Annotated in this window: 51 protein-coding genes and 6 tRNA genes (2 of these 57 running past the window's edge); 19 read left to right on the top strand and 38 right to left on the bottom strand. The window is 35.3% G+C overall.

Translation table 11 applies throughout. The annotated features are described in order from the left end of the window. From rplL to rpsU, 14 genes are all read right to left on the bottom strand, one after another. On the bottom strand, nucleotides 1-115 hold the 5' end (the start) of the coding sequence (gene rplL / locus ACMHJ2_RS02485) for a 50S ribosomal protein L7/L12 (protein ID WP_413511377.1). 254 nt of this gene lie to the left of the window's left edge; 115 of the gene's 369 nt are visible here — the first part of the coding sequence; it begins with the start codon at nucleotides 113-115; the stop codon falls past the left edge of the window. Between the two features lie 84 nt (nucleotides 116-199). Further along, nucleotides 200-688 (bottom strand): 50S ribosomal protein L10, encoded by a 489-nt coding sequence (gene rplJ / locus ACMHJ2_RS02480; RefSeq protein ID WP_413511376.1) that lies wholly within the window; start codon nucleotides 686-688, stop codon nucleotides 200-202. Between the two features lie 22 nt (nucleotides 689-710). After that, the gene (gene rplA, locus ACMHJ2_RS02475; RefSeq protein ID WP_413511375.1) at nucleotides 711-1,400 is read right to left on the bottom strand and encodes a 50S ribosomal protein L1; all 690 of its coding nucleotides are present in this window, start codon (nucleotides 1,398-1,400) and stop codon (nucleotides 711-713) included. A gap of 18 nt (nucleotides 1,401-1,418) precedes the next feature. Next, nucleotides 1,419-1,856 carry a 50S ribosomal protein L11 gene (gene rplK / locus ACMHJ2_RS02470; RefSeq protein ID WP_413511374.1) on the bottom strand — a complete coding sequence of 146 codons (438 nt, stop codon included), beginning with the start codon at nucleotides 1,854-1,856 and terminating at the stop codon, nucleotides 1,419-1,421. Between the two features lie 54 nt (nucleotides 1,857-1,910). Next, nucleotides 1,911-2,465, bottom strand: a complete 555-nt coding sequence (nusG, locus tag ACMHJ2_RS02465; protein ID WP_413511373.1) for a transcription termination/antitermination protein NusG — start codon at nucleotides 2,463-2,465, stop codon at nucleotides 1,911-1,913. 13 nt (nucleotides 2,466-2,478) lie between these two features. Next, nucleotides 2,479-2,676, bottom strand: coding sequence for a preprotein translocase subunit SecE (gene secE, locus ACMHJ2_RS02460; RefSeq protein ID WP_413511372.1), 198 nt, complete (start codon nucleotides 2,674-2,676; stop codon nucleotides 2,479-2,481). Between the two features lie 16 nt (nucleotides 2,677-2,692). Then, nucleotides 2,693-2,763 (bottom strand) — tRNA-Trp (locus ACMHJ2_RS02455). Between the two features lie 58 nt (nucleotides 2,764-2,821). Next, nucleotides 2,822-4,009 (bottom strand): elongation factor Tu, encoded by a 1,188-nt coding sequence (gene tuf / locus ACMHJ2_RS02450; RefSeq protein ID WP_413511371.1) that lies wholly within the window; start codon nucleotides 4,007-4,009, stop codon nucleotides 2,822-2,824. A 58-nt stretch (nucleotides 4,010-4,067) separates the two neighbouring features. Then, nucleotides 4,068-4,139 (bottom strand) — tRNA-Thr (locus tag ACMHJ2_RS02445). A 23-nt stretch (nucleotides 4,140-4,162) separates the two neighbouring features. Continuing rightward, a tRNA-Tyr gene (locus tag ACMHJ2_RS02440) sits at nucleotides 4,163-4,243 on the bottom strand. A gap of 30 nt (nucleotides 4,244-4,273) precedes the next feature. Continuing rightward, nucleotides 4,274-4,347 (bottom strand) — tRNA-Thr (locus ACMHJ2_RS02435). Nucleotides 4,348-4,440: 93 nt separating this feature from the next. Then, nucleotides 4,441-4,740 (bottom strand): ribosome hibernation-promoting factor, HPF/YfiA family, encoded by a 300-nt coding sequence (gene hpf / locus ACMHJ2_RS02430; protein ID WP_413511370.1) that lies wholly within the window; start codon nucleotides 4,738-4,740, stop codon nucleotides 4,441-4,443. A gap of 22 nt (nucleotides 4,741-4,762) precedes the next feature. Then, nucleotides 4,763-5,662, bottom strand: coding sequence for a tyrosine-type recombinase/integrase (locus ACMHJ2_RS02425; protein WP_413511369.1), 900 nt, complete (start codon nucleotides 5,660-5,662; stop codon nucleotides 4,763-4,765). A 68-nt stretch (nucleotides 5,663-5,730) separates the two neighbouring features. Continuing rightward, nucleotides 5,731-5,925: a 30S ribosomal protein S21 gene (rpsU, locus tag ACMHJ2_RS02420; protein WP_413511368.1), complete on the bottom strand. Its 195-nt coding sequence runs from the start codon at nucleotides 5,923-5,925 to the stop codon at nucleotides 5,731-5,733. A gap of 249 nt (nucleotides 5,926-6,174) precedes the next feature. Here rpsU and ACMHJ2_RS02415 point away from each other — a divergent pair, with 249 nt between their 5' ends. After that, nucleotides 6,175-7,332 carry a dicarboxylate/amino acid:cation symporter gene (locus tag ACMHJ2_RS02415; RefSeq protein WP_413511367.1) on the top strand — a complete coding sequence of 386 codons (1,158 nt, stop codon included), beginning with the start codon at nucleotides 6,175-6,177 and terminating at the stop codon, nucleotides 7,330-7,332. A 227-nt stretch (nucleotides 7,333-7,559) separates the two neighbouring features. Here the strand turns inward: ACMHJ2_RS02415 and ACMHJ2_RS02410 are convergent, their stop codons facing one another. The 11 genes from ACMHJ2_RS02410 to ACMHJ2_RS02360 form a co-directional block, all read right to left on the bottom strand. Continuing rightward, the gene (locus tag ACMHJ2_RS02410; protein WP_413511366.1) at nucleotides 7,560-8,702 is read right to left on the bottom strand and encodes an acyl-CoA dehydrogenase family protein; all 1,143 of its coding nucleotides are present in this window, start codon (nucleotides 8,700-8,702) and stop codon (nucleotides 7,560-7,562) included. Nucleotides 8,703-8,720: 18 nt separating this feature from the next. Beyond that, on the bottom strand, nucleotides 8,721-9,620 hold the full coding sequence (locus tag ACMHJ2_RS02405; RefSeq protein ID WP_413511365.1) for a ComEA family DNA-binding protein: 900 nt from the start codon (nucleotides 9,618-9,620) through the stop codon (nucleotides 8,721-8,723). A 57-nt stretch (nucleotides 9,621-9,677) separates the two neighbouring features. Next, nucleotides 9,678-9,899 carry a PspC domain-containing protein gene (locus tag ACMHJ2_RS02400; protein WP_413511364.1) on the bottom strand — a complete coding sequence of 74 codons (222 nt, stop codon included), beginning with the start codon at nucleotides 9,897-9,899 and terminating at the stop codon, nucleotides 9,678-9,680. 28 nt (nucleotides 9,900-9,927) lie between these two features. Further along, a complete protein-coding gene (locus tag ACMHJ2_RS02395) occupies nucleotides 9,928-11,217 on the bottom strand; it encodes a DUF2851 family protein (protein WP_413511363.1) in 1,290 nt (429 codons plus the stop codon). 105 nt (nucleotides 11,218-11,322) lie between these two features. After that, nucleotides 11,323-13,353 (bottom strand): putative porin, encoded by a 2,031-nt coding sequence (locus ACMHJ2_RS02390; RefSeq protein WP_413511362.1) that lies wholly within the window; start codon nucleotides 13,351-13,353, stop codon nucleotides 11,323-11,325. Between the two features lie 126 nt (nucleotides 13,354-13,479). Next, the gene (locus ACMHJ2_RS02385) at nucleotides 13,480-14,919 is read right to left on the bottom strand and encodes a RagB/SusD family nutrient uptake outer membrane protein (RefSeq protein ID WP_413511361.1); all 1,440 of its coding nucleotides are present in this window, start codon (nucleotides 14,917-14,919) and stop codon (nucleotides 13,480-13,482) included. A gap of 5 nt (nucleotides 14,920-14,924) precedes the next feature. Further along, nucleotides 14,925-17,972, bottom strand: a complete 3,048-nt coding sequence (locus ACMHJ2_RS02380) for a SusC/RagA family TonB-linked outer membrane protein (RefSeq protein ID WP_413511360.1) — start codon at nucleotides 17,970-17,972, stop codon at nucleotides 14,925-14,927. 487 nt (nucleotides 17,973-18,459) lie between these two features. Next, complete coding sequence (locus ACMHJ2_RS02375; protein WP_413511359.1) at nucleotides 18,460-18,771, bottom strand: hypothetical protein; 312 nt, start codon at nucleotides 18,769-18,771, stop codon at nucleotides 18,460-18,462. After that, nucleotides 18,752-19,264 carry a hypothetical protein gene (locus tag ACMHJ2_RS02370; RefSeq protein WP_413511358.1) on the bottom strand — a complete coding sequence of 171 codons (513 nt, stop codon included), beginning with the start codon at nucleotides 19,262-19,264 and terminating at the stop codon, nucleotides 18,752-18,754. Before ACMHJ2_RS02370 ends, ACMHJ2_RS02375 begins: the two co-directional genes overlap by 20 nt. Nucleotides 19,265-19,766: 502 nt before the next feature. Then, nucleotides 19,767-21,314 carry a RagB/SusD family nutrient uptake outer membrane protein gene (locus ACMHJ2_RS02365; RefSeq protein WP_413511357.1) on the bottom strand — a complete coding sequence of 516 codons (1,548 nt, stop codon included), beginning with the start codon at nucleotides 21,312-21,314 and terminating at the stop codon, nucleotides 19,767-19,769. 18 nt (nucleotides 21,315-21,332) lie between these two features. Continuing rightward, nucleotides 21,333-24,578 (bottom strand): SusC/RagA family TonB-linked outer membrane protein, encoded by a 3,246-nt coding sequence (locus ACMHJ2_RS02360; protein WP_413511356.1) that lies wholly within the window; start codon nucleotides 24,576-24,578, stop codon nucleotides 21,333-21,335. A 444-nt stretch (nucleotides 24,579-25,022) separates the two neighbouring features. On the opposite strand from ACMHJ2_RS02360, the gene ACMHJ2_RS02355 reads away from it, so the two are divergent. After that, a complete protein-coding gene (locus tag ACMHJ2_RS02355) occupies nucleotides 25,023-25,622 on the top strand; it encodes a ribonuclease HII (protein WP_413511355.1) in 600 nt (199 codons plus the stop codon). A gap of 56 nt (nucleotides 25,623-25,678) precedes the next feature. Here ACMHJ2_RS02355 and hemL read toward each other — a convergent pair whose 3' ends face one another. Genes hemL through ACMHJ2_RS02340 form a run of 3 tightly spaced genes read right to left on the bottom strand, consistent with a single transcriptional unit; the run spans nucleotide 25,679 to nucleotide 28,770 of the window. Beyond that, nucleotides 25,679-26,959 carry a glutamate-1-semialdehyde 2,1-aminomutase gene (gene hemL / locus ACMHJ2_RS02350; RefSeq protein WP_413511354.1) on the bottom strand — a complete coding sequence of 427 codons (1,281 nt, stop codon included), beginning with the start codon at nucleotides 26,957-26,959 and terminating at the stop codon, nucleotides 25,679-25,681. 6 nt (nucleotides 26,960-26,965) lie between these two features. Further along, the gene (locus ACMHJ2_RS02345) at nucleotides 26,966-27,880 is read right to left on the bottom strand and encodes a glucosaminidase domain-containing protein (RefSeq protein ID WP_413511353.1); all 915 of its coding nucleotides are present in this window, start codon (nucleotides 27,878-27,880) and stop codon (nucleotides 26,966-26,968) included. Between the two features lie 5 nt (nucleotides 27,881-27,885). Then, nucleotides 27,886-28,770, bottom strand: a complete 885-nt coding sequence (locus ACMHJ2_RS02340; protein WP_413511352.1) for a 1-aminocyclopropane-1-carboxylate deaminase/D-cysteine desulfhydrase — start codon at nucleotides 28,768-28,770, stop codon at nucleotides 27,886-27,888. A gap of 216 nt (nucleotides 28,771-28,986) precedes the next feature. Between ACMHJ2_RS02340 and ACMHJ2_RS02335 the strand changes: the two genes are divergently transcribed. Together ACMHJ2_RS02335 and ACMHJ2_RS02330 are read left to right on the top strand one after the other, a co-directional pair. Further along, a complete protein-coding gene (locus ACMHJ2_RS02335) occupies nucleotides 28,987-30,975 on the top strand; it encodes a urocanate hydratase (RefSeq protein WP_413511351.1) in 1,989 nt (662 codons plus the stop codon). Between the two features lie 23 nt (nucleotides 30,976-30,998). Further along, nucleotides 30,999-31,556 (top strand): DUF4136 domain-containing protein, encoded by a 558-nt coding sequence (locus ACMHJ2_RS02330; RefSeq protein ID WP_413511350.1) that lies wholly within the window; start codon nucleotides 30,999-31,001, stop codon nucleotides 31,554-31,556. A gap of 650 nt (nucleotides 31,557-32,206) precedes the next feature. Here ACMHJ2_RS02330 and ACMHJ2_RS02325 read toward each other — a convergent pair. Then, nucleotides 32,207-33,577 carry a hypothetical protein gene (locus ACMHJ2_RS02325; RefSeq protein WP_413511349.1) on the bottom strand — a complete coding sequence of 457 codons (1,371 nt, stop codon included), beginning with the start codon at nucleotides 33,575-33,577 and terminating at the stop codon, nucleotides 32,207-32,209. Between the two features lie 354 nt (nucleotides 33,578-33,931). On the opposite strand from ACMHJ2_RS02325, the gene ACMHJ2_RS02320 reads away from it, so the two are divergent. Continuing rightward, on the top strand, nucleotides 33,932-35,680 hold the full coding sequence (locus ACMHJ2_RS02320) for an aromatic amino acid hydroxylase (RefSeq protein WP_413511348.1): 1,749 nt from the start codon (nucleotides 33,932-33,934) through the stop codon (nucleotides 35,678-35,680). A 1-nt stretch (nucleotide 35,681) separates the two neighbouring features. Here the strand turns inward: ACMHJ2_RS02320 and ACMHJ2_RS02315 are convergent, their stop codons facing one another. From ACMHJ2_RS02315 to alaS, 3 genes are read right to left on the bottom strand one after another with little or no spacing between them, the layout of a single operon-like run. Beyond that, entirely contained in the window at nucleotides 35,682-36,314 is a 633-nt protein-coding gene (locus ACMHJ2_RS02315; RefSeq protein ID WP_413511347.1) for a DUF4230 domain-containing protein, read from the bottom strand. A gap of 4 nt (nucleotides 36,315-36,318) precedes the next feature. Then, entirely contained in the window at nucleotides 36,319-37,275 is a 957-nt protein-coding gene (locus ACMHJ2_RS02310) for a GSCFA domain-containing protein (RefSeq protein WP_413511346.1), read from the bottom strand. 60 nt (nucleotides 37,276-37,335) lie between these two features. Then, nucleotides 37,336-39,972 carry an alanine--tRNA ligase gene (alaS, locus tag ACMHJ2_RS02305; protein WP_413511345.1) on the bottom strand — a complete coding sequence of 879 codons (2,637 nt, stop codon included), beginning with the start codon at nucleotides 39,970-39,972 and terminating at the stop codon, nucleotides 37,336-37,338. A 219-nt stretch (nucleotides 39,973-40,191) separates the two neighbouring features. On the opposite strand from alaS, the gene ACMHJ2_RS02300 reads away from it, so the two are divergent. The 5 genes from ACMHJ2_RS02300 to ACMHJ2_RS02280 are packed head-to-tail and all read left to right on the top strand — an operon-like array spanning nucleotide 40,192 to nucleotide 43,373. Continuing rightward, on the top strand, nucleotides 40,192-41,169 hold the full coding sequence (locus tag ACMHJ2_RS02300) for a M23 family metallopeptidase (RefSeq protein WP_413511344.1): 978 nt from the start codon (nucleotides 40,192-40,194) through the stop codon (nucleotides 41,167-41,169). After that, the gene (locus tag ACMHJ2_RS02295) at nucleotides 41,169-41,498 is read left to right on the top strand and encodes a MerR family transcriptional regulator (RefSeq protein ID WP_413511343.1); all 330 of its coding nucleotides are present in this window, start codon (nucleotides 41,169-41,171) and stop codon (nucleotides 41,496-41,498) included. Before ACMHJ2_RS02300 ends, ACMHJ2_RS02295 begins: the two co-directional genes overlap by 1 nt. Before the next feature lie 12 nt (nucleotides 41,499-41,510). Then, the gene (locus ACMHJ2_RS02290) at nucleotides 41,511-42,095 is read left to right on the top strand and encodes a LemA family protein (RefSeq protein WP_413511342.1); all 585 of its coding nucleotides are present in this window, start codon (nucleotides 41,511-41,513) and stop codon (nucleotides 42,093-42,095) included. Nucleotides 42,096-42,101: 6 nt separating this feature from the next. Then, entirely contained in the window at nucleotides 42,102-42,542 is a 441-nt protein-coding gene (locus tag ACMHJ2_RS02285; protein WP_413511341.1) for a TPM domain-containing protein, read from the top strand. Nucleotides 42,543-42,548: 6 nt separating this feature from the next. Beyond that, nucleotides 42,549-43,373 (top strand): TPM domain-containing protein, encoded by an 825-nt coding sequence (locus ACMHJ2_RS02280; RefSeq protein ID WP_413511340.1) that lies wholly within the window; start codon nucleotides 42,549-42,551, stop codon nucleotides 43,371-43,373. A 57-nt stretch (nucleotides 43,374-43,430) separates the two neighbouring features. On the opposite strand, the gene ACMHJ2_RS02275 is transcribed toward ACMHJ2_RS02280, so the two are convergent. From ACMHJ2_RS02275 to era, 3 genes are all read right to left on the bottom strand, one after another. Then, nucleotides 43,431-46,181, bottom strand: a complete 2,751-nt coding sequence (locus ACMHJ2_RS02275) for an outer membrane beta-barrel protein (RefSeq protein ID WP_413511339.1) — start codon at nucleotides 46,179-46,181, stop codon at nucleotides 43,431-43,433. A 61-nt stretch (nucleotides 46,182-46,242) separates the two neighbouring features. Continuing rightward, nucleotides 46,243-47,556, bottom strand: coding sequence for a ribosome biogenesis GTPase Der (gene der / locus ACMHJ2_RS02270; RefSeq protein ID WP_413511338.1), 1,314 nt, complete (start codon nucleotides 47,554-47,556; stop codon nucleotides 46,243-46,245). A gap of 66 nt (nucleotides 47,557-47,622) precedes the next feature. Next, nucleotides 47,623-48,510 carry a GTPase Era gene (era, locus tag ACMHJ2_RS02265; protein WP_413511337.1) on the bottom strand — a complete coding sequence of 296 codons (888 nt, stop codon included), beginning with the start codon at nucleotides 48,508-48,510 and terminating at the stop codon, nucleotides 47,623-47,625. 158 nt (nucleotides 48,511-48,668) lie between these two features. Here era and ACMHJ2_RS02260 point away from each other — a divergent pair, with 158 nt between their 5' ends. From ACMHJ2_RS02260 to ACMHJ2_RS02250, 3 genes are all read left to right on the top strand, one after another. After that, complete coding sequence (locus tag ACMHJ2_RS02260; protein WP_413511336.1) at nucleotides 48,669-49,313, top strand: CatB-related O-acetyltransferase; 645 nt, start codon at nucleotides 48,669-48,671, stop codon at nucleotides 49,311-49,313. Nucleotides 49,314-49,470: 157 nt separating this feature from the next. Beyond that, nucleotides 49,471-49,543: transfer RNA gene (locus tag ACMHJ2_RS02255), tRNA-Met, on the top strand. 435 nt (nucleotides 49,544-49,978) lie between these two features. Continuing rightward, complete coding sequence (locus ACMHJ2_RS02250; RefSeq protein ID WP_413511335.1) at nucleotides 49,979-50,617, top strand: peroxiredoxin-like family protein; 639 nt, start codon at nucleotides 49,979-49,981, stop codon at nucleotides 50,615-50,617. A 21-nt stretch (nucleotides 50,618-50,638) separates the two neighbouring features. On the opposite strand, the gene ACMHJ2_RS02245 is transcribed toward ACMHJ2_RS02250, so the two are convergent. Then, entirely contained in the window at nucleotides 50,639-51,529 is an 891-nt protein-coding gene (locus tag ACMHJ2_RS02245) for an AraC family transcriptional regulator (protein ID WP_413511334.1), read from the bottom strand. A gap of 86 nt (nucleotides 51,530-51,615) precedes the next feature. Here ACMHJ2_RS02245 and ACMHJ2_RS02240 point away from each other — a divergent pair, with 86 nt between their 5' ends. The 6 genes from ACMHJ2_RS02240 to ACMHJ2_RS02215 all read left to right on the top strand — a co-directional run bounded on the left by ACMHJ2_RS02240 (nucleotide 51,616) and on the right by ACMHJ2_RS02215 (nucleotide 56,509). Next, nucleotides 51,616-52,563 (top strand): NADP-dependent oxidoreductase, encoded by a 948-nt coding sequence (locus tag ACMHJ2_RS02240; RefSeq protein WP_413511333.1) that lies wholly within the window; start codon nucleotides 51,616-51,618, stop codon nucleotides 52,561-52,563. A 6-nt stretch (nucleotides 52,564-52,569) separates the two neighbouring features. Further along, nucleotides 52,570-53,523, top strand: coding sequence for an alpha/beta hydrolase (locus ACMHJ2_RS02235; protein WP_413511332.1), 954 nt, complete (start codon nucleotides 52,570-52,572; stop codon nucleotides 53,521-53,523). 3 nt (nucleotides 53,524-53,526) lie between these two features. Then, nucleotides 53,527-54,144: an NAD(P)H-dependent oxidoreductase gene (locus ACMHJ2_RS02230; protein ID WP_413511331.1), complete on the top strand. Its 618-nt coding sequence runs from the start codon at nucleotides 53,527-53,529 to the stop codon at nucleotides 54,142-54,144. A 119-nt stretch (nucleotides 54,145-54,263) separates the two neighbouring features. Beyond that, nucleotides 54,264-54,339 (top strand) — tRNA-Met (locus ACMHJ2_RS02225). A 405-nt stretch (nucleotides 54,340-54,744) separates the two neighbouring features. Then, nucleotides 54,745-55,881, top strand: coding sequence for a helix-turn-helix domain-containing protein (locus ACMHJ2_RS02220; RefSeq protein ID WP_413511330.1), 1,137 nt, complete (start codon nucleotides 54,745-54,747; stop codon nucleotides 55,879-55,881). Nucleotides 55,882-55,969: 88 nt separating this feature from the next. Continuing rightward, on the top strand, nucleotides 55,970-56,509 hold the full coding sequence (locus tag ACMHJ2_RS02215; RefSeq protein ID WP_413511329.1) for a DUF3575 domain-containing protein: 540 nt from the start codon (nucleotides 55,970-55,972) through the stop codon (nucleotides 56,507-56,509). A 35-nt stretch (nucleotides 56,510-56,544) separates the two neighbouring features. Here the strand turns inward: ACMHJ2_RS02215 and ACMHJ2_RS02210 are convergent, their stop codons facing one another. Continuing rightward, nucleotides 56,545-56,979, bottom strand: coding sequence for a hypothetical protein (locus ACMHJ2_RS02210; RefSeq protein WP_413511328.1), 435 nt, complete (start codon nucleotides 56,977-56,979; stop codon nucleotides 56,545-56,547). Between the two features lie 60 nt (nucleotides 56,980-57,039). Continuing rightward, on the bottom strand, nucleotides 57,040-57,671 hold the 3' portion of the coding sequence (locus tag ACMHJ2_RS02205; RefSeq protein WP_413511327.1) for an SseB family protein. 394 nt of this gene lie beyond the right edge of the window; 632 of the gene's 1,026 nt are visible here — the last part of the coding sequence; its start codon lies beyond the right edge, outside the window; its stop codon occupies nucleotides 57,040-57,042.

Here is a 57,671-nt window from a genome sequence, read left to right as displayed (position 1 = left end):
CAGCAGCAGCTGCAGGCTCAATTCCGTATTCATCTTTTAATATCGTTGCTAATTCGTTAACTTCTTTAACTGTTAAGTTAACCAATTGTTCTGCGAATTGTTTCAAATCTGCCATTTTTTTCTATCTTTTAAATGATTTGTAAAAATATAATTTATTAATGTGCGTTCGTTTATGGAACATTCAAACACAAGAATTTTCTTATTCTTCGTCTTTGAATTGATTTTGTAGAGCTGAGATAACTCTTTGAGCTGGTGATTGTAGTAATCCAATGATTTCTCCAATAACTTCCTCTTTAGATTTAATTGCTACTAACTTATCTAATTGGTCATCCCCAATATAAACTTCTTCGTTAATATAAGCTCCTTTTAATAAAGGTTTATTGCTTTTCTTTCTAAAATCTTTGATAATTTTAGCCGGTCCGTTTGCAACGTCCGAAATAAAGATAGCGCTGTTTCCTTTTAAAACTGAAGCTAAATCCTCATAGTTTCTCTCAGAAGTTTCCATTGCTTTAGCAAGCAACGTATTCTTAACTACTTCAACTGTAATTCCAGCTTTGTTACAAGCTCTTCTTAAGTTAGTAGTAACCTCTGCATTTAATCCTGAAATATCAGCAATATAAAAGATATTAGCATCAACTAATTTTCCTTTAATGTCCTCTATCGCTACTGCTTTTTGTTCTCTAGTCATACGTAAAAATTTTTTCTACCAATTAAACTGCTTTTGGATCTAAAGCAATAGCAGGGCTCATAGTACTAGATATATGAATAGACTTAACATACATACCTTTAGCTGCTGTTGGTTTTAATTTGATTAATGTTTGAATCAATTCAGCTGCGTTCTCTTGAATCATATCAGCAGTAAAAGATGCTTTTCCAATTCCTGCGTGAACGATTCCTGTTTTATCAACTTTAAAATCGATTTTACCAGCCTTAACTTCTTGAACTGCTTTCGCAACATCCATAGTTACAGTACCAGTTTTAGGGTTAGGCATTAATCCTCTAGGACCTAAAATACGTCCTAATGGCCCTAATTTACCCATAACAGCAGGCATCGTGATGATAACATCAACATCTGTCCAACCGTCTTTGATTTTTTGTAGGTACTCATCTAGTCCAACATAGTCAGCCCCAGCTGCAGTAGCTTCAGCTTCTTTATCTGGAGTAACTAATGCTAATACTCTAACATCTTTACCTGTACCATGTGGTAAAGTAACTACCCCACGTACCATTTGATTTGCTTTACGTGGATCTACACCCAAACGCACTGCAATATCAACAGATTCGTCAAATTTTGCAGAAGCAACTTCTTTAATTAAAGCAGATCCTTCTTTTAAAGAATAGAATCTTCCTTTTTCAATTTTAGCAGCAGCTTCCTTTTGCTTTTTTGTTAATTTTGCCATTTCTTTTTTCTTTTACAATTAAAAAGGAGCTGTTCCTGTTACTGTTATACCCATAGATCTTGCAGTACCCGCGATCATTGACATTGCCGATTCAATCGTGAATGCGTTTAAATCAGGCATTTTGTCTTCTGCGATAGCACGAACTTGTTCCCAAGTTACGTTAGCAACTTTCTTTCTATTAGGCTCACCAGATCCAGATTTCACTTTTGCAGCCTCTAATAATTGAACAGCAGCAGGTGGCGTTTTAACAACAAATTCGAATGATTTGTCTTTATACACAGTAATTTGTACTGGTAAAATTTTACCGGGTTTATCTTGTGTTCTAGCATTAAATTGCTTACAGAACTCCATGATGTTAACTCCAGCAGCCCCCAAAGCAGGTCCAACCGGTGGCGAAGGATTCGCAGCACCTCCCTTAACTTGTAGTTTAACTACTTTACTAATTTCTTTTGCCATTTCTAAAAAAATTTAGCACATCTCTCTTGGAAGCAAAGATGCGTCTATGTAACATTATATTTTTTCTACTTGTGTAAAGCTTAATTCCAAAGGTGTCTTTCTTCCAAAAATCTTCACCATTACCTCTAGCTTACGCTTATCTTCATTAATGTTTTCGATGGTAGCATCGAAACCTTTAAATGGACCTTCAGTCACTTTAACTGATTCTCCAACTGTATAAGGGATCATACCTGAATCAACTTTCACTGCTAATTCATCGACTTTTCCTAACATGCGATTCACTTCAGATTCTCTTAAAGGAACCGGATTTCCTCCTCTTGTTTCTCCAAGAAATCCAATAACTCCAGTTATGGATTTTATAGCATGCGGAACCTCTCCTGTCAAGTTAGCCTCAATCATCACATAGCCTGGAAAATAGACACGTTCTGTTGTTTTCTTCTTACCATTCTTATCTTCAGAAACCACTTTTTCAGTTGGTACTAAAACTTGCGAAAGATAATCTGACAAACCTAAACGAGCAATATCGGTTTCGATATAATTCTTAACCTTATTCTCTTGTCCACTTACCGCACGAACCACATACCATTTTTTGACATTTGTATCAGCCATAATATTTTTCTCCTTATGATCTTATCCAACTATAAAACTTTCCTAACAAATCACTAAACAAACTGTCTACTCCCCAAGTAGCAAGTGCTAACACGATTGCAAAAATTGCAATAACGATTGTGTATTTTTGCACTTCAGCCCAAGGAGACCAAGTTACATTCGATTTAAGTTCTATAAAAGCTTCTGATATGTAATTAAATACCTTTGCCATGTTTATATTATTTTTGCACGGGTGGAGGGATTCGAACCCCCATCAACGGTTTTGGAGACCGCTATTCTACCCTTGAACTACACCCGTTTGTTATAAAAGCCAGCGGTTATCCCGCTGACTTTAAAAATTTATTTATACTAAATAATTAGTCTAAAATTTCAGTTACCTGACCAGCACCTACTGTTCTACCACCTTCACGGATAGCGAAACGTAAACCTACTGATAAAGCGATAGGGCTTAACAATTCAACATTGATTGTTAAGTTATCTCCAGGCATAACCATCTCAGTTCCTTCTGGTAACATGATTGTTCCAGTTACGTCAGTTGTACGAACGTAGAATTGAGGACGGTAGTTGTTATGGAATGGAGTGTGACGTCCACCTTCTTCTTTTTTCAAGATATAAACCTCAGCTTTGAATTTAGCGTGTGGTTTTACTGAACCTGGCTTACAAATAACCATACCACGACGGATATCAGCTTTGTCAATACCTCTCAATAATAAACCTACGTTATCTCCAGCTTCACCACGGTCTAAGATTTTACGGAACATCTCAACTCCTGTTACAGTAGAAGTTAATTTGTCAGCTCCCATACCAATGATTTCAACTGAATCACCTGTATTAGCAACTCCAGTTTCGATACGTCCTGTAGCAACAGTTCCACGACCTGTAATTGTAAATACGTCTTCAACTGGCATTAAGAATGGTTTTGCATTGTCACGTACTGGCTCTTCGATCCATTGATCAACTTCATCCATTAATTGTAATAATGCATCAACCCATTTTTGTTCTCCGTTTAAAGCTCCTAAAGCAGAACCTTGAACTACTGGTCCATTATCACCGTCATATTGGTAGAAAGATAATAAATCTCTAACTTCCATTTCAACAAGCTCTAACAATTCAGAATCGTCTACTAAGTCAACTTTGTTTAAGAAAACAACCATTCTAGGAATACCTACTTGGCGTCCTAATAAGATGTGCTCACGAGTTTGTGGCATTGGTCCATCAGTAGCAGCAACTACCAAGATAGCACCATCCATCTGAGCAGCACCAGTAACCATATTTTTCACGTAATCCGCGTGACCTGGACAGTCAACGTGTGCATAGTGACGGTTTTTAGTTTGGTACTCTACGTGAGAAGTATTAATTGTAATACCACGCTCTTTTTCTTCTGGAGCATTATCAATTGAATCAAATGAACGAGCTTCTGAGAATCCTGCGTCAGCTAAAACTTTAGTGATAGCTGCAGTAGTAGTAGTTTTACCGTGGTCAACGTGTCCGATAGTACCGATATTTAAGTGCGGTTTCGAACGATCAAAAATTTCCTTTGCCATGATCTAATAATTTAATCTTAGTTATATAATTAGTGTTCAAATATAATAAAAAAACCTGAGCCAATGACGGGATTTGAACCCGTGACCTCTTCCTTACCAAGGAAGCACTCTACCCCTGAGCTACACCGGCTTATGTATTTCTATATTTTTTTGTGGGGAGAGCAGGATTCGAACCTGCGAAGGTTACCCAACGGATTTACAGTCCGTCCTCGTTGGCCGCTTGAGTATCTCCCCTCAAACTGTTGTTTGATATCCTTTTCTTTGAGCCGATAGAGGGACTCGAACCCACGACCTGCTGATTACAAATCAGCTGCTCTAGCCAGCTGAGCTACACCGGCATTTTACTCAATAGAAAAAGTCCGCTATTTCTAACGGACTGCAAATGTATGTATTTTATTGATTAAAAAAAACAATTTACTATTTTTTTTGTATTAATGTGCATTCATTTTCTCTTTGTACTTCACAATCATACGCTCGATAGCATCAGCACCTAAATCAATTCCTTCTTCAAATGATTTACATGTTTTTTTTGCAATGATATCGTCACCTGGAACTAATAGTTTAACCTCAACTGTTTTATTTTCTTTCTCGTTGGTATTTTCTACTTTCAAAAATACATCTACAGAAATCACTTTATCGTAAAACTTACCTATTTTTAGCATTCTTTCGTTGATGAAATCAACTAATTTACGATCCACATTAAAATTAACTGCTTGAATGTTTACTTTCATAACTTTCTGTTTTTAAGGTTTTCTATTCTTTTTTCCTCAACCTAGGATGTGTCTTCATATAGACCTCTTTGAGCTCTTTTAGGTTTACATGTGCATAAACCTCCGTTGATGCCAAGCTTTGATGCCCCATCAGTTCTTTAATTGAATTGATATCTGCCCCATTTTCTAAGAGGTGGGTAGCAAAAGCATGCCTCAACATATGCGGGCTATTTTTCTCCTTTGTTGTTGTCTTACTAAAATATAAATTAATCACTCGATAAACAAATATTTCATCAACTTTAGCACCTCTACCATCTATTAAAAAATAGTTAATTTTCCGAGCATCTGTTAAAACCTTCTCTCTTTCTGAGAGGTACCGCTTTAAAAGTACAGCCAGGCTCTCAATGATAGGCACATAGCGAACCTTATTTCCCTTTCCAGTTATGCGGATCATCTGAGTATAGAAATCAACATCTGCTACTTGTATACCACATAATTCACTTCTACGCAATCCTAAACAGTACAGCATTTCAACAAGTACCAAATCCTTTAAAGCGTCAAACCCTTCCATGCCCTCCAATAAAGTACGCACCGCATCTACTTCCGCAACTGAAAAAGGCAATTGCAATTTCTTTTCTACTTTTAATGTTTTATGTTGTTGTAATGGACTCACCTCTACTTCTCCCACTTTCATCAAAAATTTATAGAAGGCTTTCAGCGCGCTCATTTTCCGATTGATTGACCGTTTGCTAACTCCCGACTCCATCAAAACAACAATCCACTGGCGAACTATTTCATATTTGAGTGTCAGATAGTTTTTTTCCTGATCTTCTACCTGCAATAAAAAAGCAGCAATATCATTTTGATACGCCACTATTGTATGCGAAGAATAATTTTTCTCTTTCTCCAGGTATTCCAGAAATTTTTCTAAATTTTTTTCCATAAAAAAACCGTTGTAACAAAGATACTACTTTATTACAACGGCTTTATAATTTAATCCATCGTTTAAGTCTAGATTTCTACTGAATCTCTTAAGTGTTGGATATATGCAGCTTTTTGCATTTTACCTCGTTTTACAACAGAGGGTTTGTGGAAAGCCTGACGAGATCTTAACTGACGCAATGTCCCAGTTCTGTCAAATTTTCTTTTGTAGCGCTTTAGTGCTCTATCAATATTTTCTCCGTCTTTAATTGGAATGATCAACATGTTTTCATACACCTCCTCTCATTTGGTGATGCAAAAGTAAATATTTTTTTATATAACACAACATAAAATTATTTTTTTATTTTAGTTCCTTTCAAAAACAAGCTAAACCAAGACTGATTTAAGGTCTAGCATATTACGGTCTACCATCTATATGGTATTTTACAATTCCACTCTAAGAAAAACAAGTCCTATTTCCTAATTTTACTTTCAAATCACAATCTTTCTAAAATTGCAATATTGAAATAGACTATGCGAAAATTACTAAACAAAACAATGGTTCGATTATTACTTGGTGTAGGTATAGGCCTTAGTATTGGCAGCTACTTAAATGCTCCCTTTTTACAACTCATGCTATCGATGCGACACCTGCTGGGGCAATTAATCCTCTTTTTGGTTCCATTAATTATATTGGGATTTGTTGTATCATCTATTACCAAACTTCATCGAGATTCAATGAAAATCATTGGTTTTTCAGTTGCCATTGCTTATATATCCAGTATAGGCGCAGGATTCTTTAGCAGCATCTTAGGATTCAACATCATTCCAAAATTAAAAATAGAAAACAAGGTAGATACCCTAACAGCGCTTCCAGAAATGCTTTTTAAATTAGATATTCCACCAGTATTTGGGGTAATGACTGCACTTACACTTGCTTTAATGATTGGCATTGGTATCCTATGGACAGACGCCAAGCCTTTAGCGCGTGCTTTTGATTCTTTTAAAGACATTGTACTCTTGTTAGTAAATAGAGTCTTAGTACCAATATTACCCTTTTATATATTGGCTAATTTTGCACTATTAAGCTACGAAGGATCCATTCAATCCCAATTTCCAGTTTTCCTCAAAGTGATTCTAATTGCAATTACAGCTCACTTTGTTTGGCTAGGGGTATTGTATACCCTAGCAGGTATTTATGCCAAAAAAAATCCCTGGGAAGTTTTAAAACATTACGGCCCCGCCTATTTAACAGCAGTTGGAACCATGTCATCAGCAGCCACCTTAGGAGTAGCCCTAAATTCGGCACACAAAAGCAAAATCCTCAAACCCGAAATCACCAACTTTACGATTCCCTTTTTTTCCAACATACACCTCTGCGGCTCTGTATTGACAGAAGTATTCTTTGTCATGACTGTCTCCCAAGTACTGTACGGCACAATTCCGACGGTAGGTACAATGTTTTTGTTTGTTTTACTATTGGGAATATTTGCCATTGGCGCTCCTGGAGTACCTGGAGGCACCGTTATGGCGTCCTTGGGAATTATCGCTTCTGTACTTGGTTTTGATGATGCAGGAATTGCTTTAACCTTAACTATATTTGCCTTACAAGATAGCTTTGGCACTGCTTGTAATATCACAGGTGACGGAGCCTTAAGTTTGATGGTCACAAAATATAGTGAAGGAAAGTAAGCGGTAGGTTATGATGCAGAAAAACCAAAATTTCGAGATCAATCCTTCGAATACACGGATCAATACTCTTGTATAAAGAGACCTCCAAGAATCTTTTTTACAGCTTAACTTGCTTCTTAGTCTAATCTCTCACTTTTGCACTTGATCAGATAAACAGGAGAAACAGCAGGCTACATAAATAAAAAAAACCAACCATACGGTTGGTTTTTTTTTATTTATAATACCTATTATTCTTTCACTATATGTCTAGAAATAACTAGTTTTTGAATTTCTGTTGTTCCTTCTCCAATCGTACACAATTTAGAGTCACGGAAAAATTTCTCTACTGGATAATCTTTCGTATACCCATATCCACCGTGAATTTGAATCGCATCAGTAGCAACCTTAACACATACTTCAGAAGCATACATTTTTGCCATTGCCCCTATTTTAGTCATTGGTTTATGGTTGTTTTTCAAGAAAGCTGCTTTGTGTAATAACAATTCTGAAGCTTCAATTTCTGTAGCCATATCCGCTAACTTAAATCCAATTGCTTGGAACTCACTAATTGGTTTTCCAAACTGCACTCTTTCTTTTGAATATTTCAAAGCAGCTTCATAAGCTCCTTTTGCAATACCCAATGATAAAGCTCCAATAGAGATACGTCCACCATCCAAAATTTTCATTGCTTGGATAAATCCTTCTCCAACTTCTCCTAAACGATTTGCATCTGGCACACGACAATTATCAAAAATCAATTCTGCTGTTTCTGAGGCACGCATCCCCAATTTATTTTCTTTTTTACCACTTGAAAATCCTGCTGTTCCTTTTTCAATAACAAAAGCAGTCATTCCACGTGAATCTCCTTTTTCTCCAGTACGTACAATTACAACTGCTACATTTCCAGAGATTGCATGTGTAATAAAGTTTTTAGCTCCATTTAACACCCAATGATCCCCATCCTTTACAGCCGTAGTGTTCATTCCTCCAGCATCAGAACCTGTATTGTGCTCTGTTAATCCCCAAGCACCAATCCACTCTGCTGTAGCTAATTTTGGCAACCATTTTTTCTTTTGCTCTTCATTACCAAATGTCAATATATGATTGGTACATAATGAATTATGAGCTGCAACTGACAATCCAATTGACGAATCTACTTTTGAAATTTCTTCAACAATTGTAATATATTCGTGATAGTTAAGTCCTGATCCACCATATTCTTCTGGAACAAGTACTCCCATATACCCCATTTCTCCTAATTTTTTAAATAAATCAACTGGAAAAATTTGTGCTTCATCCCATTCCATTATGTATGGACGAATATTTTGTTCTGCAAAATCTCTAATAGACTCAGCAATCATTGCTTGAGTTTCATTGTATTCAAAATTCATGGTTGTTTAATTTAATTCCTAAAGTTTCAAATATAAACTAATTATGTGCATCTTGTCAAGAGGAAAATTTTCTATTTCTCGTAATTGTTCTTTATTAACAAAATCCCCGTGCAAACTTCTATATTTAACAATCTCTTTTGCGAGATAATAGTTCAAATATGGTATATTTTTCAAATCATTAATGCCTACTTCGTTTATATCCAATTGCTCAAATGCCGGATGGCTCAAAATTGCATACTGTTGAAAGAGAAGATTGACTACTTGTTCAGACAAACCATACACAAACTTGAGTTGATCCATGTGAACATATCCTCCCCATTTATTTCGATCTTCAATGATACGTCGAGATAAAACTGGTCCTATACCACGAATCGCTTGCAATGTTTCTTCCGTAGTTTTATTAATATCTTGAACAATTATTTCACGTATTTCTTTCGTCTGCTGTTTGGGATATGCAAATCCAGTATCTCCCCTCCTCTGTTTAACGTTTTTAGGGGTAGCAAATACAAAATAAGAGCTATACTTAGCCAGCCATAAGTCTGACACCTGGGTGACACGCTGAAAATCACGCACCGAATTCACATATTGATTGGTAGCTCTAAAAGCGAGTAACCGATCAATTTCTACTGGGGTCATCTCGAGGATATACCCTTTAAAATCAGTGATAAAATTAGGATTAAAAGGATAAATAGTGTCTTTTTTATTCCTCGTTAAAAGGCGTAAACTATCCATTTGAATTTGAATTCGCTGTTGTTCTTGGGCTTGTATTTTGTATTCTACAGCTGATTTAGGCTGTTGATAAGCCAGTAAACACAAAATCCCTTCTAGAAGGATGACTCCTCCTAAGAATACTATAAACCCTCTTTTTTGAGATTGGGTATAGTAATACCAATGATACAAGTATTTATTCCATTTCATACACAATCGAGTGTTGTGTATTACTTACTAAACTTTAGTGTATTTATTCTTTAGTTACTACAAATCAAAAACAGAGCTTCTTTTTGTATAAACTAAATCTTTTAATCGCACAATAAAGGCTAAAGTCAAATAAAGAGCGAAGGCTAATCCTAAAGTAAAAAAAGACAAGTAGATAAAAAAGAGGCGAATATTCGTCACGCGAATGCCCAAACGGTCACCCAGACGGGTAGAAACCTTAAAACCGTGTTTCTCCAAAAAATAACGCAAATTATTTATCATCTTCTTGCTTCTTAGTAGTAATACAAAGTTAATCCTTTTTATTTAAAATTGCTTTACCTATCGCACAAGACAAGCATTTATTAGCTGTACAATACTGTTTTTTTAATTGTAGGATGGCTTGACTATCAAAGGCATGCTCTATTTTCACTCCTTCCTGCTTAAATAAGGTGATAATATGATTGGATTCTGCCTTTAGCTGCATACTCATCTCCATACTACTTTCCGCTTCCTCTAGATTGCCCTTGTGACTTGCCCAGGCATATTGCATCGGAATAATGGTATTTAAAATCAATAATTCTTGAAAAGAAGGCGTTAGTTTTTTTGAGGTGCGTTTGCTCTCTTTCTTAAAAGTATAATGCTTTTCCCAATAGACACTGACCTCTGCATGAAGTAGATTTGCTAAAGTTGATAAATCTCGTGCATCCAATACTTCATTGAAGCGATATTTCTGATGATATAACCAGGAGGCAAGCTGAGCCAGACGGATGGTTGGAAAATTAGTAGGGCGAAGTTTAAAAAAGTGTATTTCACCGTTATTCCGTTCTTGCAACTGGTATTTATGCCGATAGAAAGTCCATCGTTTCACAAGATTCCAATAATACGTATCTACTATTTCTTGTTCCTCACCTTTCAAAAAACCTGCCATACCAAATAGCAAGGCTTCTATATTGATTAATTCACCTCCTTCTTTCAAGACAATTTTCAGGGGTAGCGCTTTTGCAAGTTCAAAAAAGGAATCGCCATTGGTATTTAATCCGAAGCTCTTTGCAATGAAACAGAACAAAACTTGGTTCCAATTATAAGCGGTCTCCGTTAAAAGCTTTTCAATCGCTTTTGTTTTGTTTTCTAGCCTTTCAATATAAAGTGTTTCTTTCCATTTCTGCCATACAATTGGAGACACTGCATCTTTGAGTAAGGTTTGACAATTAATAGTCGCTTTAGGCACAAAAAGTTGTTCACATCGAGAAACAATTTCAGCTTGTATATATTTAGCAACAACCAAGGTAGGAATCTCAGCTCCTTTCGAATTAAAAACAGGGGTATCATACTCCCAAACTACATGTAAAATTACATTATCATATCGAGGATCCTTTTCATGGTTGTGTCGATACCAATCCGAAGAACAAAGGTGAACTTCTACATTACCTGCCCAAACCTGCCCGTCAATCCGCAGTTTAGCATTAAAAAAATCAGGCCCAGCTAACGTAGACCATTGACCGGGATGAATTACTTCAATCGCGTGGTTCTGTTCTGTTCGGAACGACCGCGTGACAAACAATTGTTTATCCCAGACATATTGTACGAAAGCTTCTTTCATAATCCTGATTTTAGTAATTCATCGCTTATACAACAACAAAAATCTAACCAAAAAAAAGGTTATACCCATAAAAAAAGGTTGGCTAATCGCCAACCTTATGTATTTTTAACTGAAGAAATTCCAGACTAAACCAAATCGAAACGCAAAGTCCTTATAGGGATAATTAGGTGCCGAATAATATTTATACCCCGACATACTGCTATTAAAGTGCTCCAACACAAAATAAATTCGAGCGGTACGCACTTTCATATCAATAAAGAAATCAAAGACGGGATAGTCCCCTATTTTCACTTTATCTTGCACATAGAAATCGCCAATTACGGGATTGTAATCATTGCCATAAAACTTACTAAAGTACGTAAAGGTTATACCGGTTTGAAATTTTAAGGCCTTGTCAAATAGTGCTCCTTTATAGTAAAAGGTATTACGCGTTAACAGTTTTGGTACATTCACGATTGCATCAGCCTGATCTACCTCTTGATAGAGGATGGTATTATCCAAACCAAATCTTCCAAATTGAATATCTTTAGAAGCTTGTAGGGATAAATAATTAATAGTGTTCCCATATTGTTTAGGGGTGACTAACAATTGCTTTGCTATACCAAATTCGTTATACTCAGGATTATCATTTGAAAAGTACAATTTATCTTTGATCACCTGATAACTTCCTTCTAATGTAACCCAAGGCGTTGTCAGCTTAGCATCAAACTGATTAATTTTTTCATTATTGAAACTATTATTCCAATTGTAATGCAGGTAATCACTTTGATACAAATAATAGTTTAGATTCCCCATGCGGCTCAACTTTTGGTATCCCGCTTGTAATCCTATATTTTCTGCTAGTGAATAATCTAAATTAGCTTGAATATTACTTGTATTATCGTTTCCTAAGGAGTTATACACCAACAGGAAAGCCTTCCAATTTTCTTTTTTATAGGTATATTTCCCACCAATTAACGTGATATTCTTTTCTAATACATTGGGAATAACGGCATTATTAATGTTAGCTATACTGTTGTATTGGTAGTTGTACTTATAAAAATCCGCATACACTTCGATTCGACCTAGTACACCCGATTGGAAAGCAGCACCTACTTTATTAGACAACGTATAGTACTTTGTTTTATTGTCAATTGACGTTTGAAAAGAGGAGCCAAATCGATCCTTCTTTGTATAGGTATTATTCAGATCTTTTTGGGTATACTCAAAAAACTTATCTTCATACGTAAATTCATGGGTCAATAGGATTCCATTGGTCAAAGAACTGTTCAATTGGTATTCGTGATGCAAAAACAAGCGTTTGCCTTTGAGTAAGGTTTCTGCATCTCTAAAATAAACGTCTAAACGCTCTCTCTTATTATAGGGTTTTTCACTTGATTCAAATAAATCTAAATCAACAATTCCCCCGTTTTCTTGGTTCAAGATATCCTGAGCGACAAAGTGGGTAAATAACACATAACGCTTATTGGGTGAATAATAACTTCCGCCTAGGCGGAAGTTCCCGGAAGAGGACAACTGACTCATATATTTCCCTAAAGAACGCATTCCTTTATAAGCAATAAACAAATTGAGGTGCTCACTTGTATTTAAGGTAATAAAGGCATCCAAACTTTGTCCTTGTTTCATCACGGTTTTATAATACAACTCCGTACGTGGGGTAGGACTCGAATGATAGGTTATGTCTTCTGCTCTCAGATAATTAAACTGCTTGGCTTCAAAACCAAAATCAGGCAGCACCTGATTTGCTGTTAGGTTGTATTTTAAAGTTGAATACGTCTGCCCTTCATTGGCAAAAGGCAGTAGACCAAAATTGTCTTTGCGCAAGTAATTAAACTTGTAGTAATTCTTTAAGGTTAAGGAAGTATCCACAGCGACCGTATCACGAAGAATCGTAATTATTTTATAATCCTTGATTGGCGCTATAGAATCTTTCTTTACTTTTTCGCGTAAACTTCTTTTCTCTTTATTTCCCGTTTCAGGGTTTTGGTTGTTCTGGTTGCCAAATGTATTATTTGGATCATTTGGATCACCAAAATTTGATGTATTACCTCGATCTAATCTCGCTGGTTGAAACTGAGCATGAGCCACTAAAGAGAAGCTCAAAAAACAGAAAACCAAGTAAAGACACTTTCGCATAAAATCTAAATTTAAGCAAAGGTAAATTTATTTTTATTATAATGAAGATTAGGACATCATTTAAAGGAATAAAAAAAGGAGTGTATTAAAAAACACACTCCTTTAAACTATTATAAGGTTACTTTATTAATATCCTTCATTTTGTTGAATACCACTTGCATTGATTTCTGTTTGTGGAATTGGAAAGGCTAATAAATCATCACCATAATTAAATGTTCCATATCTATTTACTACAGGTAAATGAAAACGCATTAAATCTTCAAAACCAAACCCTTCAAACAACAACTCTTTTTGTCTCTCGATACGAATATCATCTAGTGTATAAGTTGTTAAATTAGTAAATGTCGTTAAGCGATTTTTCTTTAGTGCATTAAAATACTTCAATGATTCAGCTGTAATTCCATTATTAATACGGAAATCAGCTTCTATAAAAATTAATACTAGCTCTTCGAATCTCATAAGTTTTAGATTCGAAGCCATTTTTGGATATTTCCCTTTATTACGTAAATCCCCTCTAATAGTATAAATCATTTCTCTATCTGCGCGGATATCATTCGAAGGGATAGTTTCGGTAACGTTTCCTTCACCGTCTACAATATCTTGTGGAGCATCAGAACCGAATAAATCTTCAACTTTAAAATTAACGACTATATCACCATAGCCTCCTAATATTGGTGCTGCATATAAATAAAATAGTGAATCCGTCCCTGGGTTATCCACTCCAGACTGCTTTAATTCAAATATTGAATTTGATTGTGCATCATCTGCCGTATATGATCCAATAAATGCAAAACGTCCAATCACATTGGATCCACTTTTTTCCATAGCAATTAATGCATTTTCTTTTGCCACAACTAAATCAGCACTATCCCAATTTGAAAAAAATAAAGCTATTCTAGCTTTCAATCCATATGCAGCTGCAAGAGATATTTTAACTTTATTATTTGAATTTGATTCAGTAAGTAATGCAATAGCTTTGTCCAAATCAGTATAAATATTCTCCTTATTTGACGCTACTGTACCACGTACAACTTTAGCATCAATAGCCCCATATTTTGTAATATATGGAACTCCGATAGCACCTAACCCTTTATTATCAAAATATTGTTGACCATAAATACGCAATAAATCATAATGTGCTAATGCTCTAATTGCATAAGCTTGTCCTTTTAGATTTTTCACTGTTTCATCTTCCACTACATTCGCTTCTATCGCGCGATTAGCCTCCGAAATAACTAAATAAATCTGTTCCCAAGTTTCTGCTGTATATCGTGCACTAGTAGTTAAACTAAAAGAAGATATACTTCCTAAACGATTAGTTCTATTCGTTGAATATGCATTATCCGATCTAACTTCCGAATAAGCAATTACATTATTTCCGTAATATTTATTACTTGTCATTAAGGAATAAGTACCAACTAAACTAGCATCTAATTCATCCGTAGTGGAAATCGGATTTTTAGTATAATCTATATTTTCGGTCAATTTTGGATCTAATGAACATGATGCTAAAGAAATACTTACCATAGCAACAAGAATCCAACCTTTTTTAAGTGTTCTTTTCATCGTAATTAAAATTTAACGTTAAGAGAAAATACTACTGATTTCAATGGAGGAGATGCTAATTCAATGTAGCCTGTAGCATCTACTTCTGGATCGTATTTCAATCGTCCATCTTTCACCCATGTTAAAGGATTCAAAGCAGATACAGATAAATTAATTCCATCTACACCAATTGCTTTTACAGCTTGTTTACTCAAGTTATATCCTAAGGTAATTTGTCTTAATCTAATGTGATCCCCATCATATAAGAATCTTGTAGAGGGTTGTGTATAGTTATTGTTTACATTTCTTTCCGGAGATGCAGTTAAAATAGGAACATTAGTAATATCTCCTGGTTTTTGCCAACGATCTAATAATTCGCTATTTGCATTATATGCATACAAAGAAGTATCGTTTGTTTCATGTGTAATTTGTGACCATACATCATATACTTTATACCCTGTTGCAAATGTAAACAACGCATCTACATAAAATCCTTTGAAATCCACATGCGTATTAAAGCCTCCTGATACTTTTGGCAATCCACTAGCACCTTGGAAACGTCTTTCTGCCTCTCCATATATGTTAGTTGCCGTTCCATCTGCTTTGTACCATTGTGCTGCACCTGTTTGTGCATCAACACCTGCATACGTTGGCATATACCACTCATTAATTAATCTACCTTCTTGATCAGCGGTATAAGATTTAATGGCAGTTGGCATTTCTGTCAATCTATTACGCACTGTTCCAATATTTGCTCCAATCGACCAATTGAAATCTTTAGAACGAATAATTTCCACATTCAATTCCGCCTCTACCCCACTATTTTCTAATTTTCCTTGGTTAATCCATTTTGTAGAAAATCCTGAAGTCATGGATAAGGGTAAACTATACAATAAATCTTTGGTTTTACTTTGGTAATAAGCGAAACTACCGGTAATGCGATTATCGATAAATCCAAATTCCAATCCAAAATCCAATTTACTTTGTTTCTCCCATCCTAATTCACCGCCAATTTGTGTACTAATTAATCCCGCTTCATTATTATAAGAAGCTTTACCCAACAAATGTTGATATAAATTTGGATTAATCGACGAGTTTCCCGTAGAACCATACGATCCTCTTAAACGCAAGGTACTAATAGCATTTGAATCCATCAAGAAATCCTCTTGGTGTATATTCCATGCAGCACCTACTGCCCAGAAAGTTCCCCAACGATTACTACTTGAAAAACGAGAAGACCCTTCTTGTCTAATAGTCAAATCCACTAGATATTTATTTGCATAAGAATAATTTAACAAACCTAAATAACTCAACTGCATCCAATCATAATACTCAGATTCTGCAACATAGTTAGCAGCTGCCCCTCCCAATGTTTCTAAACCTGGAGGTAGAACCTCTCCTAGTCCCGATAGTCTATTAAACTTATTCTTTTGGTATTCCATCAACCCTTTTACATCAAAACGGTGATTTTCTCCTAAATAAAAGTTATAACTCAATGAATTTTGCCATACGTAATTAAACACTTTACGATCAGATTGAGAGGTAGCTCCTTTTGTAGAATTTCCATCACCATGTACTGGATTTTGATAACTTTGATAATTAGCTAACGTATAATCTAAACCTATGGCCGATTCAAATCTCAGATTATCTAAAATTTTATATCCAACTGCATTATTAGAAATAACTCTTGTAAAATCATTTTGATTCAAGTTTTGTTTTGTTGTGTACAAAATATTAGGTAATCCCCCTAATAATCCATTATCAATATTATATGATCCATCTGCATTATATGGATTTGCCCAAGGATTCATAAACATAGCTGATAAGTTCGGATTACTAAAGAAAGCCCCTCCTTCTAAGATACCATTTTGTTTAATATTGGAAACATTAGCACCAATTCTAATGTCAACTTTATCATTTAAATTACGAGTAAAGTTGAATGACCCTGTTACCCTTCTAAAATCTGTTCCAATTACGGCTCCTTCTGATTTTTCATGTCCAACAGAAGCCATGTAAGTTCCTTTTTCATCTCCTCCATTAACAGATAAATTCAAACTCGACATGGGCGCATTTTTCACTTTCACCATCTCTGACCAATCGTGATTTAGCATTCCATTCTCTCTCCAATGCGTAAATAAATCCGGCCCACCCATTACATCGTCAGTTTCATAGTTATCAATTACCCATTGTTTTGTAATACCTGCTTGTTCACCCCCTAAAGAATTATATAAAGCTTCTACCCATAAATCACCTTTTTCTTGAGAGGATAAAAATCTAGGCCCTTTCACGGCTTTATTTTGAAATCCCATTGATGATCTAAAACTGTAACTTGGTTCTCCACGTTTTCCTTTTTTGGTAGTAATCAAGATAACCCCATTTGATCCACGAGCTCCATATACTGAAGTTGCACCCGCATCTTTCAAAACCGTCATCGATTCGATATCATCAGGATTAATTGCAGCTAACGGAGATAAACTCGTTACATCGTCACTATCCGATAAATTGGCATTGATAATAGGGATACCATCAATCACGTATAAAGGTTCATTAGTTGCCGAAACAGAGTTACGACCACGAATACGGATATTTTGTACCGCTCCTGGTGATCCTGACGTTGTAGCCATTTGTAAACCTGCAACACGCCCTTGTAAAGCCTGATCTGCAGAAACAACTGGTGTACCAGCAATTACTTCTCCTTTAACAGCAACCACGTTACCTGTTACCTCATTTTTGGTTTTCACTTGACCATAAGCCAATACAATTAGCTCTTCCAATTCACTCCCTTCTGTTTGAAGAGAGGCATTAAACACATTGGCATTGCCTACAGTGTGTTTCACATCTTTCATTCCAATAAAAGAAAAAACAAGCACTTGTCCTGCTTTTGCATTTATGGAATACTTTCCATTTAAATCGGTTTGTGTCCCCAATTGGGTTCCTTGAATCACAACCGTTACTCCTGGCAGTGGCATACCATCTTCTGATACCACCCCAGAAAGTGTTTTCTCTTGTGCGAATCCCACTTGTACAAGCAGGATCATTATGCACGCATAAATCCACTTAATCTTCGATCTCATTCTTAAAAAATTGATTAGTTAGTTAAACAAATCTAAACATTTTTTCTTAGACCTCCTAAATCATTTTCACTAAATCCCGATAAAAAATTGGTTCATAAAAGACATTAACTAACAAATTCTTAGTTTTCTTGCTAATTTAAAGGAATTCAAATAAGTTTATTCCATTAAACAAAACAGTATCTCCAAGATTCCAAATATTAGACTAACCCTTTTTTTAATATTTTTTTAGCATTATGTACATTTTTAACATTAACTATTCCATACTAAAACATCTATCCTAATAACTACCAAAAATCAAACATTAAGCAAGTACAATACTCTTTTTTAAACCAAAAAAACAATCGGGTTGTTATTTTAGTTAGTAATCTAAGTTAATTGTTAAACTAAATTTTATCCTCTTGATAGTAAGGCATTTATACAAACCCAAAGGGGGGATGATTAGCTAATCATCCCCCCTTTGGGTCACTTCTTAGTTCTATCTTGAAACTTAAAGTCTTATTTGCTTAGTTTTACTCATTTGATTGCTAAAATCTTCAATGTAAACAATAGACTTCTTACTCGCAGACCACATGGCATTATTAACAGGTAAATAACTGTTCATTGTATACAACATCGTTCCGTTTGCCATTCCTCCTAAAATGCTATACATCGCTGTACTCACTAATAATTCTCTATCCATTTGTCCTTTGTATAAGATAGGATATCCGAAAAAAACACTGGCACTATAGAAATAGGATTTAATTTCTTGGGTATCCAATGCACCTTCAGACAAACCTACTTCAGGTTTTTTTTCGATCAATAAAGAAGGTATTCTTGGAACGCATTGTTAAATACGCATAAGCTCCAGTCTCAAAAATAGAAATTGTCTTTACACTTGCTTCGTTGTTACTCAACGATACTTTGCGTAAAAAACGGTTTTTTTCTAAAATATAAAAAGCATCATCAAAATAAGAAACTGGAAAATTTAATGCAGCAGAAGCATTTGTATCAACACCATCTTTGAGCTGAGAAGAACTGCTATTTGGTCTACCGATTAAAAAAACTAACTCATCTTTTTGCTCATTTAATCCCAAAGTATAAATTTTCGAATCATCTTGAATCACCAATTTATTTTGAGCCGCCCAATATGAGATAAACTTCAAATCAGCATTGTTCACTTTTATATAAGGTAGCACAATTTTAGTTGTAGTATCAAATTTCCAGACGGTCTTTACATCGGGTAGGTTTTTATTTGATACAATAACATATAGATTACCTTTACTATCGATCGTAATTTTATCCTCTAGTTTCACATCATTGAACTTAAAATATTTAAAATCACCTGCTTAAATTAACAAATCTAATTTTCCATCCGTACTAACTGTTCAGATATCTAAACTAATATCGTCGTATTGTGCATAAAAAATAGCTCTCAAAGTAGTAGCTGATATTAGTCGAATAGCAGTAATATTTGATTCCACTGTAGGGGGTACATTTATTTTAAACTCTTCTTGGTTACACTTCTCTTGCGAATTATCGCCCGAAGAGCTACATGAAACAACTATAGTAGATCCCAATAGTAGGCCTCCTAAAAAAAAACAATACTTTTTTCATTTATAAATATATTCTAAATACACTTTCACTAATACCTCAAAAGTACAGGACTTAAATAAGCTACAACTCCCATTTAAGATAATTTTTAGGCATTTTAAGTACTGTGACTTATATTTCTTGTACACAACTAATCCCAAAGAAAAAGACCGAGATTACGCTCGGTCTTTTTGATAAATACCTCAAATTAAAAGTATTATATTCTTATTTTAATTCAGACTTGTAATCTACTTCACGAGCTGGAGTACTCCAAGTCCATTTGTGGCCCGCACTCGCAGGAATTTTAACGGCTAGACTACTCACATAATTCCCACCTTTTCCACCTTCTTTTCTATCGATGTCTAAATTCCAACGTTTCATATCAAACCAATCAAATCCTTCTCCCCATAATTCTAATCCACGGTAGTTTACAATTTGTTCAAAAAGTTCGTCATTACTCACAGCTGTATTTTCATAGGCGATATCGCGTCCAGAAGTTTTATTCAATTCGATTAAAGTAGCTTTTGTTCCACTATAATTTTGTTGAAAATATTGAGCTTCCGCTTCAATCAAATACATTTCCGAAGAACGGAAATGGTTCATATTCCCAACTCCTGGCATATCATTTGCTTTGATTTTAAACTGCATATAAGCAGCTACAAAAGCATCTGAACGCAAATCTGGATATTTTGCTCTTACATCTTTCTCCATTTGAGATTCTTCTGGTTTAGATACTAATCCAGTTGTTAAGCTATACTCCCCTTCATAGTTTTTAGGATCTACAAACAATCCTTTACGCATATCTGTATCAGGAATCTTATCAAATAGTTCTTTACTTATACGCTTAGGATAAGAACGCACTGCACTTGCAGAAGAATTATACCCAATATAAGCATGATATGCATAGAAATATAATTGCTCGTCCGATGCACCATAACTTCCCCAAATCCATTCCGAAGTTGGATTTGAAAAACCAGCTTTATATTCTGATTCTTTCATTAACGGATAATTAGCTCTTGCTAAAACTGCTTGTTTTTCGGCAGTAGCATAGTCTTTTTTAGCCAAAGCGGCTCTTGCATATATCGCATGATACACGTCTTGATTCATGTCAAAGAATTGTTTACGAGATAAGCCGCTTTCTTCAGCTAAAACAATAGCTTGATCTAAATCCGAGTATATTGCCTGATAAACTTCCGCTAAAGAAGCTAACGGCATATTCACTGGATCAGCTGTAGATCGTCTTAATATTAAACATTTTTGAGAACCGTTTGAGCTATCATCCCAACGGTATCCATATAATTGGGCTAGCATCGTATAACTATATGCTCTATATCCTAATGCTTGAGCTTTTAATTGTTTTTTCTTCGTTGTTGGTCCTTCTGCCGCATCTACATTATCGATAATCTGATTGGCATTTGTAATAATCATATAGTAATAATGCCACGGATAATAATCATAAACCGAAGTAACATCAGTAAAAAGACCACTATTAATCAACGTAGACCAACCAGATAAATTTACTCTAAAATTATTTCCTGGATATTCACCATAATACATTTTGATAGTTCCCTCCCCATTAAAACCTTGAGAAATATGTTGAGTAACCATAATTTTAGCTAGTCCATTCACAGCCATTTCAACTGTCTCAGTCGTTTTAAAAACCGTTGTTGGCGACGTTTCATCCGTAGGATACGTATCCAAATAATCTTTACTACATGACGCAAATGCCAAAACAATTGCCAGTGTAAGATATTTTATATTTCTAATTTTCATATTTTCTATTTTTACAAATTAAAAAGCTACATTAACACCTAATGTAAAGGTACGTGGCGTAACATAAGTATTGTATAACACTCCATTAAACGTTTGCTGCGGATTCATACCTTTTCTCTTTGTAAAAGTTGCTAAATTTTCTACTCCTAAAGATAAACGCATACCATTAACTCCTATTTTCTCCATTGTTTCCTTTGGCATTTCATAGCTAAGACTGATATTTTTAACTACTAAATAAGAAGCATCTTTCAACCATCTAGTAGAAAGATTTCCTCTCGTATCTGTATTGCGATTAAAATCAACAACAGGAGTACCATTCGGATCAATTCGATATATAGAATTTTCAGTCATTCCTTCTGGAATACCATCCCAAGAATCTAAAATATCACTATGGATTGCGGTTGGATTTGCACTTACACCCATCAAATCTTGGTATGAATTGTCATATACTTTTCCTCCAATACTATAAGTAAACAAGGCTGATAATGAAAAATTCTTATACGATAATGAAGTATTAAAACTTCCCGTCATTTTTGGAACTGCACTTCCTGAAAAATCTTTTCTCGCATACGTTGCTGAAGTTGTATAATTTGTCCCGTTAATATTAGTAACATACTTACCATCTATTTCCTGTCTGGTATCACCTTTCGCTTTATTCACTACAAATTTATCTTCATCAAACTCAAACAAGGCATTACCTGTCATTTGATCAACACCAACATATTGGGCTAAATAGAATTCACTTACACTTTTTCCTTCTACTATTTTGTGATAACTATTAAGTTGAATACCGTCTTTTCTATTTTGTTCCGCTAATTTCTCTACTTTGTTTTTTAACCAAGTTGCATTTGCTCCGACATTCCATCTCCAATCTCCTTTTTTAACCACATCAACATCAAAAGCAACCTCTATCCCTTTATTTGAAATACTTCCAATATTAGAAATGATTGTTGAAGCCCCTTTAGTTGGATCTAGAGAACCGTTAGACAAAGGCTGTGTTAAATCAGTCAATAGATTTTGAGAGCGTTTATCAAAATACTCCACTGATACATTTAAGCGATTAAACAATCTTGTATCCAGTGCTATGTCAAAAGAAGAAGAAGTTTCCCATTTTAAATCCTTATTTCCATTTTGTGATTTATATAAAGCAGTAGCTCCACCATATTTAGCAATCGTGTATAAATCTTGGTATGCATAGAATGTTGCCCCCATATCATTACCTACTTCACCATAAGAAGCTCTCAACTTCAAATGATCAATAACTGATGATCTAAAGAAGTTTTCATTACTAACTACCCAACTACCACCAACTGACCAGAAATTCCCCCATCGGTTGTCTTTATGAAATTTTGAAGAACCATCTCTCCTAAAAGATCCTTCCACAAAATACTTATTTGCATAATTATATTTAAGACGTGACAAATACCCTTCTGTTCTATAAATATTAGTATAATCGTAAAGATTTGTGATATCATTAAAATTAATTAAATCCCCCATTCCTGGAAAGGTTTGATTGGATTTGATAGCATACAAATACGTATATTCTGTACTGTAGCTCTCATGTCCTACTAAAGCTTGCACATTGTGTAGCCCAAAATCTCTGTTCCAGTTTAACAACTGTTGCGCTGTATAGGTTTTATAACGATATGTTGTTCTTCTTGCACGTCCATTTGTACCTGCTCCATCACCGATTATTCCATTTTCGTAATGACGCTCTTCTGTATTACGCGTATTTAAATCACCACGAATCGTAAAAGTAAAATCATTTAAAAACTTAATATCTGCAAATACCTGTCCACTAAAAGTATTGCGTATTGTTTCACGACTATTTAAATCATTTTCCCAAACTACATTACGTCCAACGTATTGCCCCCTAGATCGAGTTCCATCATCATACATTAAATTACCTAAATCATCATACAAATAGGCTCCTGTAGCATCATGCATGTGCACTGAATAGATAGGAGCAATTCCTCTTGCAAACATAAATGGATTTACATAACTATTTGAATCATCACTAGATGCAGTCAAACCATTTGATACTTGGTGTGATCCAGATAAGTTTGTACCTACTTTCAACCAATCATTTACTTGGTAATCTGCATTCGTACGCCCTGTAAAACGGGTGAAATCTGAATTTTTAAAATATGCTTCATTATTTAAGAAACCTGCAGAAAAGTAAGCTCCACCTTTTTCATTAGCTATACGACCATTCATATTGATGTCTTGGTAATATCCTGTTCTTTCAATTGGTTTATACCAATCTAAATCTCCTCTATACCCTTCTAATATTTGTGCATTACTTTTCAATTTACCATTTTCAAATAATTGATCCGATGGTAAATTATAAATATTTGCTACCAGAATGTCATTAACCAAATTTGCATTTGCATCTGCATTTGCATCCGCTAAGGATTTACCAGCTGTAACAGCACCATTTCTATATCCTGCCCACATCGTATTCATGAAATCATCAGCCCCAATACGGTCATATTCTTTCATTCCTCGTGTATAGACACCTTGTTTCATATCTATATTAAAAGAACCCCCAGCTTTATTTCCTTTTTTGGTTGTAATCAAAATCACCCCATTTGAAGCTCTATTTCCATACAATGTCGTTGAAGAAGCATCTTTTAATACGGACATACTTTCGATATCTGCAGGATTAATATCAGAGATACTCCCACCATAAGGCACACCATCTACTACATATAGTGGTGAGTTTGCATCAACTCCATTTACTTTACCTCTTAATGAACTAAATCCACGAATACGGACTTCGGGTTCAGCCCCAGGTTGTCCTGAAGTATTGTTTACCTGAACACCGGCAGCAGCTCCTTCTAAAGCACCAATAGCATTTGTTGCTGGTCTTTTTTGAATATCTTCTGATTTAACGACAGCAATTGAACCTGTTACTGATTCTTTTGATGCTGTACCATACGCCACAACTACAACCTCATCTAGAACACTGTCTTCAGCTTTCATAGTAAGGTTAAATGTATTTGCCGCACCTACTTTATGTTCTACGTTTTTTAAACCAATAAACGAAAACACAATAACCTCACCTTGTTTTACTTTGATGGAATAATTTCCATCCAAATCGGTTTGGGTTCCCATTGTTGTACCTTTAATTACAACTGTAACCCCTGGTAAAGGGAATCCATCCTCAGTTACAACCCCTTTTAAGGTCTTTTCCTGAGCAAATGAAAATTGCACAAATAGAGCCATAAATAGCACTATCGTCCATTTTAATTTTGATCTCATTATTTAAATTGAATTAGTTAGTTCACAAACATAAAAAACTAAACTAAAACTTCGTTAATTTAATCCAGTATTAACTAGAAGCAAATCAACTAAATACTAATAAAAAGGAATAAAATCCATTTATTTAATTAAAAATTAAAATATAAAACACAAAAAACATTAATTAATTAAACAATAAACATTATCATTTCACACAAAAACTTAACAAACTCCTTTAAAGCCCATACCATTTAACACTCTAAAAATTATTATTTGGTAGCTTATTTATCTACAACTACCTACCTATCAACTTAAAAAACCGATATCAACACAAACATGACAAAACGTCAACTTCATGTTAAATTTTACATTCTTATGATTTCCTTCACGGATATTTCAACTATTTTTAGTTTTACAAGTGTAACTTATTTCCAAACCTAGTACCTTTACATTCAATTTTTATTTATGTTATTACATCATTTTTCAGACTTGCCTTATGAAGCCGGAACAGATGAAGCCGGAAGAGGATGTATTGCAGGTCCAGTTACTGCGGCGGCGGTAATTTTACCCCCCGATTTTTCGAATGAGATCCTCAATGACTCCAAACAGCTTTCTGCTAAGAATCGCTATGCTTTGCGAACAATCATTGAAGACCAAGCCTTGAGTTATGGCGTAACTCATCTTCATGAAGCGGTTATTGAAGAATTGAATATTTTACATGCAGCAATCAAAGCGATGCACGAAAGTGTATATAAGCTTACACCACTACCTGATTTTTTACTTGTAGATGGGAATAAATTTACACCTATCCCCAACATTCCCCATCAATGTATTGTAAAGGGAGACACTAAATATTTAAGCATAGCTGCTGCCTCAGTTTTAGCCAAAACCTATCGCGATGATTACATGAATCAAATACACGAAGAATTCCCTATGTATAATTGGAAGCAAAATAAAGGCTACCCAACTCAAGAACACAGAGAAGCTATTGTCAAATATGGGGCATGTAAATATCACCGAAAATCATTTAAGCTTTTACCGGACCAATTGAAATTAGAATTATAAAAAAAATCTCTTTTACTGCAGTAAAAGAGATTTTTTTTATTTGTATATAACTAGGTCTAAGCAAAAACTTTTTCTATTGCTTGGATTGTAAAATCTAAATCATCATACGTTAAAGCGTCTGTAATAAACCAAGTTTCGTATGAAGAGGGTGCAATATAAACCCCTTCTCTCAATAAGCCATGAAAAAACGTTTTAAATCGTTCATTATTTCCATAACCTGCTGTTTCAAAATCCAGTACTTCTCGTTCATCAAAAAACACAGAAATCATTGAGCCCACACGATTAATAGTATGAGGTATTTGCTTGGCTTCTAACACCTGGCGAATTCCCTTTTCTAAATACGCTGTTTTTTCTTCTAAACGCTTAAAAATTGCTTCATCCTTATTGATTGATTGCAACATCGCTAATCCAGCAGCCATTGCCAAGGGATTACCTGATAGAGTACCCGCTTGATAAACAGGTCCTACAGGAGCTAAATAGTCCATAATTTCAGCGCTACCTGCAAAGGCTCCCACAGGTAAGCCTCCACCAATTACTTTTCCGAAAGTAACTAAATCTGCTTTTACACCGAATAATTCTTGAGCTCCACCACGTGCCAAACGGAAACCCGTCATTACTTCATCAAAAATCAATAGGGTGCCATGGATATCACATAATTGACGCAGTCCTTCTAAAAATCCTGCTTTAGGTGGTATACATCCCATATTTCCAGCCACGGGTTCAATAATAATAGCGGCTACTTCTCCTTTATTCGCCTCAAGAATAGAAGTGACGTTTGCTAAATCATTATAAGTCGCTAACAAAGTATCTTTTGCTGTCCCTTGGGTTACACCTGGACTGTTAGGTGACCCAAAAGTCACGGCTCCACTTCCTGCTTGAATCAAAAAAGAATCGGAATGTCCATGATAACATCCTTTAAATTTTAGTATTTTTTCTCGATTGGTATAGCCTCTCGCTAAGCGAACAGCACTCATGCAAGCCTCCGTTCCAGAGTTAACAAAGCGAATTTTATCTATATTAGGCACCATGGAAACCGCTAACTCAGCAATTTCCGTTTCAATTTCCGTAGGCATACCAAAAGAAGTTCCTTTTTTAGCCTTTTCTATTACTGCTTCTACAACAGGTGGAAAAGCATGTCCCAACAACATTGGTCCCCAAGAATTAATGTAATCAACTAAACGGTTGCCATCCACATCATATAAATAAGCTCCTTTTGCTTCTTTGACAAAAATCGGAGTTCCTCCAACAGACTTAAAGGCTCTTACTGGGGAATTTACGCCTCCAGGAATAACTTTTTCAGCTTCAGCAAAAAGCTGACTACTTCTTTGATATAGCATAATTTCTTATAATTTTAAACGTTGGCCAATTGACAAACCTGTTCCATCAAGCTTATTTGTTTTTTGCAATTGCGCTACGGTTGTGTTGTATTTTTTTGAAATCGAATAGAGCGTATCTCCTTTTTGTACGACATGCGTTTTAGCAATTGCTTTGGTTTCTGATTTCGTTTCAACCTTCGTTTCTATTTTTTTTGAATCAATTTCTTTTTTAACTCTAGGTGTACTCGACCCCAATACTTCACGGTCATATTGATCTAAAGTATAGCGCTCAATTAAACTGATTAATTTAGTAGCATATTTGGGATCCGTTGCATAGCCCGCTTTTTTTAATCCGTGGGCCCATCCTTCATAGTCATCTTTATCCAATTGAAATAAATCATTATAACGACTACGCGAAACTAGAAAAAGGGAATGATCTTTATAAGATTCTTCGGGGGCATCATATTTTCGAAAACATTCATCGGGGGCATCATCTGTATGTCGCACAGAGGGACCATCCCACTCTTTGTGACACTTGATGCCAAAGTGATTATTTGCATTTCGACTTAACGTCCCTTGACCCGAACCAGACTCTAATACACCTTGAGCTAAGGTAATACTCGCTGGAATTCCGTAAGAAGACATATTATTTTTAGCAATATCTTTATATTGCAAGATATAATCTTGAATAAGATCAGAAGTAACAGAAATGCGAGAAGTAGCTTCTAATACCTCCTTATTTTTTGCAGCTGTTCGTCTGTCTTTTCGTGCTTCTTCTTGGCTATGACGTTGTTCCTCTGCCCTTTTTTGTTGTGCTCTGTATTGTTCTTTAGCTACTAATTCTTTTGACTTTACTTTCTTACCCGTAAGTTTAGAATTATTCTTTACCCCACAACTAACAAGTGTAAGTAAACAGAACATTAAAAATAGTTTCTTATTCATAGCTCTTACTTTATTTTTTCATTCCACCCCTGTAAGCCACCTGTATGAATAACAAGGATCTTACTGTTTTTTTTGAATTGATTGCGCTCAATTAAATCAAAGATACCAAAAACTAGTTTACCTGTATAAATAGGGTCTAAAAGAATTCCTGTATTCCGCTCAAAATCACGAATAAAACACAATAAATCCGTATTGTATTTTGCATACCCTCCAAAGTGATACTCGAGTTGTAAATCCCAATTTTTTTTGGTTGTATACTTTTGAATTTCACCATATAAAAAATCTCCTTTTAGCGCAGGAAACCCCAGCACTTGTTGATGTTCAAAAGAACGATTAATTATTCCTGAGATTGTTCCACCTGTACCTACAGCACAACAAATATAAGTATATATTGAATCTTCAGGTTGTAAAATTTCTTCTGTACCTCTAATTGCCTCTGCATTTGTTCCGCCTTCAGGAACAAGATAAAAATCACCAAATTCCTGCTTTAAATCCTGTAAAAACACCGTTGATTCTTTTTCTCTATAGGCGGTTCTGGTTACAAATTTAAAGCGCATACCATCCTGTTCTGCCTTTTTTAACGTTGGATTGGCCTGGTATATTGTTTCGATTTCCTCCCCTCGAATCACACCAAGGGTTTGAATACCGAATATTCTTCCAGCAGCAGCAGTTGCAGCTATATGGTTGGAATAAGCCCCCCCAAAAGTTAGCATCTGCTTATACCCTAATGCATTTGCAGCCTCGATATTGTATTTTAGTTTTCGAAACTTATTTCCAGAAATTTCTGGATGCAAGAGATCCTCTCTTCGAATATATACTTCAATTCCATTCGAAAAGGGAAGATCAAGCTTCACAGTAGGCACCCGATCATTTGAAAACAAATCCAACATACTACATTCTTTTTATTCGTATTTTTTCACAATTAATACTGAGAAAACAACGATTTTTTGTATAAATATTAAAACAAATAATACAAGAGTTTTTAGTAACTTACCTACGGAAAAAACCGTTTAAAAGCCAACGTTTCACTACGTCACAAAACTAGTTAATAGTTTTTAGGTTTTTACTTAAAAAACACATAAATAATTAATCAAAAAACGCATAAAATGACCTTTAAGGAACAAATTTTACAAGGAATTCCCAATGAGCTACCAGCAAAAAAAGAGTATGATCCAACAATTAATCATGCTCCTAAACGCAAAGAAATACTGACAGCGGATGAAAAGAAACTTGCCTTAAAAAATGCTTTACGTTATTTTGATGCCAAGCATCATTCTGAGTTAATTCAAGAATTTAAAGAAGAATTAGAAACCTATGGACGCATTTATATGTACCGATTCAGACCGGATTATACCATATATGCAAGACCCATAGAGGAATACCCAGGCAAATCAGTGCAAGCCAAAGCTATTATGTTGATGATTCAAAATAATTTGGATCATGCCGTAGCTCAACATCCACATGAATTAATCACCTACGGAGGGAATGGCGCTGTCTTTTCAAACTGGGCACAATATCGCTTAACCCTGCAATATTTAGCTGAGATGACGGATGAACAAACCTTAGTTATGTATTCAGGACATCCAATGGGATTATTCCCATCGCATGCAAAAGCACCTCGTGTTGTCGTAACGAATGGAATGATGATTCCCAATTATTCTAAACCCGATGACTGGGAGAAATTCAATGCTTTAGGTGTTACTCAGTACGGGCAAATGACAGCAGGAAGCTATATGTATATTGGCCCTCAAGGTATTGTACATGGAACAACCATTACCGTATTAAATGGCGGTCGAAAAATTGCTAAAAACGGGGAAGATTTAACAGGTAAATTATTTTTAACCTCTGGTTTAGGAGGGATGAGTGGCGCTCAACCAAAAGCAGGAAATATTGCGGGTTGTATAACCGTTTGTGCAGAGGTAAATCCGAAAGCGGTTCATACAAGACACGCACAAGGTTGGGTTGATGAAGTAATCACTGACCAAGATGAATTAGTAAAACGCGTTCAAAAAGCACAAGCTAACAAAGAAGTTGTATCCATTGCCTTCCAAGGGAACATTGTAGAAGTTTGGGAAAAATTTGCAGAGGATAATGTATTTGTACACTTAGGTTCTGACCAAACTTCTTTACACAATCCATGGGCAGGAGGCTATTATCCTGTGGGATTATCTTTTGAAGAAGCTAATGAAATGATGGCTAGTAACCCTACACTATTTAAGGAAAAAGTACAAGAATCTTTACGAAGACAAGCTGCTGCTATCAATAAACACACCGCCAAAGGTACCTATTTCTTTGATTATGGAAATGCCTTTTTATTAGAAGCATCTAGAGCTGGTGCAGCTATCATGGCAGAAAATGGCCTTGATTTCAAATACTCTAGCTATGTCCAAGATATTATGGGCCCTATGTGTTTTGATTATGGATTTGGTCCATTCCGTTGGGTATGTGCTTCAGGCAAACCAGAAGATTTAGCTAAAACAGATGAAATTGCCTCTCTTGTATTAGAAGAAATTATGCAACACTCACCTGTAGAAATTCAACAACAAATGGCAGATAATATCCGTTGGATTAAAGGTGCTCAAGAGAACAAATTAGTGGTTGGATCGCAAGCGCGTATTTTGTATGCTGATTCGGAAGGGAGAATAAAAATTGCTGAAGCGTTTAACAAAGCGATAAAAGAGGGAATTATAGGTCCTGTTGTTTTAGGGCGTGATCACCACGATGTATCAGGAACGGATTCTCCTTACCGCGAAACTTCGAATATTTATGACGGTTCTCGTTTCACTGCTGATATGGCTATTCAAAACGTGATTGGAGACAGTTTCAGAGGCGCTACCTGGGTTTCTATCCACAATGGTGGTGGTGTTGGTTGGGGAGAAGTAATCAACGGTGGTTTTGGTATGCTTTTAGATGGTAGTAAAGAAGCGGATGACAAATTAAAGTCGATGCTATTCTGGGATGTAAACAACGGTATTGCACGACGCAATTGGGCTCGAAATAAGGAAGCTACTTTTGCCATAAAACGCGCCATGGAAATTGAACCTTTATTAAAGGTTACTATTCCAACTATCGTTGACGATAATTTATTGAATTAACCAACAAATAAAATAAGTAAGCGATGAAAAATGTATTCAAAATTCTGATTCTTGCAGCTGTAACGATCTTTACAGCTTCTTGTAGTAGTGTGAGTGTTTCTGCCGATTATGACAAAAACACCAATTTCACGTCTTATCAAACGTATGCTTTCTTCAAAGAAGGAATTGATAATGTAAAATTAAATGACTTGGATAAAAAGCGTATTCTCAACGCGATTGACCAAGAGATGACAGCCAAGGGTTTTACTAAAACAGATAGCAATCCTCAATTATTAGTAAATATCTTTACTAAATCGCAACAACAAGTAAACGTTACAACGAACAATGATTACTTCTATTCTAGATGGGGGTATTATGGATGGGGGTATGCACCTTATGGAGGGCCTTCTACAACCGTATCGACTTCGATTGAAGGAAAACTGTATATTGATTTTATAGATACAGCGAAGAAGACTTTAATTTGGCAAGGCGTTGGTACAGGTTATATCGATAATGCTAAAACACCTGAAAAGAAAGAAGCCAAAATTCAAAATTTTGTTCAACAGATACTGAGTAAATATCCGCCTGAATTGAAGAAGTAAAACTTGTATTCGCAAAATAAAAAATAGACATGCCCCAAAAAATTAAACACTTTATGGGGCATTTTTTATTTTTCAAACTTTTTGAACAGTATAAAATTTAATTTTTCGCGTATTAGATTTGTAGAAGAACAATTATTTTTTGTATTTTCTACAAAACTATAGTAATTCAAGACTGAGCCTTTGTACTTTATCTATATTAGACCCGCAACATGTATTAAATCTTGCAGTAAATTTACTAACTGCAAATAACTTACACTTTTATCTTTTAAAATTTATATCGTCAACAATTACTCTTAGTACTATTATCTTAAAAATTATTATTTAAGATAATACAACTGTTTACTTCTTGAAAGCAAGGTCTATTTCACGAAAAGAGAAGTTCTTAGTACGATAAAAAAAACGTATTATATTCATTGAATTTAAATAAACTATGATTAACAGAGCGAAAAGAGTAATTAAACTATTTTCATGTCATCCCTACATTCGTTCTGGATAAAAACAGTCTTGATTCGCATATTTAATCTATAACTCAATTGTTACACCACGCAAATATTAATGAGAACAAAAGAAAAAACCCCGCCTTTTGGACGGGGTTTTATTTTTTTTGAGACTTTAAAAGTCTTTATGTTTAATATCTTCCAGTTGAAAGATTATTTAACCATTTTAGCGATTCTAGTTGAAGTAGCTTTTACTTTTCCAACATTGTTAGCATCTTTAAATCCTCTAGTACCTCTAATTCCATTAGCACTTTGCTCACTAGCATCAAAATATACGAAATCTCCATTTAAATTCATTGTAAATGGTGCATTTGTTACTGTGGCACTTGTAGCAGACGTTCCTGTATAAATAGTACGATCTGCATTTGGAGTTGTATTTAAAGTGAAAGTAATTCCAGCGGTAGCTTCACCTACATTATTATTTCCATTGAATACAGCTACTGCTTTTGCAGTTGTATTTGTTGCAGTTGGAATTTCATAATTATAAGAACCTCCTGTACCTGCTGGAGTAGCTGGAGTACTAAATGCAACTAATGCACTCATTGCTCCCTCAGTTTCTACTTCAATTTGCCAAAGAGCTTCAACAGTTGTTCTAGTTGCATCAGCATACTGCAAACGCATAAATACTAGAGAACCTTCATTTACATTATAAGTTGTTCCTGTGTATACAAAAGTTCCAGACATATCAGCATCAACTGGCTCAGCCTCTTTTACAGTTACAGATACAGCATTACTAGTTTTTCCATCAAAAACAGCAGTTAAACTAATTGTTCCTGCAGGTCCTTGAATACGGAATACTCCACCAGCTGTTGATAAGATAGTTGTTGCATTACCATCTACATGTAAAACAGCACCTGTAATACCAGCACCAGCAGCGTCTTTAATACTTAATTCAAATCCTTGTCCTGCAAAAATATCCGCTGGATTAGTAACAAGAGCTAATACGATATTTCCTCCAGGAGCATCAGTTACTACAACACTTACTTCATTACTTCCAGTATAATCCTCTTTAGAAGCAACAAATTTAAATGTTCCAGCAGCTTGAGCTGTCCACTCATCTCCAGTTACATCAGCACCACCAACTTGTTTAATTTTAAAACCAGCTACACTAGCACCTTTATTATCTTTAACAGTAAATTTAACTTTACCTCCTACTGTAACTGCAGTTTTATCTACAGATAATACTAACGTTTTTATTTCTACTCCTTTTTCAACTACGTTGATTGTAACAGCAGCACTTTCAGTAGCTCCACTTTTCTTAGCAACAACTTTGTACTCTCCTTTTGTTGCAAATTTGTAAGGATTCGTGATTTTTTCACTTCCAATATAAAGTTCAGCCCCAGTTTCTGCTTTACCATCAGCTTTAACAGTAAAAGTAACTGAATCACCTTCGTTTACAGTCGTTTTATCCGCTGATAATGCTAGTTGAGGATTTTTTCCTCCACCATTATCATCGCTACTGCTACAAGATGCTCCGAATGTAGCTAAACCAGCTACAGCCAAAAACATAAATAATTTTTTCATAAATATTTGCTTTAATTAGTTAATAATTGTGTTGCAATATAAAAACATTTTTGAAACAAAAAAAAATATTAGTTAATATTTTCTTTAATATTCCATAACAATATAAGCTATAGAGTGCATCTTACACAACAAAAGCTTTTAATAATTAAATATTTAACTCAAAAAAAAATATAAAACTATTTTTTTAACTCTATAAAAACATATAATTTATTTTAACATTTTAAAAAACACCAGCCTTGATGCCTAATTTCATTATTACTTAGTTACCTTAGTCAAAAGTAAGATTTTTTAATACATTCATCTTTTTCCTTATATTTACCGCAACCAAACAACTATAACTACTATTTGAATACTATGAACGCAAAAGAATACGAAAGCAACGAATTAATAGATCGATTACCCCCACATTTAAAACAATTCATCAAACCGCAAGATTATGAGGACTATACCCCTATTAATCAAGCTGTATGGCGCTATGTAATGCGCAAAAATGTCGATTATTTATCTAAAGTAGCTCATGATTCTTATTTGGATGGATTAGATAAAACAGGAATTTCTGTTGAGTCAATACCAAGTATGTATGGCATGAATAGAATTCTGAAAGCCATTGGTTGGGCTGCGGTAGCCGTTGATGGTTTTATCCCACCTAATGCTTTTATGGAATTTCAAGCCTATAAAGTACTGGTAATTGCATCCGATATTAGACAATTAGAAAATATTGAATATACGCCTGCACCAGATATCATTCACGAAGGAGCTGGACATGCTCCTATTATTGCTAATCCAGAATACGCAGAATATTTAAGACGCTTTGGAGAAATTGGCTGTAAAGCCATTTCTTCTGCTCATGATTATGAAATCTATGAAGCCATTCGTTTGCTATCGATATTAAAAGAAGCAGAAGGCGTAGCAGAAGAGGATATTAAAAAAGCAGAAGAGGAAGTAGATCGCTTACAAGCCATCACGACTGCACCTTCTGAAATGGCGTTGATTCGAAACTTACATTGGTGGACCGTTGAATATGGTTTAATAGGAACGGTTGACAATCCAAAAATCTACGGTGCGGGATTATTATCGTCGATTGGAGAGAGCGCTTGGTGTATGACGAATAATGTTGAGAAACTTCCTTATACAATTGAGGCTGCAAACCAAGGCTTTGACATTACAAAACCTCAACCCCAACTGTATGTAACCCCTGATTTCGCCTATTTAAGTGAAGTATTAGAAAACTTTGCCAACAAAATGGCTTTGAGAAAAGGCGGATTAGAAGGCATTCAAAAGTTGATTGATTCAAAAGCATTAGGAACGATTGAATTGAATACAGGGATTCAAATTTCCGGGCATTTTACGAATGTAATTGCGCATGAAGGTAAACCTGTTTATGTACAAACAACAGGTGCTACAGTCCTATCTTATAGAGAAAAAGAATTAGTTGGACACGGAACGGAAACACATCCACATGGTTTTGGTACAGCTTTAGGAAGATTAAAAGGTATCAACTTGGCGATTGAAGATATGAGTCCCCGTGATTTAAAAGCCTATAATCTTTTCGAAGGACAACCTGTTACCTTAGAATTCGAAGGTGATATTACGGTTTCTGGTACAAATATTACAGGAATCCGAAATATTCACGGCAAGATTATATCAATCAGCTTTAAAGACTGTACGGTGAAACACGGCAATACGATTTTATTCCAGCCTGAATGGGGCATCTATGACATGGCTGTTGGAGCGGATGTTATTTCCGCATTCTCAGGCCCTGCAGACTATAGAAGCTTTAATTTAGTGAATCACGTTCCCTCTTCACAAACGATTAAAGCGAAAAGAGATGATGAAAAAATAAGATTAGAAGGTCTTTATCACCAAATTCGAGTGATGCGCGAAGACAATCAAACAACAGATTTAAATACCCTCTTAGACACTTTAATTCAAGTATATCCAACGGATTGGTTATTGACGGTTGAAATTTTGGAGCTAGCTAAAAAGCACAAAGAAGACACCCTGTATCAAAAGGCACTAAATCGCTTAGAACAACTTAAAGTGGATAGACCGAAAGTTGCCCATTTAATTAAAGATGGCGTAAGTATTATTGAACAAGCTTAAATTACATAGGGAAAGTGGCTGAAAAGTCACTTTCTTTTTTTATCGTATTTCCTTGGTATTCCAATTCCCATCCCAACATATTAGTTACAACAAGCAATTTTCCCAATTCACTGATTAAGCGATTTTCTGCATTGGCTTTTAATGTGGAATTTTCAATTTTCTGGTGTAAGTCGTCTTTAATTCTTGCATTAATTTTATTGTAATCTGCACCTGTAAAAGGATTGAACTTACTGGTTTCTACATCATACAATTTGTAATCGGGGTAAATATGTATTTCGGGTTCTGGAATATATAAAATCTGAACTCGCTTATTTGGTTCGTCAATTTGGTATTTCAATTGACTCAAATCATATTCAACCGTAGCTTTAGCATTAACAATAACAACAGCCTTTTTTGTAAAAGAAACTAAATTCAACAAATACTTCTGTTGATCTTCATATGTCATGACTTGGGTATAATTCGCCTCTGTTACAATCAGTTTACTTACATTTTTTAATTGCTCCTGAATCAAGTTCGAATTATACTCGATATTGCTTGTGGATTTCCCAAGGGTATATTGATAGATGACTACTCCCATAAACATAAAGAATAGAACTAAAAAAAAGGAAAAAATGACTTTGAATACTCTTCTCATACGCTTATCTAAAATTCATAAAAGGATAATGTGCTAATAAATCGTCAATCTTTTCGATTAACGAATCTAAAAATTTCATATGTTGTTCTGCGGTTGGATTAAATGGGCGGTGATTCAATCCCTTTTGTACCTCATCTACCTTTTTCATTACCACATACATGGATTCATCAATATAATGCGCAACAAAACGCTCCCAAATATATTGAATTGCTACTGCATTGGGATGGATTAAATCTGCTGCATAAAAGCGATAATCCCTTAATTCATCCATGACAATTTCATATATTGGCATATAGCTAACTTTCGCGTCTTTCAGCTCAGCAATAGCATGATGTAACGCAGCAAACAAAATACTCTTGCTTCTTTGGTTTTCCACAAAACCATCCTTGATATGACGCACAGGTGATATCGAACACAAAATATGCGCCTCACTGTTCACTGTTCGGATTAGTTCGATACAATGTTTATAACTCCCTACAACTTCTTCATACGTCAGCAATCGCTTTTCAAATTGCGCATTGGGCACTTTATGGCAATTGGCGACTAGTTCACCTGTTTCTTTTAAAGCGTATACCAAAGCTGTACCGAAAGTCAGTGTAATAAACGAACTCTCTCGCAAGGCCGTTTGCAAATCGAATAACTTGACATTTAATTTGGTTACAATATCCTCCTGTTCCAATTCGTTTAAATCCGAATGTGCAACAAAAGAGCTCCATATTTCTTGGTGTTCAAAAACATCAGAAGCTGTGAATTCATAGCCTTGTACAGCATATTCAACTATTTTTTCAATGGCTTTTGGATGAAATAAAATACCAAAAGGATTAATGGTTTGCTGAAACTGATAGGTTTTAAATTTCTCTCCAATAGTAACCGCAAAACAAGACCCCAAACAAAGTATCTTATCCTCGTAGGTAATCTTTTTACCAGTATACGAGATTGGAACAACAGTACTAAAATTCATATCGAATATGTATAAGAAAAAAAGATTCCTACGAATAGGAATCTTTCAATATATAGCTAACTATTTTAAATAATCTATAGCATGGCTGATGGCTTCTTTCATGCCATCAGGATTTTTACCTCCTGCAGTTGCAAAGAAAGCTTGTCCTCCTCCACCCCCTTGGATGTACTTACCTAATTCACGAACAATTTGTCCAGCATTTAATCCTTTTGTCTCCACAATTTCTTTAGAAACATAACAGGTCAACATCGGCTTATCGTCTGTTACTGAACCTAGAACTACGTATAGATTGGTTAATTCACTACCCAATTCATACGCTAAATCTTTGGCTCCCGTTGCATCTAAATCAACTTCAGCCGCTAAAAACGAAACTCCATTAATAAGTTGAATCTGTGTTTTTAATTCTCCTTTTACATTTTTCGCTTTTTCTTTTAACAACTGCTCTACTTGTTTTTTCAGCTTTGCATTTTCATCTTGCAGTGAAACAACGGCTTTCAAAGTATCTTGTGGGTTCTTTAATGCCGCTTTTAATTCTTTTAAGGTATGTTCTTGATCTGCATAGAACGCTTTCGCTGCTTTATTGGTAATCGCTTCAATACGGCGAATTCCCGCTGCTACAGCCCCTTCACTAACAATTTTAAATTGCCAAATGTCTGCTGTATTTTGCACATGTGTACCTCCACATAATTCCATGCTTTCACCGAAGCGAATCGCACGTACTTCATCTCCATATTTCTCACCAAAAAGAGCCATTGCACCTTCTTCTACGGCTTGATTAAAAGGAATACTGCGTCTTTCAATCAAAGGCAATTGTTCGTGAATGCGGTTATTCACGAAATCTTCTACCGCTTGTAATTCTTCTTCTGTCACTTTAGCAAAATGAGAAAAGTCAAAACGCAAATGCGTAGGTGCCACTAAGGACCCTTTTTGTTCCACATGCGTTCCTAAGATTGTGCGCAACGCTTGGTGTAATAAATGGGTAGCCGAATGGTTTGCCATGGATTGTTTACGCGCATCTACATCAACTTTTGCCATAAAACTACCTTCAACATTGGTCGGTAATTCTCTTACGATATGTAAAATTAAGTTGTTTTCTTTTTTCGTATCGATAATAGCGATTGATTCATTTGCAGAGATAAGCATACCGTTATCTCCTACTTGTCCTCCTCCTTCTGGATAAAATGGCGTTGCATCCAATACCAATTGGAATAATTTTCCGTCTTTCTTACTATCAATTTTTCTATAACGCGTGATTTTCACTTCGTTTTCCAATTGATCATAACCGACAAATTGCTCTACATTCCCTTTAATTAAAAGAGTCCAATCGTCAGTAGAAACCTCAGAAGCAGCTCTTGAACGAGTTTTTTGTTCGTTCATTGCCATTTCAAATCCCTTTTCATCTAATTCAAATCCCTTTTCTCTTAAGATCAAAGCAGTTAAATCGATGGGGAATCCAAATGTATCATATAACTCAAATGCCTTTGCTCCATCAACCACTTTACTTGTTGTTTTTCCAATGACTTGATCCAACAAATGCAAACCTTGTTCTAAGGTGCGTAAGAAGGAAGCTTCTTCTTCTTTAATTACATTTTCTACCAACCCTTTTTGAGCGATAATCTCTGGAAAGAAAGTCCCCATTTGAGCTGCTAACACATCAATCAATTTATAGATAAAAGGTTCTTTGGTGTCTAAAAACGTAAAACCATAGCGAATCGCACGACGTAAAATACGGCGAATTACGTAGCCTGCACCCGTATTTGACGGTAACTGTCCATCGGCAATTGCAAAAGCTACTGCGCGAACGTGATCCACAACAACGCGAATCGCAATATTTATTTTATTTTGTTGCTCTGTTATATTTTGAACGGTATTATCCGTGTATTTTAATCCCGTAATTTCTTCTACTTTTCGGATTAACGGTGTAAACACATCCGTGTCATAATTAGAAGTCACGCCTTGCATAGCCATACACAAACGTTCAAATCCCATACCTGTATCCACGTGTTGTGCGGGTAATTTCTCTAAAGATCCGTCTGCTTTTCGGTTGAATTCCATGAATACATTATTCCAGATTTCAACTACCTGTGGGTGATCTGCATTTACTAAAGAGTAACCAGAAACGGCTGCTCTTTCTTCGTTGGTACGCAAATCAATATGAATTTCAGAACAAGGACCACAAGGGCCTTGATCTCCCATTTCCCAGAAATTATCTTTTTTATTCCCTAAAATAATGCGGTCTTCAGCTACATATTGTTTCCAAAGATCAAACGCTTCTTGATCAAAAGGTACATTTTCTGCAGGATTTCCTTCAAATACAGAAACATACAACCGATCTTTTTCTAACTTTAAAACTTCCGTTAAGAATTCCCAAGCCCAAGCAATTGCTTCTTTTTTGAAATAGTCTCCAAAAGACCAGTTTCCAAGCATCTCGAACATCGTATGGTGATAGGTATCAAAACCTACATCTTCTAAATCATTGTGCTTTCCGGAAACACGTAAACATTTTTGTGTATCTGCAATACGTTTACTTTTGGGTGTGGCGTTTCCTAAAAAATACTCTTTAAACTGGGCCATCCCAGAGTTGTTAAACATCAAAGTAGGATCATCTTTTAAAACGATCGGTGCTGAAGGAACAATTAAATGTCCTTTTTCCTCAAAAAAGTTTAAAAACTTCTGGCGAATTTCTTGTGATTTCATATTTTCGGAAACTAATATTTTCTATCAAACTTTTAAATAACGTACTAAATTGTATTTTTAAAACCTCTATTGACCAACAAAATCTGTTAATTTTTTAATTCCATTTGTTATTTAACCCGGTATTAAACCAAAACATTGTTTAAATTTGTTTTTTAATGCCTTTTAAAATCAATTCAAGGTGTATACAAAATTAGTGCAAAAATAGTGTTTTTTTAAATTATGGCTAAGGTAAAATATTATTACGATTCTGAAAAGTTAGCGTTTCACAGAATACGTCCCAAATCTTCTAAGAGAATCGTAAATCTATTGTTGTTTATTCTATCTGCAGCTGCCTTCGGACTATTTGGTTTATTTATTTTAATCAATTCAAATATTTTAGCCACACCCAAAGAAAAAATGCTCGAAAGAGAAGTCGCAGAATTTAAAACTAATTACACCTTACTCAATAAAAAGATTGATCTTATTGCGGAAGTTTTGGATGAATTGGAAGTTCGCGATAATGAAATATACAGAGCTTATTTTAATACGGCTCCCATTCCTGACGAACAGCGCAAAGCTGGTTTAGGCGGGATTAATCGATACAAAGAATTCAAAGATTTTCAAAACGAAAAGTTATTGCGATTAACAACAGAAAAAATTGACCTTATAGCTAAACAAACAGCAATTCAATCCCGTTCTTTAGATGATATTATCAATTTAGCCAAAGGAAAAGAAAAGCTTTTAGCGGCTATTCCAGCGATTCAACCTGTAAAAAATGAAAATTTAAAACACATGGCTTCAGGTTATGGCTATCGAAGTGATCCCTTTACTAAAATTAAAAAGTTTCACTCAGGCATGGATTTTTCTGTTGATAGTGGGACTCCCATTTTTGCTACAGGTGATGGAAAAGTAACAAGAGCAAATAATCAACTTTCGGGCTATGGAAATTTAATTGAAGTTGAGCATGGTTATGGTTATATCACGCGATATGCTCATTTAAGTAAATACAATGTAAAAGCAGGACAAGTTGTAAAGAGAGGCGATATAATCGCTTATTCAGGAAGTACAGGAAGAAGTTCCGGTCCTCACTTACACTATGAAGTTCTATACAAAGGCGATCCTGTCAATCCATTAAATTATTATTATGGCGATATTTCAGCCAAAGAATTTGAATTATTATTACAAGAAGCTAACCACGAAAATCAATCTCTAGACTAATGAAAGTTAATTTACCTGAAAAAAGATATTATAGTATTGGCGAGTTAGCAAAAGCTTTTGACGTCAACGCCTCCTTAATTCGTTTTTGGGAAAAAGAATTTGATATTATAAAGCCCAAAAAAAATGCCAAAGGCAATCGCATGTTTTCTCAACAGGATGTAAAAAACTTTGAGTTGATTTATCACCTTGTAAAAGAAAGAGGTTTCACCTTAGATGGCGCAAAGGATCAACTCAAGTTAAAACCGAAAGAAGTGGTTGACAACCTCGAAATAATCAAGCGATTAGAATATATAAAAGAAACATTAATAAGCATAAAAAACGAACTCTAAAAAAGAAAAATCATGAAAAAAATCTTACCTATTATCATCGTATTAGTTGTATTAATTGGCGGATACTTCTTACTATCTATGAATTATCAAAACACGGCTTTGGGACACAAGCAAGCCGTTGACAAATCATGGGCAGATGTTGAAGGTGCCTATCAAAGAAGAAATGATCTTATTGGCAACTTAGTTGAGACTGTAAAAGGAGCTGCAGATTTTGAAAAATCTACTTTAGAAGCCGTAGTTAATGCAAGAGCAAAAGCAACTTCAGTTTCAATTGATCCAACCAATATGACAGAAGCACAATTAGCTAATTTTCAACAAACTCAATCGGGTGTATCAAGTGCTTTAGGGCGTTTATTGGTTACAGTTGAGAAATACCCTGATTTAAAAACAAATCAGAACTTCTTAAAATTACAAGATGAACTAGCGAGTACTGAAAATCAAATTTTCACCCAACGCAGTCGATTCAATGATGCTGTACAAATGTATAATGGTTATGTTTTAAAAGTGCCAAATAAATTCTTTTTAACGGGTTATTCAGAAAGACCTTTCTTCAAAGCAGAAGCAGGCGCTGAAAACGCACCAAAAGTAAAATTCTAATTGCTTATGCAACCCATCAATCAATTTATAAGCCCTTCGGACGAGCAAGAAATTATAGATGCCATTACACAAGCTGAAAAAAATACGACTGGTGAAATTAGGGTTCACATCGAAACCAAATCGACCAAAGAACCTTATACTAGAGCACAGGAGGTGTTTTTTGAGTTAAAGATGGATCAAACCACCCATGCCAATGGTGTGTTATTTTATCTATGTCTAAACTCGAAAGCTTTTGTTATTCTTGGGGATAAAGGAATTGATCAACAAGTAAAGGCAGAAAATTTTTGGGAGGGTACCAAAGAACTTGTTATTAATCACTTTAAACAAGGGTTATACAAACAAGGACTTGTTTATGGTATACTCAAAGCAGGTAGTCAATTGAAGGTGTATTTTCCCTCAAAAGGAGAAAACAAAAATGAACTATCAAACGAAATATCAAAAGCTTAATTAAACATGCAAAAACTAGGTAACAAAGTTCTATCCTATGTTGTATTTGCTTTTATATTACTTTGTTCGCAAGTCAATTACGCGCAATTTGATATTCCAGCAAAACCATCAACAGGCCAACAAACCGCTGTTTATGATTATGCTAAAATTCTTACAAGCCAACAAAGCAAGGCTTTGGAACAAAAGCTAATTCAGTATAGCGATACAACCTCAACTCAAATTGTGGTTGTGACCATTCCCTCTTTAAACGGAGAGAGCATCGGAACATTAGGCCCTAAATGGGGACATGAATGGGGTATTGGTCAAAAAGGGAAAGACAATGGGGTATTAATTTTAATGGCTGCTCAAGAAAGGCAAATTGGGATTTATCCTGGATACGGGGTTGAAGTTCAAATTACAGCTGGACAAGGGGGAGAATTGATTCGCAATCGAATTATTCCAGCATTTAAAAAAGGGGATTACTATGCGGGCTTAAATGAGGGTGTGGATGGAATTATGGAAATGCTTGCTGGAACCTACCAAGCAGATAAAGATGCCCGAATGGATGGCGATAATGAGACTGGCGGTTTATTTTGCTTATTAGCCATTATTGCTCTAATTGTAGGAACTATATTTTTTAGCAAAGGAAAAAACAATGGAGGCGGACCTGGAAACTCGGGTAATCGAGGTTTTATGGGTGATTTAGCCAGTATGATTATACTCAGCAACCTAGGAAGAAGCTCCGGTGGTGGAGGTTTCGGAGGAGGTGGTAGCTTCGGCGGCGGCGGCGGATTCGGCGGCGGCTTCGGAGGTGGAGGATTCTCTGGAGGCGGATCAAGCGGAAGTTGGTAGCCTACATTCTTATAAAAAAAGCGGTTGTTTTCATCTGAAACAACCGCTTTTTATTTTTTATCGTCTTCCCATTCTAGTAAAATTTCCGCGGTTTCCCCCTCCATAGTCTCCGCGATTTCCTCTCATTGCCTTACCTCCAAATTCTTTGAGGCTATACGTCAACGAAAACATCACATAGCGCTTTAAAACCAAGCTTTCTGAATCTGCAATGGAAGTAGCATCAATCGTTCTTCTTGAGCTCGTATTTTGATTTAGCATATCATATACTTTGACTTTAGCCTTGAATCGATCATTAAAAAACTCATAGGCCAAACTTACATTCCACATGTAAAAATCTCGATTATAACCTGAAGCGATTTGCGAATTATAGGTATAGGTAAAATCATTGCCTATTGTGAATTTTTGAGGCCAATATAAAACCGTTTCTAAACCAGCATTGTGTGTATAATTACTAGCGCGATCTACACTGAAATTTTTATAGCTTGACCAATTGGTATTGTAGTTATACGAGGGTGAAATTCTAAACAACTCTCCATAATCAAAATTGACATATACCCTTGGACTTAAACTATTGGATATCGCGTCATACGTAACCCCATCCATATATCCTTTTTGAACACTTTGATTGTAACGCATATTGATACCATAACGCATATTAAACTCATTCCACTTGGAAGAACGATACCAAGAACCATTTATCCCCCAACTATGCGCTCCAGAAACATTTTTATAGGTTGATATACTCTTTCGATCTTCATCATAATCAATGGCATTGACAATACTGTTATTCAAAAGATTGACATTACCGTTTAAGGAATAGCCTGAACGAGTCTGAAAATTATAGGATCTATAACTCAAATTAATTGAGTGATTCCCCGTTGGTCTTAAATCTGGATTTCCAACAAATGTATTCAAAGGGTTACTCACATCGACAATATCCAAGAGTTGAGTTGCACTCTGATAGGTTACATTATACGCGTAAAACAGCCACAGATAGTTTCCTTTTGTTAAAGCATAGCTCAAATTTAATCGAACATTAGGATCAATATATTTTTTATCTAACGTATAGTTCTGCTGGTTATAAAGTGCTTCTACACTATTCTTAACAATATTTGTTGATGTATTAAAATCTGCATTGAATTTATTGTGCCTAAAATTAAATCCTGCATAAGGAGCAACTGTCGTTTGAACGGTATAGTAGCGATTAGTTTGCAGGGCATTTAAATCAGTATAGGCTTGTGTAGCTTCATTGTAATCAAAGACCTTGGCATCTGTAATGGTTTGTGCTCTAGTCCAATTACTCCCTAGCAATAGGGTAAGTGAATCTGTAATAGGCTGACTAAATTCAAAGGATAAACTATAGGTATCACTGGAGTTATTCTGTCTTTGATATTGGCGACGAATATCTTCTTCCTCTGTTTTATAAAAATGCGTAATTGATTCTTGTAAAGCATCGCTAGAATTTACACTATTTGCATTCATAAATTCTAGCGTAAAAAATTGTCTTTCTCTATTCAATTTGCGCATATATCGAATCGAATTAGAGAAAGTATTGCTATCTCCCGTACTCGAAGCCTGAGATTCATTATCATTTAATAGTTCTCCCTTTTCATCCAATGCTTTATCTTTAGAACTAGTTACTGCTCTTGAATAATTCGTTTGAAAAGCGGGCATAATATAAAAGGAATCCTTCTCTCCGATGTAATCTATGGAGACATTCGTTGAATGTCCTTCAGAATCACTATTAGAATTTGACTCTGAATTATTAACAAATTCCCCGGAGGGCAGAAATTGTGTAACCGTTGATCTATTCTTACTTTCTGTATCTGAGAAATTATAATTATAACTTCCATTTACTTTCAATTTTTCATTTAAATCCTGAACAAAGTTTACCCCTAACATTCTTGATTCCGTAATTCCACCCGAACTTTTTCCCATCCTCATATTATCAAAAACCTCATCCATCGAAAATCCCATGGCATTGATATTATTGGCAGATCCAATTACATTAAGTTGTGTTTTATTAAAAAAAGCATTGAAAAACAAGCCTCCTTCATAGCGTTTATCGGATCCATATCCGCCTAAAATCTTGCCAAAATAACCTTTGTTATTCGCTTCATCAATCGTAATATTTAGACTAGAATCCTCAGATTTAGCTCTTTCGCCTGTAAATTTTTCTTTCTTTGTTTTCTTATCTGTTACTTGAATTTTATTGATAATTTCTGAGGGTAAATTTTCTAAAGCTACCTTGCCATCCTCTCCAAAAAAGGGTTTGCCATTGACCAATATCTCGCTAACTTGTTTGCCATTAACCGTAATTTTCTTATCATCATCAATCTGAAAACCAGGTAATTGTTTTAATAATTGTTCTAAATTCGCATCTGGGCGTACCGTAAAAGAAGAAGCATTAAATTCCAGTGTGTCTTTTTTAACGCGAATGGGGGGTATATCAGCTTTAATGACCAATTCATCTAAATTAGTCACGAGCTCTTGTAACCTTATAGCTCCCAAATCATAAGTTCTTTCCTTGGCTACTTCAATCGTTTTTGTATAGGGCTTAAATCCAACCATACTGGCTTTGAAAAGTATCTTTTCCTCAGGCACTTTTACTTTTAAATCAAAATACCCTTCTGCATTAGACATACTATATTCTATTACGGTATTGTCCTTTTCTTTCACTACATAAACCGTAACGGCTTCTAATGGATTTTTAATAGAATCCATCACTTGTCCTTTTATATTGATTGTAGCTTGCGCGAAAACAAACTGAACAAATAAAAGAGTTAATATGCAAATTAGTTTCTTCATAGTAATAAAAAACGGCCTTTGTTTGTATAAACAAAGACCGTGTATTTTAGTATAATTACAATTATTTTTGTCTAAAATAGATATCAATAGGCACCCCACTAAAGTCATAAATTTCGCGTAATTTATTCTCAACAAACCTTCTATATGGGTCTTTGATGTATTGAGGTAAATTGGCAAAAAATACAAATTGAGGCGATGGCGTTGGCAATTGCATACAATATTTAACCTTGATATACTTTCCTTTAATTGCTGGTGGAGGTGTATGTTCAATGATTGGCAACATCGTTTCATTAAACTTAGACGTTGCAATGCGGTTCTTTCTACTTTCATAGACTTTTACTGCAGTTTCAAGCGCTTTTAATAAACGTTGTTTGTTTATTGTAGATGTAAATACAATTGGCACATCGGTAAACGGTTCAATGCTTTCGCGTATTTTTTCCTCGAATTGTTTTGACGTTAGTGTTTCCTTATCAATTAAGTCCCACTTATTTACTAAAATAACAATTCCTTTTCTATTTTTCTCTGCTAACCAGAAAATATTTTGATCTTGTCCTTCAAAACCTCTTGTTGCATCGACCATTAAGATACATACATCACTATGTTCGATGGCGCGAATAGAGCGCATTACGGAATAAAACTCTAAATCTTCTTTTACTTTTGTTTTTCTGCGAATTCCCGCAGTATCAACTATATTAAAATCAAATCCAAATTGATTAAATCGCGTATCAATTGCATCTCTGGTTGTTCCCGCAATATCCGTTACGATATAACGTTCTTCTCCAATTAATGCATTAATAAAACTAGATTTACCTGCATTTGGACGGCCAACCACTGCAAAACGCGGCAATTCTCCATCTTCACTTTCTTCTCTTACTTCTTCTGGTGGTAGCGCTTTTATTACGTCATCTAACAAATCTCCTGTTCCACTACCGCTCATTCCTGCAATTGGATAGATCTCACCCAATCCTAAATTATAAAACTCATAAGTATCTTCCATGCGTTTTCCGCTATCTACTTTATTGACAGCTACAAAAACAGGTTTAGTCTCACGGTGTAATAACTTTGCTACTGCTTCATCCATAGGAGTAATTCCCTCCTCTACATCCACAATAAATATAATGACATCAGCCTCTTCAATAGCTAAAGCTACTTGACGTCTGATTTCTCCTTCAAAAACATCATCTGATCCTTTTATATATCCTCCTGTATCAATGACAGAAAATTCTCTTCCATTCCATTCTGATTTGCCGTAGTTTCTATCACGGGTTACCCCGCTAACCGAATCTACAATTGCCTCTCTCCTTTGAATCATTCGATTAAAGAAAGTGGATTTTCCTACGTTTGGTCTCCCAACTATGGCTACTATACTACTCATATACTATTTAAATATCTCGCAAAGTTAATATTTCAATGCAATATTTGACGCTATTATTTAATTTCTCTATTTTTTTTGATTGTATCCGAAGCGACGCAATTGATAATCGCTCGATCTCCAATCCTTATTTACCTTGACAAATAATTCCAAATGAACTTTTTTACCAAAGAATTTCTCCATTTCTTCTCGAGCAGCTATACCTACTTTTTTCAAAGCTCCCCCTTTATGTCCGATTAGAATTCCTTTCTGAGTATCACGTTCAACCATGATAATGGCTTTGATGCGAATAATTTCTTCTTCTTCTTTAAACTCTTCCGTTTCAACTTCTACTGCATAAGGAATTTCTTTATCGTAATTCAGCAATATTTTCTCGCGAATAATTTCATTGACAAAGAAACGCTCTGACTTATCCGTTAAAGCATCTTTAGCATAAAAAGGTGGTGATTCAGGGGTTAATTCCAGAATTCTATCAAATACCGCTTGCGTATTAAATTTTTCTAAAGCCGAAATTGGAAAAATCTCCGCATTTGGTACTTTAGCACTCCACATTTGTACTTGTTCTTCTAATTGTTGTTGGTTGGATTTATCAATCTTGTTCAACAACAATAAAATAGGCACTTTAGAGTGAATAATTCGATTAAAAAAAGCTTCGTCTTTCAACTCTTTTTCACCAACTTCCACCATATAAATCAAGACATCTGCATCTTCAAAAGCAGATTTCACAAAATCCATCATGGATGCTTGCAATTCATAAGCTGGCTTAATAATACCTGGTGTATCAGAAAATACAATTTGATACTCTTCTTGATTTACAATCCCTAAAATACGATGTCTTGTTGTTTGCGCTTTTGATGTAATTATCGATAATCGCTCTCCTACTAATGCATTCATTAGGGTTGACTTCCCAACATTTGGATTACCTATAATATTCACAAATCCAGCTTTATGTGCCATAAAAATATATTTTTCGCTACAAAGGTAGTTTTTATCAATGAGATACTTGAAAAAAAATGAAATAACTCTACTTAATTCCTTCACAAAGTGGTTTTACGGGTCTTAAATTTTGATTTATAGCCTATTTTACTAGCTTTACTTTTTAAATATAAAATGATATGATTGAAAATAAAAAGCATTGGTCTGTGGTAGAATATTTACATGAAACCGTCAAAAACCCAAACATTCACATTAAAGGTACTACAAGTTACTATAGTGCGGCATGGAGTGGCACATTCGAAGAAAGTGTAGTTCGTTATCTATATGGAGATGAATATAGCCTAAAGCAATGGGAACCGGTTTGGCCCATTGATCAACTTTATATTGGATCACATGTTTGTATTGCGGCAGAAGTCGTAATATTAATGGGCGGCAATGCTACCCACCGCACGGATTGGTTTAGTTTATATCCTTTTATAGACACGTTAATGGAATCGTATCAAGGCAAAGGAGATACAACAATTGGCGACGGTGCTTGGATTGGGATGCGAGCTATGCTTCTACCTGGTATAACCATTGGAGAAGGAGCGATTATTGCTTCGGGTGCAATAGTGACCAAATCAGTTGAACCTTATACCCTGGTTGCAGGTAATCCCGCCAAACCAATTAAAACCAGATTTGATAAAACCACGATTGCTTGTTTACTACAATTAAAGATATACGATTGGCCAGAGGCGAAATTCAAAGCCTTACAACCCTATATCTGTGCTGATTCTATTGCGATTTTAAAACAACAAAGCGATTTATATGATACTAAGCACTAAATACACGCTAAATAATAATAAAAAAATAGGATTGTAACCTTTCTATTTTTCAACTAATTAGACCGAAAAGCCGATATTTTATCAATAAAAAATAAAAGTTTTTCTACTATTTACTTGGTTTGTACAGATATTCGGTTGTATATTTGTACCACAATAGCGCGGGATAGAGCAGTAGGCAGCTCGTCGGGCTCATAACCCGAAGGTCACAGGTTCGAGTCCTGTTCCCGCTACTAAGTCAAAGGACATAATCTAAAGATTGTGTCCTTTTTTCGTTTATTTCTATCTTCAATCTCATACTGTACAGAGCTACTAGATGAAAATAAAAATTCTTTCAATCGCTATATTGGCTGGCTGAAAAAGAAAAAAAGCAGAAGATGACTTATCGAATGCGACCTCTCCTTCGTCGAGGACATACGAATTGGAAAAGTGAATCTAAAAAATGATGCTTTGTACAATTCCCAACTTTTGTGCTTGACCCAAAAAAACGTTGTATTCCAACTTTCATCCAACACTAAATCTATAGAAACCTCTAAAAAAAATAATCTTTTTTCTTAGCTCTTCGCTTTATCCACTAGAAATTGACTTTTTTATCTCCTAGGGATAAATATATGCGGTATTGTCATTTTGGATTTAATTCAAAACCTTTGTCAAAAACACCGTAAATTATGAATACGTTAGCCCAACAGATTGCTGAATTGAATGAAAATTTAGCTCAACAAGTCCCTAGTGAAGTATTAGAATTATTCAGCAGATCGATTGAAGAATTAAAAATTCAAAACCTAGAAGCAGATACCCTTGCTATCGGGCAACCTTTTCCCAATTTCAACCTTGAGAATGCGTCAAATGAACGCATAGAATTAAAAGAATTGTTACAAAAAGGTAGAGTGATAGTCGCCTTTTTTCGCGGAAATTGGTGTCCGTATTGCAGTCTTGAATTGCGTGCTCTACAAAATCAATTGAGCCAATTTATGGAGAAGAAAGTAAACCTTATTGCTATCTCTCCCCAGCTAGTTCCTTACAACGAAGCTGTAAAAACTAATCTTCAATTGGATTTTGAAGTATTGACAGATTCCAACAATCTTTTAGCTAAACAAGTGGGCATTTCTTTTAATCTTCAAGATTTCGTTATCTCAACCTATCAAAACTTGGGGATTAAACTAGGCGACTATAATGGAAATGAAGCGAATGAGCTCCCTTTTCCTGCTGTTTTTGTCCTGGATCAAAACGGAATTGTTACCTATAAATTTGTCGATTCTAATTACATGAATAGAATTGATATAGATGAATTACTGCAACACATTTAATCCCCATTCAATTACCTCGTTTCAACTAAAAAATACACGCAACTGACGTGTATTTTTTACTCTATTTAGATTTCGTTTTCCTTCACCATTTACCTTTCGATATGCAGACATACTCATCCGTTTATGTCGCTTAAAAAATTTATTACAATGACTTTCATCCGCAAAGCCAAATTCATCTACGATCTCATTGATTCGCTTTTGACTAAACAGCAAGCGGTGCTCTATTAATCTAATTTTATAGGCGGATATATACGCCTGAAAAGATTCCCCACATTGCTTGCGAAAATAACTACCTAAATAGGTAGGTGACATGCCAAACTGCTCAGCAACAACAGCTACTTTCAACCATTCAGGTTCACGAATATGCGCTTGAATGTAATTTAATATTTGCACTATTTTGGTATCTGAAGTAGACGACAGCGGTTTTATTTGAATCATTGCGATATTTCGGGCTGCAATTACAAGCGTTGCATTGACAATATGACGAACGAGATCTTCTTGATACATGGATTCTACCGCCAATACTTGTCTTAAGGTCTGCATTAATTGGGTAACTAAAACCTTATCGTCTTCATTCATGAGAACTGAAGCAGACAAATGCGAAGCGTAATACAACAAACATTCGATGTGGTCAATACTCTTCCATTGGTATTCTTTAATGTAAGACTCCCCAAAGCGGATGACCATAAATTCACACATCCCTTCTAAGTCGAACTCATGACAGTCTTGGGGGGTAATTAAAAACAAATCTCCTACGCCAAAACGGATGCAATTGCCATTTACAGCATGATTTCCTTCTCCGGAAACTACATAAACCAATTCAAAAAAATTAAATTGCCTGTTACGCAGAGGACAAACCGCTACTTGCTCGTAATACACCTCAAGGGCTTGGTATATATTTTCTCTTGCCATACTGCAAAGGTACTGAAATATACTTTATTTATACTGATAAACAAACAACTAATCAGTCTATTTTTGCTTAAAATAAATCCAATCATATGAAAGCGATTACATTAGAAGGGTTTGGAGGCATTGAAAATCTACAGTATAGAGAAGTAGCCATGCCTCAACCTAAAGCCGATGAAGTCTTAATACAAACCCAGGCCATCAGTATAAATCCTGTAGATATCAAAGTACGCAATCGACAAGCACCTTTAGCAGAACAACTGCTGCACTATCAACCTTTGATACTAGGATGGGATATCTCTGGCGTTGTTGTAGCCCTTGGTTCAGCAGTAACTGATTTTAAAATAGGCGACGAAGTTTTTGGCATGGTTAATTTTGTGGGACATGGGCAAACATATGCAGAATATGTAGCTGCACCTGCTAACCACTTAGCTTTAAAGCCAAAAAACATCTCTCATATAGAAGCAGCGGCTAGTACCCTTGCTGCACTTACTGCTTGGCAAGCGTTCAATAAGTATGGCAAACTACGTCCCAATGACCGTCTACTCATTCATGCAGCAGCCGGAGGAGTAGGCCATTTTGCTGTACAAATAGCCAAATACCTAGGGGCAAATGTCACTGCTACATCTTCTAGTAAAAATAAAGCTTTTGTACTTTCTCTTGGGGCAGATGAACATATAGATTATACGCAAACTGCTTTTGAAAAAGAATTAAGCGCTTACGATTTTGTATTAGAATCGATTGGAGGAGCAAATTTTCAAAAATCAGTAGCCGTACTTAAACCCTTTGGAACAATCGTTACACTGCCTTCTGGGCATACACCTGAAGATGAACAAAAGGCACAAGCAAAATTCTTACATGCCTGTTATTTTATGTCAGTTTTCTCTAGTCAAGAGGACATGAAATGTATTGCATCACTATTAGAAAACGGCAGCCTAAAACCGCATATTTCTCATACTTACACTTTTGAAGAATTACCTCAAGCCCATATACAGGTAGAAAACGGTCATACAGTAGGAAAAGTAGTCATTCAATTTTAATATTCCATGATACAACAAGATATCCCTATCGAACTCGCACAAGCCATTAAAGAAAGTCCCTATAGCCAAATTGATTATGATTATTTATTGGCATACAATCCACCCCAGATTCGAATTGAAGAGCAAAAAATAGCAGCAACAGAAGAACCTTTGCAAATACCCGATGGTTTAATGGTACAAAATATCGATATCCCTTCTTCAGACGCCAATCGAACCATTCGCTTGAGAACCTATCAACCCCAAGGCGAAAACAATAAACCGATACTGTTATACTTTCACGGTGGCGCCTTTATTTATGGCACTCCTGAACAATATGATTTTATCTTTTACGATTTAGCAGTAGCGCTTACTATAGCTATCGTATCGGTTGATTATCGATTAGCACCTGAACACCCTTTCCCTGCGGCTCTAAACGATGGATATGACGCTTTAGTATGGGTAGCACAGCATGCAGCCTCCTTAGGTGGTAATCCAAATAATATTTCGATAGGAGGTAGTAGTGCAGGGGGAACAATCGCTGCTTCCCTTGCTCATTTTGCAAGAGACAAGAACGAAATTTCTATCAAACATCAATATTTAGTATATCCACCTATGGACCACCGTTTACTTACTTCTTCCATGCAAACGTTAGCTGATGCTCCTATGCAAACGCAACAAGCAGCAGCTTATATGTGGAAGCACTATTTAGGCACAAACCACGATCAGCCTCTTCCCTATGCCGTTCCGTTGCTGCAAGGTGATTTTTCTGATCTCCCACCTGCAACGATTGTCATTTGTGAATTTGATCCTTTGAAAGATGAAGCGAAGCATTATGCTGAAAAATTGAAACAGAAAGGGATATCCACTACCCTTTTTGAAATTAAAGGAGCCACCCATGTTTTTGATTTTTTCCCTACCGCTATGGCTCGTGAATTCTTACAACAGCAAACCCAATATTTAAAATCCATTCTTACACCTTAAGTTATGAATCTTTTAGTAATCAACGGACATCCTAATCCAGATAGTCTCAATACGACACTTGCTCAAACGTATATCGCAACCGCCAAAAGCTTTGGTGTAACCGTGCGTTATCTCGCTATTGGTGAACTTAACTTTAACCCCAATCTTCAGTATGGCTATGCCAAACGCATGGAACTAGAACCTGATTTGTTACATGCTTTAGAAGATATTTATTGGAGTACTCATCAAGTATGGATACATCCAATGTGGTGGGTGGGTATGCCCGCAGTCATGAAAGGGTTCTTCGATCGCTTATTTTTGCCTGGTTTAGTATTTAAGCACAATAAAACAGGAACCACAGAAGGACTTTTACAAGGCAAAACCGCACGAATCCTAGTAACAATGGGGGATTTATCTCCCGAAACTCACCAATCGATATACCAATCTAGCGGCTTGATTCCTTTGCAAGAGGGGATATTAGCCTATTGTGGTGTACAAATAAAAAATACAGAAGTATTTGGTCCGTTAAATGATTTTAATACAAATGACATTGAATCACTAATTCAACATGTAAAACAAAAAGCCCAAGAAGATGTTCAAAACCATTCATCTGAAGTGGTTCATTGCAATACTCTGAATTAAAAATCAAAAACAAACACCTATTAACCAGCCAATTAAATATAAAAGTGAAAATAAATGACATTCTTTGTTGTTTTACTTGTTTTGTATCAATAATAGTTTGTATATTTGCACCACAATAGCGCGGGATAGAGCAGTAGGCAGCTCGTCGGGCTCATAACCCGAAGGTCACAGGTTCGAGTCCTGTTCCCGCTACCAAGCCAAAGGACATAATCTAACGATTATGTCCTTTTTTCATTTACCTCGATCTTTAATTCGAAGAATCAGATACAGAGTTGATGCACATGAGGCACTCTTTCCGGGTCAATCTCAAAAGTTGTATTTATGCAAAAAGTGTAGGTTTTATCTCTTACATATCTATTTAGCATCTAAGAAATTTACTTTTGATAGTAAAGGACTCCAAACCCTATTAGCACTTCTAGCAATAAAGTAGTTTACTCATTCAAAAAAAATAGCATAGTCTTTTAGTTAATCCTTTCAGAATCCTTTCAGAAAACAAGTGGTATTACCATACATTCGTCTCATTAGGTCTTCTAAAATAAGTTCTGTTTTACAGCTGACTTAACGCCATACTAGTTCAACAACAACTTTTATATTAAAAAATTGATTTATACAACACTTTTAAATATCGCCGTTTTTCAGGGAACCGTCTTAGGTTTTCTCCTTTTAAAGACCCCCTTATTCAAGAATAGTTCTAATAAGTATATAGCCTATTTACTGTTTACACTTTCAATTCTTTTACTAACTCATGTTTGGGAGATTGAAGACACCTATTCGTCCTACCCCCTTCTTCACTTTATTGAAGATATTCAGTGGGTCTTTCTATTACCTGCCTTTCTTTTTTTATTTATTATAGAACAGATTGACACGACCTTCAAAAACAAGTCAAAACTTTATCTGTATTTTTTTCCATTTATTTATTCTGCTGTGCTTACTATTGTCAATAATCTAGATTATATAGCTGGTATTTACACGATTCCCAAGTCTGCTATCTTTATCGTTCAAATAGCCGGTTTAATTCAACTAATTACAGCCGTTATATTCATTCCTTTCGCATTGCTCTACGCTTTCTCTTTATTAAAGCACATCAAGGATGCACAACAAAAAAAATGGGTGACTACCTTATTTATTTTTATTTCTTCGTTAGTATTCTCTTGGTTGATTACCTGTTTAGTTGGTTTATTTCTCAATTACGAAACCACTTCTACGATGAGTGTGATTGCTTTGCTTGTCACCTTTTTCATTTATTGGACGGCATATAGAGGGATTTACAAATACAACCTAGCTAGAAACAAAGAGGCTATTTTTCATTTTCTAATGAATGACTTAACCGTATCACGTACCAATTTACAAATACCGAAAAATACTACACGAGACGAAACGAAGGAAACAATTACAGCAGAGAATCTGTATTTTCAAAAACTGGAATTGCTCTGCAAAGAGCAGCAACTGTATACAGATAGCACTTTAAACAGAGAAAAAGTGGCTGAAGAACTAGGCATAAGTGCAGGCTATCTTTCTCAAATTATCAACACCATAACGGGTGAGAATTTTGCTCATTACATCAATCAATACCGAGTTGAAGCAGTAAAGGAAATGATTTCAAATACGGACTTTGACAACTATAATTTATTGGCGATGGGATTAGAATCTGGGTTTACTTCAAAAACAACTTTTTACAAAGCGTTTAAAAAATTTACGGGTCAAACCCCCAATGAATATAAAAATACCCGTAAATAGGTGCCAATTTTTCCAGTTTTAAGCTTTTGAAACCTCTGCTATTTTTGCTTCAGTGAATTTTGGATTCAAATAATTCAAATCACTTTTTATGAAAAACTTTTTTTTACTAGGTATTACCTTATTTGCTTTTTCTTCTGTTCAAGCACAAAACAATTCCACTGAAAATCAAAAAAGAAATGAGTTTAAACTAAATGTGGTCTTCCCTTTATTTGGAACATTTGAAGCTACCTATGAAAGACACTTAACTGATAAATCAGCCGTAGGTATTTCGGGTTTGTACGTATTCAATAACGACAAATCCAATGAGGATATGAATTATATGTTTTCTCCCTATTACAGGAGGTATTTTGGCAAAAAACAAGCTTCTGGTTTATTCGTTGAAGGATTTGGAGCGGTAAGCTCTATCGACGGGGAAAAAATATATGACACACCCGCTCACACTACTTTTACAAAAGGAGATGATGTTATTGATTTTTCCCTTGGTTTAGGTATAGGAAGCAAATGGGTGACTAAAAGCGGCTTTGTATTTGAAGTTAATGCGCGGATGGGGAAACTCTTATTTAATTCTGGTAAAACCGACCATACACATGTGGCTAGATTTGGTTTTCATGTAGGTTATACCTTTTAAAAAACAAGCTTACTTAGTCAACAGTAAACCGTTGACTAAGTAAGCTGATTGTATTCATACATTTCGATAGCTCCTTTAAGCATTCCCATTAATCCAATTCCAAACACAATCATACCAATCGATAATTCATTTAAAACTTTATTTTCTGATCCGAAATACCCAATTCCTCCAAAAACAAACAACAAGAAAATGAATAAAGTCAAACTCAATAGAACCAATTTCCCTTTTCGTTTGCTCTTCCATATTTTTTTTGAAAAATTATTCTGTGTTTTGGTTACATCTTGGAGCGAAGCAAAACTAACACCTACTCCCAGAAAAACAAGTGCGGTATTAAGATTGGGGTAAAAGAGCTCTTTTAAACCTAGATATTTTACTTCATAGAGCATTTTAAAAGTAAATAGAAGTCCCAATATCATAAAAGGATATTGCAAATAACTGATAATTTGAAACGTTTGTTTTACGCTCTTCATAGGATTTAAGTAGTAAAGTAATTGGTGACTTGTAAGTTTTAATAGATAAAAACCTATCATCTATTCAACGGTTTCTTCCATGGTAGGACGCTTTCGTTTGCCAGAAATAACCTCTTCTATGAGCGTTTTGACATTTTTATTCACTTCATCCCTAGGTTCTAATTCTATGGCTTGTTCGATTATAATTTGCGCTTCCTTATCCTTTTCCGCATGTAATAAATTCATGGCATGATTGCCCATTAAAGCAAAATCATTTGGTTTTCGCTTTAGTGATTCTGCGGAATATAACAACGCTTTATTTATATCCTTAAGATGAATTGCTTCTAGCGAAGCCTCCATTGGAATTGAATGGTTTTCTAATTCAATAGTCAAAGCCAATTCTAATTGTTCCAGAGCTTCAGCATGTCTTTCCAATCGTTGAAAGGATTTAGCCATCAATACCATACTGGGCCAATGGTCATTTATTAATGCCAAACCTTGTTTAAAATAAACGATTGATTCTTCTAATCTTTGTGTCTCTTCCGCATTCAATTTTTGCATGCGATAGCCATCTAATAGAATTAGACCTTTTTGCTTTTCACAGGCTAACTCATAGTGCTTGCTAAATACCTCTATTTTTTTTCGCTCTTTTTCCTCTGCATCAAGCTTAGCATAGATAGTTCCATCCATAAGATTAGCAATTTCTTCTGAGG

Origin of the sequence: Myroides odoratus (genome assembly GCF_965118575.1) — a bacterium.
In the GTDB taxonomy this organism is placed as follows: domain Bacteria; phylum Bacteroidota; class Bacteroidia; order Flavobacteriales; family Flavobacteriaceae; genus Flavobacterium; species Flavobacterium odoratum_B.
The sequence above is the reverse complement of the archived record's forward strand: the minus strand, read 5'-3'. Positions and strand labels throughout refer to the sequence as shown.

Excerpts from the sequence above, each read along its gene's own strand:
- ACMHJ2_RS02390 (WP_413511362.1), bottom strand. The coding sequence starts at position 13,353 with ATGCGAAAGTGTCTTTACTTGGTTTTCTGTTTTTTGAGCTTCTCTTTA.
- rplK (WP_413511374.1), bottom strand. The coding sequence starts at position 1,856 with ATGGCAAAAGAAATTAGTAAAGTAGTTAAACTACAAGTTAAGGGAGGT.
- ACMHJ2_RS02360 (WP_413511356.1), bottom strand. The coding sequence starts at position 24,578 with ATGAGATCAAAATTAAAATGGACGATAGTGCTATTTATGGCTCTATTT.
- secE (WP_413511372.1), bottom strand. The coding sequence starts at position 2,676 with ATGGCAAAGGTATTTAATTACATATCAGAAGCTTTTATAGAACTTAAA.
- ACMHJ2_RS02410 (WP_413511366.1), bottom strand. The coding sequence starts at position 8,702 with ATGAATTTTGAATACAATGAAACTCAAGCAATGATTGCTGAGTCTATT.
- ACMHJ2_RS02400 (WP_413511364.1), bottom strand. The coding sequence starts at position 9,899 with ATGATAAATAATTTGCGTTATTTTTTGGAGAAACACGGTTTTAAGGTT.
- rplA (WP_413511375.1), bottom strand. The coding sequence starts at position 1,400 with ATGGCAAAATTAACAAAAAAGCAAAAGGAAGCTGCTGCTAAAATTGAA.
- ACMHJ2_RS02300 (WP_413511344.1), top strand. The coding sequence starts at position 40,192 with ATGGCTAAGGTAAAATATTATTACGATTCTGAAAAGTTAGCGTTTCAC.
- tuf (WP_413511371.1), bottom strand. The coding sequence starts at position 4,009 with ATGGCAAAGGAAATTTTTGATCGTTCGAAACCGCACTTAAATATCGGT.
- ACMHJ2_RS02425 (WP_413511369.1), bottom strand. The coding sequence starts at position 5,662 with ATGGAAAAAAATTTAGAAAAATTTCTGGAATACCTGGAGAAAGAGAAA.
- ACMHJ2_RS02365 (WP_413511357.1), bottom strand. The coding sequence starts at position 21,314 with ATGAAAATTAGAAATATAAAATATCTTACACTGGCAATTGTTTTGGCA.
- ACMHJ2_RS02310 (WP_413511346.1), bottom strand. The coding sequence starts at position 37,275 with ATGAATTTTAGTACTGTTGTTCCAATCTCGTATACTGGTAAAAAGATT.
- ACMHJ2_RS02240 (WP_413511333.1), top strand. The coding sequence starts at position 51,616 with ATGAAAGCGATTACATTAGAAGGGTTTGGAGGCATTGAAAATCTACAG.
- ACMHJ2_RS02415 (WP_413511367.1), top strand. The coding sequence starts at position 6,175 with ATGCGAAAATTACTAAACAAAACAATGGTTCGATTATTACTTGGTGTA.
- hemL (WP_413511354.1), bottom strand. The coding sequence starts at position 26,959 with ATGCTATATCAAAGAAGTAGTCAGCTTTTTGCTGAAGCTGAAAAAGTT.
- hpf (WP_413511370.1), bottom strand. The coding sequence starts at position 4,740 with ATGAAAGTAAACATTCAAGCAGTTAATTTTAATGTGGATCGTAAATTA.
- ACMHJ2_RS02250 (WP_413511335.1), top strand. The coding sequence starts at position 49,979 with ATGAATACGTTAGCCCAACAGATTGCTGAATTGAATGAAAATTTAGCT.
- ACMHJ2_RS02295 (WP_413511343.1), top strand. The coding sequence starts at position 41,169 with ATGAAAGTTAATTTACCTGAAAAAAGATATTATAGTATTGGCGAGTTA.
- ACMHJ2_RS02395 (WP_413511363.1), bottom strand. The coding sequence starts at position 11,217 with ATGAAAGAAGCTTTCGTACAATATGTCTGGGATAAACAATTGTTTGTC.
- era (WP_413511337.1), bottom strand. The coding sequence starts at position 48,510 with ATGGCACATAAAGCTGGATTTGTGAATATTATAGGTAATCCAAATGTT.
- ACMHJ2_RS02215 (WP_413511329.1), top strand. The coding sequence starts at position 55,970 with ATGAAAAACTTTTTTTTACTAGGTATTACCTTATTTGCTTTTTCTTCT.
- ACMHJ2_RS02315 (WP_413511347.1), bottom strand. The coding sequence starts at position 36,314 with ATGAGAAGAGTATTCAAAGTCATTTTTTCCTTTTTTTTAGTTCTATTC.
- ACMHJ2_RS02275 (WP_413511339.1), bottom strand. The coding sequence starts at position 46,181 with ATGAAGAAACTAATTTGCATATTAACTCTTTTATTTGTTCAGTTTGTT.
- ACMHJ2_RS02380 (WP_413511360.1), bottom strand. The coding sequence starts at position 17,972 with ATGAGATCGAAGATTAAGTGGATTTATGCGTGCATAATGATCCTGCTT.
- alaS (WP_413511345.1), bottom strand. The coding sequence starts at position 39,972 with ATGAAATCACAAGAAATTCGCCAGAAGTTTTTAAACTTTTTTGAGGAA.
- ACMHJ2_RS02245 (WP_413511334.1), bottom strand. The coding sequence starts at position 51,529 with ATGGCAAGAGAAAATATATACCAAGCCCTTGAGGTGTATTACGAGCAA.
- ACMHJ2_RS02325 (WP_413511349.1), bottom strand. The coding sequence starts at position 33,577 with ATGAAAAAATTATTTATGTTTTTGGCTGTAGCTGGTTTAGCTACATTC.
- ACMHJ2_RS02280 (WP_413511340.1), top strand. The coding sequence starts at position 42,549 with ATGCAAAAACTAGGTAACAAAGTTCTATCCTATGTTGTATTTGCTTTT.
- ACMHJ2_RS02355 (WP_413511355.1), top strand. The coding sequence starts at position 25,023 with ATGTTATTACATCATTTTTCAGACTTGCCTTATGAAGCCGGAACAGAT.
- der (WP_413511338.1), bottom strand. The coding sequence starts at position 47,556 with ATGAGTAGTATAGTAGCCATAGTTGGGAGACCAAACGTAGGAAAATCC.
- ACMHJ2_RS02385 (WP_413511361.1), bottom strand. The coding sequence starts at position 14,919 with ATGAAAAGAACACTTAAAAAAGGTTGGATTCTTGTTGCTATGGTAAGT.
- ACMHJ2_RS02320 (WP_413511348.1), top strand. The coding sequence starts at position 33,932 with ATGAACGCAAAAGAATACGAAAGCAACGAATTAATAGATCGATTACCC.
- ACMHJ2_RS02405 (WP_413511365.1), bottom strand. The coding sequence starts at position 9,620 with ATGAAATGGAATAAATACTTGTATCATTGGTATTACTATACCCAATCT.
- ACMHJ2_RS02285 (WP_413511341.1), top strand. The coding sequence starts at position 42,102 with ATGCAACCCATCAATCAATTTATAAGCCCTTCGGACGAGCAAGAAATT.
- ACMHJ2_RS02235 (WP_413511332.1), top strand. The coding sequence starts at position 52,570 with ATGATACAACAAGATATCCCTATCGAACTCGCACAAGCCATTAAAGAA.
- ACMHJ2_RS02210 (WP_413511328.1), bottom strand. The coding sequence starts at position 56,979 with ATGAAGAGCGTAAAACAAACGTTTCAAATTATCAGTTATTTGCAATAT.
- ACMHJ2_RS02290 (WP_413511342.1), top strand. The coding sequence starts at position 41,511 with ATGAAAAAAATCTTACCTATTATCATCGTATTAGTTGTATTAATTGGC.
- rplJ (WP_413511376.1), bottom strand. The coding sequence starts at position 688 with ATGACTAGAGAACAAAAAGCAGTAGCGATAGAGGACATTAAAGGAAAA.
- ACMHJ2_RS02330 (WP_413511350.1), top strand. The coding sequence starts at position 30,999 with ATGAAAAATGTATTCAAAATTCTGATTCTTGCAGCTGTAACGATCTTT.
- ACMHJ2_RS02340 (WP_413511352.1), bottom strand. The coding sequence starts at position 28,770 with ATGTTGGATTTGTTTTCAAATGATCGGGTGCCTACTGTGAAGCTTGAT.
- ACMHJ2_RS02230 (WP_413511331.1), top strand. The coding sequence starts at position 53,527 with ATGAATCTTTTAGTAATCAACGGACATCCTAATCCAGATAGTCTCAAT.
- ACMHJ2_RS02345 (WP_413511353.1), bottom strand. The coding sequence starts at position 27,880 with ATGAATAAGAAACTATTTTTAATGTTCTGTTTACTTACACTTGTTAGT.
- nusG (WP_413511373.1), bottom strand. The coding sequence starts at position 2,465 with ATGGCTGATACAAATGTCAAAAAATGGTATGTGGTTCGTGCGGTAAGT.
- ACMHJ2_RS02260 (WP_413511336.1), top strand. The coding sequence starts at position 48,669 with ATGATTGAAAATAAAAAGCATTGGTCTGTGGTAGAATATTTACATGAA.
- ACMHJ2_RS02335 (WP_413511351.1), top strand. The coding sequence starts at position 28,987 with ATGACCTTTAAGGAACAAATTTTACAAGGAATTCCCAATGAGCTACCA.
- rpsU (WP_413511368.1), bottom strand. The coding sequence starts at position 5,925 with ATGTTGATCATTCCAATTAAAGACGGAGAAAATATTGATAGAGCACTA.